General features: G+C 60.3%; 54 protein-coding genes. 31 read left to right on the top strand and 23 right to left on the bottom strand.

The window, feature by feature from the left end; translation table 11 throughout:
- The first annotated feature begins 23 nt into the window (after positions 1–23).
- From AB4Z52_RS19400 to AB4Z52_RS19360, 9 genes are all read left to right on the top strand, one after another.
- Positions 24–734: a TfuA-like protein gene (locus tag AB4Z52_RS19400; protein WP_442219552.1), complete on the top strand. Its 711-nt coding sequence runs from the start codon at positions 24–26 to the stop codon at positions 732–734.
- Between the two features lie 120 nt (positions 735–854).
- Positions 855–1,178 (top strand): helix-turn-helix domain-containing protein, encoded by a 324-nt coding sequence (locus tag AB4Z52_RS19395; RefSeq protein WP_442219551.1) that lies wholly within the window; start codon positions 855–857, stop codon positions 1,176–1,178.
- 151 nt (positions 1,179–1,329) lie between these two features.
- The gene (locus AB4Z52_RS19390) at positions 1,330–3,282 is read left to right on the top strand and encodes an SARP family transcriptional regulator (RefSeq protein WP_442219550.1); all 1,953 of its coding nucleotides are present in this window, start codon (positions 1,330–1,332) and stop codon (positions 3,280–3,282) included.
- Positions 3,283–3,311: 29 nt separating this feature from the next.
- Positions 3,312–3,530, top strand: a complete 219-nt coding sequence (locus tag AB4Z52_RS19385; RefSeq protein WP_442219549.1) for a hypothetical protein — start codon at positions 3,312–3,314, stop codon at positions 3,528–3,530.
- Between the two features lie 4 nt (positions 3,531–3,534).
- Complete coding sequence (locus AB4Z52_RS19380; RefSeq protein WP_442219548.1) at positions 3,535–4,752, top strand: YcaO-like family protein; 1,218 nt, start codon at positions 3,535–3,537, stop codon at positions 4,750–4,752.
- Positions 4,753–4,980: 228 nt separating this feature from the next.
- The gene (gene tauA / locus AB4Z52_RS19375; RefSeq protein WP_442219547.1) at positions 4,981–5,994 is read left to right on the top strand and encodes a taurine ABC transporter substrate-binding protein; all 1,014 of its coding nucleotides are present in this window, start codon (positions 4,981–4,983) and stop codon (positions 5,992–5,994) included.
- 64 nt (positions 5,995–6,058) lie between these two features.
- On the top strand, positions 6,059–6,850 hold the full coding sequence (locus AB4Z52_RS19370; RefSeq protein ID WP_442219546.1) for a taurine ABC transporter ATP-binding protein: 792 nt from the start codon (positions 6,059–6,061) through the stop codon (positions 6,848–6,850).
- Positions 6,847–7,701: an ABC transporter permease subunit gene (locus AB4Z52_RS19365; RefSeq protein WP_442219545.1), complete on the top strand. Its 855-nt coding sequence runs from the start codon at positions 6,847–6,849 to the stop codon at positions 7,699–7,701. The genes AB4Z52_RS19370 and AB4Z52_RS19365 overlap by 4 nt, the downstream gene beginning before the upstream one ends.
- 43 nt (positions 7,702–7,744) lie before the next feature.
- Complete coding sequence (locus tag AB4Z52_RS19360) at positions 7,745–8,962, top strand: SfnB family sulfur acquisition oxidoreductase (RefSeq protein ID WP_442219544.1); 1,218 nt, start codon at positions 7,745–7,747, stop codon at positions 8,960–8,962.
- A gap of 74 nt (positions 8,963–9,036) precedes the next feature.
- Here the strand turns inward: AB4Z52_RS19360 and AB4Z52_RS19355 are convergent, their stop codons facing one another.
- Both AB4Z52_RS19355 and AB4Z52_RS19350 read right to left on the bottom strand, forming a co-directional pair.
- Positions 9,037–10,248: an acyl-CoA dehydrogenase family protein gene (locus tag AB4Z52_RS19355; RefSeq protein ID WP_442219543.1), complete on the bottom strand. Its 1,212-nt coding sequence runs from the start codon at positions 10,246–10,248 to the stop codon at positions 9,037–9,039.
- Between the two features lie 72 nt (positions 10,249–10,320).
- Positions 10,321–11,367: a substrate-binding domain-containing protein gene (locus AB4Z52_RS19350; RefSeq protein WP_442219542.1), complete on the bottom strand. Its 1,047-nt coding sequence runs from the start codon at positions 11,365–11,367 to the stop codon at positions 10,321–10,323.
- Between the two features lie 377 nt (positions 11,368–11,744).
- Here AB4Z52_RS19350 and AB4Z52_RS19345 point away from each other — a divergent pair, with 377 nt between their 5' ends.
- The 4 genes from AB4Z52_RS19345 to AB4Z52_RS19330 all read left to right on the top strand — a co-directional run bounded on the left by AB4Z52_RS19345 (position 11,745) and on the right by AB4Z52_RS19330 (position 16,427).
- Positions 11,745–13,226, top strand: coding sequence for a sugar ABC transporter ATP-binding protein (locus tag AB4Z52_RS19345; RefSeq protein ID WP_442219541.1), 1,482 nt, complete (start codon positions 11,745–11,747; stop codon positions 13,224–13,226).
- Positions 13,223–14,278: an ABC transporter permease gene (locus AB4Z52_RS19340; protein ID WP_442219540.1), complete on the top strand. Its 1,056-nt coding sequence runs from the start codon at positions 13,223–13,225 to the stop codon at positions 14,276–14,278. Before AB4Z52_RS19345 ends, AB4Z52_RS19340 begins: the two co-directional genes overlap by 4 nt.
- A gap of 35 nt (positions 14,279–14,313) precedes the next feature.
- The gene (locus AB4Z52_RS19335) at positions 14,314–15,711 is read left to right on the top strand and encodes an LLM class flavin-dependent oxidoreductase (RefSeq protein WP_442219539.1); all 1,398 of its coding nucleotides are present in this window, start codon (positions 14,314–14,316) and stop codon (positions 15,709–15,711) included.
- A 98-nt stretch (positions 15,712–15,809) separates the two neighbouring features.
- A complete protein-coding gene (locus tag AB4Z52_RS19330) occupies positions 15,810–16,427 on the top strand; it encodes a J domain-containing protein (RefSeq protein WP_442219538.1) in 618 nt (205 codons plus the stop codon).
- Between the two features lie 39 nt (positions 16,428–16,466).
- On the opposite strand, the gene AB4Z52_RS19325 is transcribed toward AB4Z52_RS19330, so the two are convergent.
- From AB4Z52_RS19325 to AB4Z52_RS19315, 3 genes are all read right to left on the bottom strand, one after another.
- Positions 16,467–18,326 carry a potassium transporter Kup gene (locus tag AB4Z52_RS19325; protein WP_442219614.1) on the bottom strand — a complete coding sequence of 620 codons (1,860 nt, stop codon included), beginning with the start codon at positions 18,324–18,326 and terminating at the stop codon, positions 16,467–16,469.
- Between the two features lie 437 nt (positions 18,327–18,763).
- Positions 18,764–20,347, bottom strand: a complete 1,584-nt coding sequence (locus AB4Z52_RS19320; protein WP_442219537.1) for an MDR family MFS transporter — start codon at positions 20,345–20,347, stop codon at positions 18,764–18,766.
- Positions 20,348–20,372: 25 nt separating this feature from the next.
- On the bottom strand, positions 20,373–21,578 hold the full coding sequence (locus AB4Z52_RS19315; protein WP_442219536.1) for an HlyD family secretion protein: 1,206 nt from the start codon (positions 21,576–21,578) through the stop codon (positions 20,373–20,375).
- 130 nt (positions 21,579–21,708) lie between these two features.
- On the opposite strand from AB4Z52_RS19315, the gene AB4Z52_RS19310 reads away from it, so the two are divergent.
- Positions 21,709–22,356 carry a TetR/AcrR family transcriptional regulator C-terminal domain-containing protein gene (locus AB4Z52_RS19310; RefSeq protein WP_442219535.1) on the top strand — a complete coding sequence of 216 codons (648 nt, stop codon included), beginning with the start codon at positions 21,709–21,711 and terminating at the stop codon, positions 22,354–22,356.
- Here the strand turns inward: AB4Z52_RS19310 and AB4Z52_RS19305 are convergent.
- The gene (locus tag AB4Z52_RS19305; protein ID WP_442219534.1) at positions 22,353–22,946 is read right to left on the bottom strand and encodes a DUF922 domain-containing Zn-dependent protease; all 594 of its coding nucleotides are present in this window, start codon (positions 22,944–22,946) and stop codon (positions 22,353–22,355) included. The genes AB4Z52_RS19310 and AB4Z52_RS19305 overlap by 4 nt on opposite strands.
- A 64-nt stretch (positions 22,947–23,010) precedes the next feature.
- Entirely contained in the window at positions 23,011–23,715 is a 705-nt protein-coding gene (locus AB4Z52_RS19300) for a transcriptional regulator NanR (RefSeq protein WP_442219533.1), read from the bottom strand.
- Positions 23,716–23,902: 187 nt separating this feature from the next.
- On the opposite strand from AB4Z52_RS19300, the gene oiaX reads away from it, so the two are divergent.
- The 9 genes from oiaX (at position 23,903) to apnL (ending at position 34,762) form a co-directional block, all read left to right on the top strand.
- A complete protein-coding gene (gene oiaX / locus AB4Z52_RS19295) occupies positions 23,903–25,162 on the top strand; it encodes a 3-oxo-isoapionate-4-phosphate decarboxylase OiaX (RefSeq protein ID WP_442219532.1) in 1,260 nt (419 codons plus the stop codon).
- A gap of 5 nt (positions 25,163–25,167) precedes the next feature.
- On the top strand, positions 25,168–26,505 hold the full coding sequence (locus AB4Z52_RS19290) for a four-carbon acid sugar kinase family protein (RefSeq protein ID WP_442219613.1): 1,338 nt from the start codon (positions 25,168–25,170) through the stop codon (positions 26,503–26,505).
- 78 nt (positions 26,506–26,583) lie between these two features.
- Positions 26,584–27,411, top strand: a complete 828-nt coding sequence (locus AB4Z52_RS19285; protein ID WP_442219531.1) for a phosphogluconate dehydrogenase C-terminal domain-containing protein — start codon at positions 26,584–26,586, stop codon at positions 27,409–27,411.
- A 77-nt stretch (positions 27,412–27,488) separates the two neighbouring features.
- Positions 27,489–28,430: a D-ribose ABC transporter substrate-binding protein gene (locus AB4Z52_RS19280; RefSeq protein ID WP_442219530.1), complete on the top strand. Its 942-nt coding sequence runs from the start codon at positions 27,489–27,491 to the stop codon at positions 28,428–28,430.
- Between the two features lie 92 nt (positions 28,431–28,522).
- A complete protein-coding gene (locus AB4Z52_RS19275) occupies positions 28,523–29,170 on the top strand; it encodes a DUF2291 family protein (protein ID WP_442219529.1) in 648 nt (215 codons plus the stop codon).
- Positions 29,171–29,172: 2 nt separating this feature from the next.
- Complete coding sequence (locus AB4Z52_RS19270; protein ID WP_442219528.1) at positions 29,173–30,723, top strand: sugar ABC transporter ATP-binding protein; 1,551 nt, start codon at positions 29,173–29,175, stop codon at positions 30,721–30,723.
- Positions 30,720–31,784 carry an ABC transporter permease gene (locus AB4Z52_RS19265; protein ID WP_442219527.1) on the top strand — a complete coding sequence of 355 codons (1,065 nt, stop codon included), beginning with the start codon at positions 30,720–30,722 and terminating at the stop codon, positions 31,782–31,784. The genes AB4Z52_RS19270 and AB4Z52_RS19265 overlap by 4 nt, the downstream gene beginning before the upstream one ends.
- A gap of 3 nt (positions 31,785–31,787) precedes the next feature.
- Positions 31,788–32,822 (top strand): Gfo/Idh/MocA family protein, encoded by a 1,035-nt coding sequence (locus AB4Z52_RS19260; protein ID WP_442219526.1) that lies wholly within the window; start codon positions 31,788–31,790, stop codon positions 32,820–32,822.
- On the top strand, positions 32,819–34,762 hold the full coding sequence (apnL, locus tag AB4Z52_RS19255; RefSeq protein ID WP_442219525.1) for a D-apionate lactonase: 1,944 nt from the start codon (positions 32,819–32,821) through the stop codon (positions 34,760–34,762). The genes AB4Z52_RS19260 and apnL overlap by 4 nt, the downstream gene beginning before the upstream one ends.
- Positions 34,763–34,793: 31 nt before the next feature.
- Here the strand turns inward: apnL and AB4Z52_RS19250 are convergent, their stop codons facing one another.
- Positions 34,794–36,047, bottom strand: coding sequence for an adenylate/guanylate cyclase domain-containing protein (locus AB4Z52_RS19250; RefSeq protein WP_442219524.1), 1,254 nt, complete (start codon positions 36,045–36,047; stop codon positions 34,794–34,796).
- A gap of 101 nt (positions 36,048–36,148) precedes the next feature.
- Positions 36,149–36,613: a nuclear transport factor 2 family protein gene (locus AB4Z52_RS19245; protein ID WP_442219523.1), complete on the bottom strand. Its 465-nt coding sequence runs from the start codon at positions 36,611–36,613 to the stop codon at positions 36,149–36,151.
- 199 nt (positions 36,614–36,812) lie between these two features.
- Here AB4Z52_RS19245 and AB4Z52_RS19240 point away from each other — a divergent pair, with 199 nt between their 5' ends.
- Complete coding sequence (locus tag AB4Z52_RS19240) at positions 36,813–37,100, top strand: hypothetical protein (RefSeq protein WP_442219522.1); 288 nt, start codon at positions 36,813–36,815, stop codon at positions 37,098–37,100.
- A gap of 87 nt (positions 37,101–37,187) precedes the next feature.
- Here the strand turns inward: AB4Z52_RS19240 and msrA are convergent, their stop codons facing one another.
- The 8 genes from msrA to AB4Z52_RS19200 all read right to left on the bottom strand — a co-directional run bounded on the left by msrA (position 37,188) and on the right by AB4Z52_RS19200 (position 43,323).
- A complete protein-coding gene (gene msrA / locus AB4Z52_RS19235) occupies positions 37,188–37,697 on the bottom strand; it encodes a peptide-methionine (S)-S-oxide reductase MsrA (protein ID WP_442219521.1) in 510 nt (169 codons plus the stop codon).
- Between the two features lie 87 nt (positions 37,698–37,784).
- On the bottom strand, positions 37,785–38,201 hold the full coding sequence (locus AB4Z52_RS19230) for an organic hydroperoxide resistance protein (RefSeq protein ID WP_442219520.1): 417 nt from the start codon (positions 38,199–38,201) through the stop codon (positions 37,785–37,787).
- Between the two features lie 166 nt (positions 38,202–38,367).
- Positions 38,368–39,690, bottom strand: coding sequence for an ATP-binding protein (locus tag AB4Z52_RS19225; protein ID WP_442219519.1), 1,323 nt, complete (start codon positions 39,688–39,690; stop codon positions 38,368–38,370).
- The gene (locus AB4Z52_RS19220) at positions 39,687–40,427 is read right to left on the bottom strand and encodes a response regulator (protein ID WP_442219518.1); all 741 of its coding nucleotides are present in this window, start codon (positions 40,425–40,427) and stop codon (positions 39,687–39,689) included. The genes AB4Z52_RS19225 and AB4Z52_RS19220 overlap by 4 nt, the downstream gene beginning before the upstream one ends.
- Before the next feature lie 77 nt (positions 40,428–40,504).
- Positions 40,505–40,696, bottom strand: coding sequence for a twin-arginine translocase TatA/TatE family subunit (locus AB4Z52_RS19215; RefSeq protein ID WP_442219517.1), 192 nt, complete (start codon positions 40,694–40,696; stop codon positions 40,505–40,507).
- 81 nt (positions 40,697–40,777) lie between these two features.
- Positions 40,778–41,830 (bottom strand): alpha/beta fold hydrolase, encoded by a 1,053-nt coding sequence (locus AB4Z52_RS19210; RefSeq protein ID WP_442219516.1) that lies wholly within the window; start codon positions 41,828–41,830, stop codon positions 40,778–40,780.
- A 133-nt stretch (positions 41,831–41,963) separates the two neighbouring features.
- Positions 41,964–42,314, bottom strand: a complete 351-nt coding sequence (locus AB4Z52_RS19205; protein ID WP_442219515.1) for a hypothetical protein — start codon at positions 42,312–42,314, stop codon at positions 41,964–41,966.
- 103 nt (positions 42,315–42,417) lie between these two features.
- Entirely contained in the window at positions 42,418–43,323 is a 906-nt protein-coding gene (locus AB4Z52_RS19200; protein ID WP_442219514.1) for a DMT family transporter, read from the bottom strand.
- An 86-nt stretch (positions 43,324–43,409) separates the two neighbouring features.
- Between AB4Z52_RS19200 and AB4Z52_RS19195 the strand changes: the two genes are divergently transcribed.
- Entirely contained in the window at positions 43,410–44,339 is a 930-nt protein-coding gene (locus tag AB4Z52_RS19195; protein WP_442219513.1) for a LysR family transcriptional regulator, read from the top strand.
- A gap of 20 nt (positions 44,340–44,359) precedes the next feature.
- On the opposite strand, the gene AB4Z52_RS19190 is transcribed toward AB4Z52_RS19195, so the two are convergent.
- Positions 44,360–45,319, bottom strand: coding sequence for a LysR family transcriptional regulator (locus tag AB4Z52_RS19190; RefSeq protein WP_442219512.1), 960 nt, complete (start codon positions 45,317–45,319; stop codon positions 44,360–44,362).
- Positions 45,320–45,442: 123 nt separating this feature from the next.
- Between AB4Z52_RS19190 and AB4Z52_RS19185 the strand changes: the two genes are divergently transcribed.
- Positions 45,443–46,843, top strand: a complete 1,401-nt coding sequence (locus AB4Z52_RS19185; protein ID WP_442219511.1) for an MFS transporter — start codon at positions 45,443–45,445, stop codon at positions 46,841–46,843.
- A gap of 58 nt (positions 46,844–46,901) precedes the next feature.
- Here AB4Z52_RS19185 and AB4Z52_RS19180 read toward each other — a convergent pair whose 3' ends face one another.
- On the bottom strand, positions 46,902–47,729 hold the full coding sequence (locus tag AB4Z52_RS19180) for an SHOCT domain-containing protein (protein ID WP_442219510.1): 828 nt from the start codon (positions 47,727–47,729) through the stop codon (positions 46,902–46,904).
- Positions 47,730–47,964: 235 nt separating this feature from the next.
- On the opposite strand from AB4Z52_RS19180, the gene AB4Z52_RS19175 reads away from it, so the two are divergent.
- Positions 47,965–48,633, top strand: coding sequence for a pentapeptide repeat-containing protein (locus AB4Z52_RS19175; protein ID WP_442219612.1), 669 nt, complete (start codon positions 47,965–47,967; stop codon positions 48,631–48,633).
- Between the two features lie 20 nt (positions 48,634–48,653).
- Here the strand turns inward: AB4Z52_RS19175 and AB4Z52_RS19170 are convergent, their stop codons facing one another.
- The 3 genes from AB4Z52_RS19170 to AB4Z52_RS19160 are packed head-to-tail and all read right to left on the bottom strand — an operon-like array spanning position 48,654 to position 50,890.
- Entirely contained in the window at positions 48,654–49,340 is a 687-nt protein-coding gene (locus tag AB4Z52_RS19170; RefSeq protein ID WP_442219611.1) for a D-lyxose/D-mannose family sugar isomerase, read from the bottom strand.
- Positions 49,341–49,376: 36 nt separating this feature from the next.
- Positions 49,377–50,162 (bottom strand): SDR family NAD(P)-dependent oxidoreductase, encoded by a 786-nt coding sequence (locus tag AB4Z52_RS19165; RefSeq protein WP_442219509.1) that lies wholly within the window; start codon positions 50,160–50,162, stop codon positions 49,377–49,379.
- Positions 50,162–50,890, bottom strand: a complete 729-nt coding sequence (locus tag AB4Z52_RS19160) for a FadR/GntR family transcriptional regulator (protein WP_442219508.1) — start codon at positions 50,888–50,890, stop codon at positions 50,162–50,164. Before AB4Z52_RS19160 ends, AB4Z52_RS19165 begins: the two co-directional genes overlap by 1 nt.
- A gap of 154 nt (positions 50,891–51,044) precedes the next feature.
- Between AB4Z52_RS19160 and uxuA the strand changes: the two genes are divergently transcribed.
- Genes uxuA through AB4Z52_RS19145 form a run of 3 tightly spaced genes read left to right on the top strand, consistent with a single transcriptional unit; the run spans position 51,045 to position 54,720 of the window.
- A complete protein-coding gene (gene uxuA / locus AB4Z52_RS19155) occupies positions 51,045–52,232 on the top strand; it encodes a mannonate dehydratase (protein WP_442219507.1) in 1,188 nt (395 codons plus the stop codon).
- A gap of 31 nt (positions 52,233–52,263) precedes the next feature.
- A complete protein-coding gene (locus AB4Z52_RS19150; RefSeq protein ID WP_442219506.1) occupies positions 52,264–52,995 on the top strand; it encodes an SDR family oxidoreductase in 732 nt (243 codons plus the stop codon).
- Between the two features lie 30 nt (positions 52,996–53,025).
- Positions 53,026–54,720 carry a GMC family oxidoreductase gene (locus tag AB4Z52_RS19145; RefSeq protein WP_442219505.1) on the top strand — a complete coding sequence of 565 codons (1,695 nt, stop codon included), beginning with the start codon at positions 53,026–53,028 and terminating at the stop codon, positions 54,718–54,720.
- Between the two features lie 35 nt (positions 54,721–54,755).
- Here AB4Z52_RS19145 and AB4Z52_RS19140 read toward each other — a convergent pair whose 3' ends face one another.
- Entirely contained in the window at positions 54,756–55,808 is a 1,053-nt protein-coding gene (locus AB4Z52_RS19140; protein ID WP_442219504.1) for a LacI family transcriptional regulator, read from the bottom strand.
- Between the two features lie 359 nt (positions 55,809–56,167).
- On the opposite strand from AB4Z52_RS19140, the gene AB4Z52_RS19135 reads away from it, so the two are divergent.
- Positions 56,168–56,382, top strand: a 215-nt coding sequence (locus tag AB4Z52_RS19135) for a twin-arginine translocation signal domain-containing protein (protein ID WP_442219503.1), incomplete at its 3' end; no start/stop codon positions are given.

Genomic DNA, 56,382 nt, shown 5'->3' with positions numbered 1-56,382 from the left:
ATGGAAAGGACCTTGGATTTGCCATGAAGGTGATTTTTGTCGGGCCGACGCTGCGTGGTGCAGAACTGCCGGCGCACGCTGCGCTCTGTTTGCGCGATCCGGCACGGCAGGGGGACGTTTACCGGGCGGTGACGGACGGCGCCGATGTGATCGGACTGATCGATGGCGTCTACGAACACGTGCCGGCCATCTGGCACAAGGAGATACTGTACGCGCTCTCGAAGGGCGTTCGCGTTTACGGAGCAGCCAGCATGGGCGCGCTGAGAGCTGCGGAATGCGCTGCGTTCGGGATGATCGGCCTTGGCAGGATCTATAACGACCTCATCAGCAACACGGTACAAGACGACGCCGAGGTCGCGCAACTGCACGCCCCGCCTGAGCTTGGCTTTTTGCCGCTTACCGAGCCGCTGGCAAATGTCAGGGCAACACTTGCCCGTTGCCTGGAGGCCGGCCTTATCACCAATGATGAGTATCGAAAGCTGCTGAACGCCGCCGGCTCAATCTTCTTCAAGGACCGAACCTACAAGAGCATCCTGTCCGCTGTCGAAAATATGGGAGCGGTCCGATCTGCAGAAGTCCTCGCATTGCTGAAAGCCAATGCCATCGACCAGAAATTGGAAGACGCCAGGGAACTGATCGCGGCGGTACTCGAGGCGCCGGATAGGCGTTCTGAACCGCCGACCAGCTGGACCTTCGAACCGACGGAGATGTGGACCACGCATTTGTTAAGTTGAAACCGCAATTGCTTCACCCTCCTGCCCACGTTTGAACCATCGCGATAATACAACGGGACGGCATATCGCTTTCGGTTGCATATTTCCTTTACATAATTAAGAGTATTCTATCGCTTCGGGTTGGAGGGGATGATGACCATTTATGCGCCAAGCCCAATCAACATGCACATCGGGTCTCGCGTGCGGATGCGGCGGCGGCTGACAGATTTGACGCCGGAATGGTTCGCCGAGCAAATCGGAATTTCAGTCCTCCAGCTCAATAAATTCGAGATCGGCGAGGAACCGATCGGCCCCACTCAACTCCTTGTCGCCTCGAAGGTTCTTTCTGTTTCGCCGACATATTTTTTTGAACAGGAGAAGACGCAGGCGCTGACGATGACCGGGATAATGTCACCCGTGATCAAGGCATTGTTTGCAACAAAAGACCGCGAGAAGCCACGTTAGCCTAGCCTCCCTACTGTCGTTATCGACCATCCTTGCGGCGAAGGCTCTCTGCATCGCTGCGTTGAAATTATCCGGCAACGGCTGTGTGATACGGTAACGCATCGGCCTCTGGCACTGTAAATAGAACGACTGTGAGACGTGGCGGAGAGCAATGACGTTCAGCCTGGCAACATTCGGTGATTTGCGGCTCGTCGATCTCAACGGAGGTCCGGTCAGCTTTCCCGTGAAGGGTCTTCTTTTGATCTGCTATCTGCTTGCAGCGGATCGCAACGAGGTCGCGCGTGGCGATGCGGCCCGTCTGCTGTGGGAAAACGAGGACCGCAGCATCTCGCTCGTCAATCTGCGCAAGACGATATCAAGAGTGCTCGCACGGCAGGCAGAGATCGGCCCCGAATTCCTGACGTTCACGCCGACGACAATCATTCTCAACCGAGGCACCGTCGACAGCGACCTCACCGAACTGGCCGCGATCGGCACCGACGAGCCGATCAAGCGCATCGGCACTTTAGTGCGGCTGCTTCGCCACGAATTTCTGGAGAGCCTTGAACACCAGACGGTGGCTTTCAGCGCTTGGATAAGCGGCGAGAGAACCAGACATGCAAGTCTGTTGCTGAAATCGGTGGAGGATTCCCTCCTCCAGACGACGACAGCCGATGACAGGGCCTTGATTAAGGAGGCGATCGTATGCTTGTTGCGGATAAATCCCGATGGCGAGAATATTCCTCAGCTACTGGTGGATGCCTACGAGGCCGACGGCGGGGTTGACGCCCTTCGCAAGATCTTCGAACGCCGAAAGAGCGCAATCTGGGGTACGCTTTCTCTGACCCCCGACGCTCATGCGCTTGAAGTCGCCCGCAGGGTATACGAGAAGCGACATCCGGAGGCGCGGGCGGTCGGCATAACGACCCGGCCGACTCTACGCGTCGAAGCGCCGATCGAGGTGCCGATGAGGCGCTTGATTCCACGCGTCGCTCTGCTGCCGCCGCCCGACATGGGGCAGGTATCAAGTCCTCCGATAGCGGAGCTGTTGATCCAGGACATCACGATCGGCCTTTCGGCCGCTCGCACGCTGCGCGTGGTTGCCCCGTTCACTTCCGCGCAAATCAGCCGGCATGCCGATCGGATCGCACTCATCAAGCAACATTCGATCTCGTATTTCCTGGATACCCGCTTGAACGTCGGAGACGAGGCGTCGCTGTTTGCTCAACTTATCCATATCGCCAATGACGAGGTGATCTGGGCCGAACGCTTCAGCCTGAAGAGCAGCGATCTTCCGCTTCAGCGGCGTGAGATCGCTCGCCGCGTGGCATCCGGGGTCATAAGCGAAGTTCAGCGCAATGAACTGGCAAGGGAATATTTCGAACAGAACCCCGTCGCCTATCACCACTATCTCCTTGGCCAGCACCATCTTCAAAACCTGACGCTTCCAGACATTCGACGAGCCCGCCGGGAGTTTCGCGCAGCCGTCCAGGTCAGTCCATATTTTGCCCCCGCCCTCAGCGGTTTGGCGCGAACCCATTCCAGGGAATGGCTGCTGACGGCACGCGGCGACATTGAACATCTCAAGCTTTCGGAAACCCATGCCAATCGCGCCATTGCGGCAGGACAGGACCTTGCCGCCGGCTATCGCGAACTGGGGGTCACTAAGCTCTTTCTCGGTGATTTTGATGAGAGCGCCGCTGCCCTCGAGCTCGCCGAGACCCTGAGCCCGCATTATGCCGACGTCATCGCCGACCACGCTGACACGCTTGTCCACGCCTCCCTGCCGGCACAAGGATTGGAAAAGATCGAACAGGCGATCGACCTCAATCCGCTCTGCCCGGATCTTTATCATTGGACGGCGGCCGGGGCGAACTACAGCCTCGGGCGCTACGAGGGTGTCCTAGCCTCGATCTCCAGGATGCAGAACCGCGAACCGGCCGGAAGACTGTCGGCCGCCAGCTGGGCGATGCTGGGAAACCAGAAGAAGGCGCGTTCGTTCGTGCGGAAAGTGCGCGAGAACTACCCTGAGTTCAATGTCGACGAATGGCTGGCCATCGTTCCGCTCAAGGAACAGTGGCAGAAAGATCACTACCGTGAGGGCCTGTTGAAAGCAGGTTTTTAGACTGCAATCAAAAACGAAGGGACGTTGTCATGACAAAAGTGGTTGTAATTGGCATTCCAGGCGAAACCGAACTCTGGCTTGCCGACTTAGGTGCTGGAACCGTTACCCGGCTTCCGGCTCCAAAGGGCGGCGCGCTGGCTGAGGCACAAAAGCTGCGTCACGCAGGGGTGACCATCACCAAGGGAGTCGATCTTGCCGTGGCGGTAAGTTCGAAGGATGCCGTCGCCTCCGGCCAGCTCGTCGGTTGAATCGATGGCCACGCAATCCGACGACGCAACATTTGCGTCGTCGGCCTATTCGGATCGATCCTGCTCCCCCGCAGAAACGCTGCGGCGGATCGAGCCGCTGTTGCCGGCTTACGGCATCACGAGGCTGGCGCGGCTGACCACGCTGGACAATTCAGGCATTCCGGTCTGGAACGCCGTCATGCCCAATGCCAGGTCGATCGTCATCAACCAGGGCAAGGGCATTACCGACCTCGACGCTAAGGTGTCCGCCGCCATGGAGGCGTTAGAGCGGGCTGTGGCCGGGCGGCCGCGGATCCCAACGCGCAAGGCAAGCTGGAGGGAGCTGACGGCCGACGCTGCGATGGTCGAGACGTTGGACTGCCTGGTCGCTCGTTCTCAGGATGATCTTTGTCGCGACGACCGTATCGACTGGGTGCCAGGGGTCGATCTTGTCACCGGCCGACAAACTTTCGTCCCCTTCGATGCTGTCATCTTGGATGGCACCGCCACGGGTTCTCGCTTCTGGCAATCTTCGGACGGGCTTGCCTCCGGCAATACGATTGAAGAAGCGCGCCTCCATGGCTTGCTCGAACGCATTGAGCGCGATGCCTATGTACTCTGGCAGGTGGCCTCGAATATCAGCCGCAGGGCGTGCTGCGTCGATCCCCTCTGCCTGGGCGATTCCGTCGTGACAGACCTGATGGAGCGGGTAACGCGCGCCGGCCTGATCCTGCGCCTGTTCGATATCACCAGCGATATCGGCATACCTTGCTATTCCGCGCTGCTGGCGCCCTCGAATATCCTGGAAATGAAACTGCCACGATATCTCGATGTCACCCATGGCAGCGGGGCGCATCCCGATCCTCGCCGTGCCGCCATTCGCGCGATCACCGAGGCAGCCCAGGCCAGGCTGACTTTCATCAGCGGCGCTCGCGATGACATCGATCCCAGCACCTTTGGCCGCGCTTTGCCCATCGAGACCGGGGCGCTTTTTTCATCAGTCCCCGCACAGCTCGTTCCAAGGAATAAACCAACCGTCAGTGGCGCGTCGCAATTGCTGGCTTTCACTGTCGAACGGGTCAAAGGCGCCGGTATCACGTCCCTGTTGTCCGTCACCCTCACAGAGGAAACTGGCCCCTTCGCCGTCGTCAAGATTTTCGCTCCGCAACTGGAAAATCCTGAGGGTAATCGCAAGCGGCGGTTCGGTGCGCGCGCCATTTCCCGGACATTGGAATTTCTGTAGTACCCACGATCTCACGGGCTCTATTCTCTTAGAGCCTTGCCTCAGTCGAATTCCTCTTATCCGCACAAAGACAAAAGTACGGAATTTCGCGAGTAGTCGATAAAATAGATGGTTTTAACTGTTAAAAGTTTTTTGCCCTCCTTAGGTTGCCGTCATTGACGCGTCATTGCGCGGACCAATGAGCAACGGCGCAAGAGCCAATCTCGGCTACAAAGATAGGGACGGATCATGAAACTCCATAAGGCACTGCTCGCGGGCTTGTTCGGCGCGCTATCATTGGCCGCCGCATTCACAGCCCAGGCCGCTGAAAAGAAAGTTGTCGTCGGCTATCAGACGGACGCGCTTCCTTCGTCCGTTGCCATCGGCAACGGCGATTTTGCGAAGGCCACCGGCTACGAGATCGATTTTCGCAAATTCAATTCCGGCGCGGACATCTTTGCGGCAATCGCCTCAGGCGACGTGCAGATCGGCTATGTCGGCTCCAGCCCTTTCGCAGCTGCAACCTCCCGCGGGCTTGATGTGAAGGCCTTCTATCTCTCATCGATCTCGGGAATCGACGAAGCGCTGGTCGTGCGCAATGGATCAGGCATCGAGACGCTGGCCGACCTCAAGGGCAAGAAGCTTGCCGCAGCACCGGTCTCGACGGATCACTACCAGCTTCTGGCGCTGATCAAGAGCCTCGGCCTCACCGAAAAGGATGTGCAGGTTTTTGCGATCCCGCAGCCGCAGATCGTCGCCGGCTTCAACCGCGGCGACATCGACGGCGGCTTCGTCTGGGATCCGGCGCTGACCGAACTCAAGAAGAACGGCAAGGTGCTCATCACCTCGAAAGAGGTCGCGGACAAGGGTGCCCCGACATTCTCGGCCTGGGTGTCGGCCGCAAGCTTCGCCTCGAAGGATCCGGAGTTCCTGAAGAAATTCGCCGGCGTCGTCAACAAATACTACGCATCCTTCGAGAGCGACAAGGCAGCCTGGGGTCCAGACAGCGATAACGCCAAGCTTCTCGCCAAGACACTCGGCGGCACGCCGGAACAGCAGGCGGCAGCACTCACAAACCTTTCACTCCTTACCCCTGATGTGCAGGCTTCGAGCGCCTGGCTCGGCGGCGGCGAAAAGTCAGGCGCTGCGAAAATCCTGAAAGACACCGCGACCTTCCTCAAGGAACAAGGCAAGGTTTCCGAGGTGCTTCCGAGCTACGCAGCCTTCGTCACCCCCGACGCTCTCGTCGCGCCGAGCAACTAAACAGGACAACGGTCCCGCGCTCGCAGGCAACTGTGGCGCGGGACGATTGATGGATGCGCCACAGATGTTGAAAGTCGAACGTGCCAGTGTCTACTTCGCCGCCCGCGATGGACGAACGGTTCACGCCCTGGATCGGGTGTCTCTCGACATTCCCGATCAGGGTTTCTTGGTCGCGCTCGGCGCATCCGGCTGCGGAAAGTCGACGCTCCTCAACGCGATTGCCGGCTTCCTGCCGCTTTCCGAAGGCTCGATCACGCTTGACGGCCGACCGATCGCAGCGCCGGGGGCAGATCGTGGCGTCGTCTTCCAGAAGGACACGCTGCTGCCGTGGAAATCGGTGCTCGACAACGTGGCGCTCGGGCTGAAGTTTGCCGGCGTCGGCAAATCCGAGCGGCGCGAGCGGTCACAGGAACTGCTTCAACTGGTGGGCCTTGCCGATTTTTCGAATGCATTTGCCTACGAACTGTCCGGCGGCATGCGGCAGCGGGTCGGCATCGCCCGGGCGCTGGCGACAGACCCTGATATCCTCCTGATGGACGAGCCCTTCGGCGCGCTCGACAGCCTGACCCGGGAACAGATGCAGGAATTGCTGGTCTCGATATGGGACAGAACCGGCAAGCGCATCTTCTTCATCACCCATTCGATCGAGGAGGCGCTGTTTCTTGGCACGCAGGTGATCGTCATGTCACCGCGTCCCGGCCGGATCGTCGCGCGCTTCGACCTCGATTTCGTCAAGAGGTTTGCCGAAAGCAGGGATGCGCGCGAGATCAAGGCATCGCCGGAATTTGCCAATCTGCGCGAGGAAATCCGCGCCATCGTCCACAGCTCGGAAGATTTCAGGAGCGCCGCAGAATGACCGATATCGCCAGAGGTGATGTTGACGTCCGGATATCGAAGCCAGTCGCACACCGGCTCGTCAAAATGCGAAGCTTCGGCATCGGCGAGAAATCGACGTCGTCGATTAGCATTGTCACCGGTATCCTATTGATCATCGTATGGTGGGCGGTCGCCAGATCCGGCCTTGTCGCCCATCTGTTTCTGCCGACACCACAGGAAGTCTATACCCAGGCAATCGCCATCTATCACGACGGTTACGCCGGTGCGTCGCTGTGGGAACATCTGTCAGCCAGTCTCTCCAGGATCGTTTCGGCAGCGCTGATCGCCTGCGCTCTTGGTATTCCGGTCGGCCTTGCCATGGGCCTGAACCGCTGGGCCAAAGGCTTGCTGGACACGCCGATAGAGTTCTACTGGCCGCTGCCGCCGCTTTCATACCTGCCATTGATGATCATCTGGCTCGGCATCGGCGAGACGTCGAAGGTAACGCTGCTGGTCCTTGCGATGTTCGCACCCATCTGCCTGTCTGCACAAGCCGGCGTGCGAGCCCTGCCCATCGAACGGGTGAACGCAGCGCTGTCGCTTGGCGCCAGCAGATGGAACCTGTTTTTCGACATCGTCCTGCCCTCCGCGCTGCCGGAGATCCTGACCGGAATTCGCATCGCGCTCGGCGTCGGCTGGGGCACGCTGGTGGCCGCCGAGCTGATCGCTGCCACGCGGGGCATCGGCTTCATGATCATGTCCGCATCGCAATTCCTCGCGACCGATGTCGTCTTCGTCGGTATCTGTATCATCGCCATCTGCGCCTTCGCATTCACGCTGGTGATGCGTTCGCTCGAGACCTGGCTCGTGCCGTGGAAGGGCAAGAGCTGAGACTTCTCTGCTCCTAATATCAAAAAGATCGGGAAAGCTATTCATGGAAAACGTACTCAGGCTCAAGCAAGAGACGCGCGGCGCGGTCCGCGTCATTCAAAGCGATGACGAGGCCGTTAATATCGCAAGGGCTCTCGCCGCCGATTTCGCAAAGTCGGCGGGTGCGCGCGATCTTAACAGGACCTTGCCTTATGCCGAACTCGACGCGCTGTCACAATCCGGCCTGCTGGCAATCACCGTGCCCTCCGAATATGGCGGCCTCGACGTTTCCAACGCGGTTCTCGCTGAAATCACCGCGATCATCGCCGAGGGCGATGCATCGATCGGCCAGATTCCGCAGAACCATTTCTACATCCTCGAGGCACTACGCACCGACGGCAGCGAGGAGCAGAAGCGTTATTTCTTCGAGCGGGCGCTGGCGGGCGACCGGTTCGGCAACGCGCTTTCCGAAAAGGGCACGAAGACAGTCGGCCACTTCAATACCCGTATTTCACGCGAGGGTCTCGGCTACCGCATCAACGGCCGGAAATTCTATTCGACCGGCGTGCTCTTTGCCGACTGGGTGACAATCTTTGCCGTCGATGCCGACGACCGCCTGACCATGTCTTTCGTCGCGCAGGGTGCAGCCGGGATCGAGCTCGTCGACGATTGGGATGGTTTCGGCCAGCGCACGACCGGCAGCGGCTCAACTATCCTCAACAATGTCTACGTCAATGCCGACGCGGTCGTCCACCACCACAAGGGCTTCGAGCGGCCTTCGACCATCGGCTCGGTCGGCCAGATCATCCACGCCGGTGTCGATCTGGGCATTGCCCGTGCGGCCTTTGCCGAGACGCTGAATTTCGTGAAGACACAGGCCCGTCCGTGGATGGACAGCGGCGTCGAGCGGGCATCGGACGATCCCCTGACCATTGCCAAGGTCGGGCAGATCGCAATCGGTATCGAGGCGGCCTCGGCCATGATCGAACGCGCCGGACGGAAGGTCGACCTCGCCCAGATCGATCCAACCGAGGCCAAGGTCATCGATGCAACCCTTGCCGTGGCAACCGCTAAAGTGCTGACGACAGAGATCGCGCTCGAGGCTTCAACGACGCTGTTCGAGCTCGCCGGCACCTCCTCGACGCGGATCGGGCTCAATCTCGATCGCCACTGGCGAAACGCCAGAACCCACACGCTGCACGATCCTGTCCGCTGGAAATATCATGTCGTGGGCAATTATCATCTGAACGATGTGAGGCCGCCGAAAAACGGCGCGCTCTGACCCTGGCCGGCTATATCAACTAACGAGCCCCGTTGCTCATCGAGCAACGGGGCTTTTCTTCTCATGGTCTGATATCAGCTGTAGAGGCTGACCTCCGGTATCTTGTCGTTCAATACGAATTCCCCGACTTCCTTGGCCTTGTAGAAAACCGGATCGTGCAATGTGTGCGTTCTGACATTGCGCCAGAACCGATCGAATCGATATCTCGATGCTGTCGAACGCGCACCGGTCAGCTCAAAGACCCTCGACGTGATATCGAGTGAGACATGCGTCGCATGGACCTTGGCGGCGTAGGCTTCGGCCGCCGCTTCGCCGCGCTCGCGCGCAGTGACGTTGTGCCCGCGCGAAAGAGCTGCATGGACTGCTGCCGCAGCGCTATCGGCCAGCGCGGCAGACGCCTTGAGCGATGCGGTGAATTCACCAACCCGTTCGAGAATATACGGATCGTCCGCTGCCCGATCCACGCCTGACGTGATCCATGGACGCGTGGTGGTTCGCACATAGTCGACGGCGGCTGCAAGAGCGCCCTCGGCGGTGCCCAGGTAGAAATTGACAAAGACGAGCTGGATCAGCGGCGTGTTGAACGTCGAAAGCACCGGTGGAGCGTCGTTCGCGCCTGCGGGCGGCGCGATGAAATCCTCCTCGTAGACCGGGAAATCGCGAAACTCGACGCTGCCGCTGTCCGACAGCCGCTGGCCGATATTGTCCCAGTCATCGTTGGGGAGATAGCCGGGACGATCGGTGGGCACAGCGAAACTGGCGATCTTGCCATCCAGCGACGCATTGGCATTGATATAATCGGATACGCGCGCCGCCGTCGAGAACGACTTGCGGCCGTTGAGCGCAAAGCCGTTGCCACGCCGGGTGAGCTCCAATCCCGGATCACGCGGATTGACGGCGGCACCCCAATAGAGATTGCGCGACACCGTTTCAACACCCAGCGCACGGGCCCGTGCCTGGTCCTTGAGCGCCCAATAAATATACTGGCTGTTGACGAAGTGATATCCGAGAAGCTGGCCAAGCGAGCTTTCGCCGCGTGCGATGATCCGCACCAGGCGGAGCGCATCTGTCCAATCCAGGCCACCGCCGCCGATGTCGAGCGAATGCAATGCATTCAGCAGTCCGGTATTTTTCAACCGCACGATTTCCGGCAAGGGCGGCAGCCCGTCGCGGTCGAGTTCGGCGGCGCGTTCGCCAAGATTGGCGGAAATCTCGTGCGCGCGTGAAAATAAGGCATCCCGTCCGATGCCGTGAGGGGCGGCGAAAACGACGTTCGATTGGCTCATGTCAAGCTCCAGTGTTTATCTCGCATGGTGTCGAGTGTGCGGAGCGGGCATCTCGACCCGCCCCGCAATGGCCTAGAACAGTTTTTGCGGGATCCAGCTCGCGGTCGCGGCGTCGCTGGTGTTGAAGGCCGGCACCTTGGCCGAAAGATCCTCGATCGATTTCACCCCGGCAGCCCGCAAGCTCTCCTGGGTGAGCAGCGTCGGCTTCACGGTGATCTGGTGCGGCACTTCCTGTCCGGCGACCTCAAGGGCGGCCGCGCGAATGGAGACTGCGCCGACGACGCCAGGATTGGTCGCAACCGTCGCAACCCACGGGCTTCCCTCTTCGGTGATTTCCTGGATATCGGCCGTCGAGACGTCGGCGGAATAGATCTTGATCTTGCCCGCAATGCCAAGATCGCCGGCAGCAAGCTTCACCCCGCGCGCAAATTCGTCATAGGGCGCAAAGACCACCTTGATGTCGGGATTGGCGGTCAGCGCCGCCTTTGCCTGGTCGGCGGTGGTCGTCGCCGTCGTGTCGCTGACATTGCCGAATCGCGCCTTCTCGACGACGCCCTTGTTGTCAGTCTTGAACTTGTCCCAGACCTCGTTTCTGCGGTCGAGTGGCGCAAAGCCGGCGACATAGACATATCCGGCGCTGAAGCTCTTGCCGTTTTCCTTGACGACCTGATCAAGGGCCAGTTGCGCCAGCTCATGGTCGCTCTGCTCGACCTGCGGTATCTTCGGATTATTGAGGTTCACGTCGAAGGCGACGACCTTGATGCCCTTGTCCAGCGCTTGCTGAACGACGTCGGTCAGGGATTCCGGCAAGCCATGATCGATGACGATGCCGCTGACGCCGAGATTGATGGCCTGGAGTATCTGCTCGCGCTGTTGCGAAGCATCCTGCCTGCCGGGAAAGATGCGCAGGTCGATGCCGAGCGCCTTTGCCTGCGCTTCTGCGCCGGCCTGGTAGGCCTGGAAGAAATCGCCGGCCGAGATGTAGCTGATAAGGGCAAGCTTGACGCCGCCCTTGTCGAAAGGTGCCGGCGCTCCGGAGATGCCGTCGGCCAAGGCGACCTGGCCAAAGAGGAAGGGAATAGCGGCTGCGGATGCGGCCAACCGGGCAAGATGTTTCATGATCGCGTTCCTTCATAAGTCTATCGAGCGCGTCGTCCGACAGACCGAATAATCGCCTTCGCGACGCCACTCTATTAGATATAATATCCATAAAATTAGTAGATTGTTTGGTTCGTTTTTTGGCGTCCGCTGGGATTCTTTGTTCTGCGGGCGGGCAGCGAGAAGCAAAGGTTTGCCCGTGCTCGACGGTCTTTCCGGAAATCCACGGGACCGAGAACTTGGCCGACGCGCAGAAATTCTGTGATCGCACCATCTGCCGCAATGAAATTGTCCAGCTATGCCCGACTTCGCAAAGCCGTTCTCCCCACGCTGCTATCGCAAAGCGCTTGTATATGACAAAATATATAGACATTAGAGTTAATCGGACGCTTGCCCCCATGCCACTGGTCCATATCGACAATCTTAGCCGCAGTTTCGATGAAACGCGGGCGCTTGATGGGGCGTCGCTAACGATCGAACGCGGGGAGATCGTCGCACTGATGGGCGCGAACGGCGCCGGCAAGTCGACGCTGGTCAAAATCCTCTCCGGCGTGCTTTCCGCCGACAGCGGTACCGTCACGTTGAAAGGCAACGCCTTTGCGCCGCGAAGTCCGGCCGAGGCCGCAGGAGCAGGCGTCGTCACTGTGCATCAATCCACCGATCTGGTTGGCGCGCCGGGCCTGACGGTTGCCGACGCATTGTTGCTCAATCGCTTCGCTGATCGCCGCCAGCCGTTTTTCGTCTCACGCCGGAGCATCCGCCGGCAGGCGCAAGCAATGCTGGACGAGGTTGGTTTCGAGCTGCCGCTTGATCGCGACTTCGGGGATATTCCAGCCGCCGACAGGCAACTCGTCGCAATAGCCCGCGCACTGGCCAACCGGGCCGAGCTGCTTATTCTCGATGAACCCACGGCGAGCCTGTCTACCGAGGAAAGCCGACGGCTGTTCGAGATCCTGTTGCGGCTGCGTCAAAACGGCCTTGCCATTCTCTACATCTCTCATCGCACGGCGGATCTGCAAGCCATCTCCGATCGCGCGCTCGTCATGCGCGGCGGATCGGTCGTCGGCGCATTTGCGCGGCCCATCGATTTTGCGCAGGCGGTCGAAACAATGATCGGTCGCAAGCTGCAATCGGCAAGGCCCGACGCAAGGGGTCCAGAGGGCACGCCGATATTCGAAATGCGCCAGGCACGCCTTCTGCCGGATAGCCAACCTTTCGACCTGTCGGTGCACGAAGGCGAGGTGGTGGCAATCACCGGCGTGCTCGGCGCCGGCAAGAGCCGCCTGCTCTCGGCAATATTCGGCATGATCCCCCTGCCCGCCGGGACGATGGTCCTCGACGGCAAGCAATATCGCCCGAGGAATGCCGCCGATGCGATTGCCGGTGGCGTGGCGATGGCTGGGGAGGATCGGTATCGGTCGTCGCTGATGCCGCCATCCTGGCCCGGCAATTCGCTCGCCGCAACAATCAGCCTGCCCCACCTTGCCAAATGGTTTCCGCATGGCTTTCTCGTCGGCGACCGGGAAAAACGCGAGGCTGAAAATGCGATCGAGCGACTGCGAATCAAGGCGCCCGGCCCGCTCTCGTCGATCTGGGCACTATCAGGAGGCAATCAGCAGAAGGTCGTGCTGGCGCGCTGGGAAGCCGAGCCGAGCCGGCGGCTTCTCTTGCTCGATGAACCCTTCCAGGGTGTCGACGTCGGCGCCAGGCACGACATAATCCAGGCCATCCGCAGCCGCACCGACCGCGCCACGCTGATTGCGACATCCGACGCTGAAGAAGCAATCGAGGTCGCAGACCGCATCATTGTCATCGACGGGCACGGCATCGCGGATGCGGCCGGTGCGGCGGCATCCGTTTTCGAGGATCTATCAGCATGACCACCGCAGACACGGAAGACTTCCCCGTCGCGCCCAAGCAACGCGCCATTGCGGCGACCGCAGGCTGGCTCGGCGGCGCTACGGCCACCTTAAGATCCGGCGCCGTCTTCATTCTCCTGGCAGCGCTCCTCATTCTGTTCGCGCTCGCCCAGCCGGCCTTCATCAACCTCAACAATCTCATGAGTATCCTGCAGGCGGTCTCGGTGGTGGCCATCCTCGGCGCCGGAGTGACGGTGACACTCGCTGTCGGCGGCTTCGATCTTTCGATCGGAGCGGTGGCCGCTTCGAGCGTCATGGCAGCCAGTTACGGCATGATCGTCTGGAAGCTCGGCGCCTATGAGACCGTGCCGCTCGTGCTTGCCTTCGGCGCTGCCGTCGGCCTTCTCAACGCGTTCCTGATCGTCCGTCTCAAAGTGCCGGATCTGCTGGCGACGCTGTCGATGATGTTCCTGCTTTCCGGACTGCAGCTGATCCCCACCGCCGGCCGCTCGATTTCGGCCGGCCTGATTCTGCCGGACGGCTCCAGGGCAAGCGGCAGCTACGATCCGCATTTCCTGTCGATCGGACGATACAGCCTGTTCGGCACAGTTCCCGTATCCGTCGTGCTGATGCTGCTGGTCGCCGTCATATTGTTCGTCCTCACCGAAAAGACCCGCATCGGTCGCTTGCTTTTTGCGACCGGCGGCAATGAGCTGGCGACCCGTCTTGCCGGAGCGTCGACCGTGAGGTTGAAGACGCTGGCCTACGTGATCTCGGGTACGCTCGCATCCCTCGGCGGCATCGTCATTGCCGCGCGCGTCGGGCGCGGCGACGTTTCGTCCGGCGGCTCGCTGCTGATGGACGCGGTTGCCGCCTCGCTCATCGGCTATGCGGTGCTGGGGCTGCGTCGCCCGAATGTTCTCGGCACCATCGTCGGCGCCGTGTTCGTCGGTGTGCTGCTCAACGGCCTGACGATGCTGAATGCGCCCTACTACACCCAGGACTTCGTCAAAGGTGCCGTGCTCGTTGCAGCACTCGCCCTCACCTACGGCCTCAGCTGCGGCAACGCCTGACGCTTGCCGAACAGATTTGCTACAAGGAGAACAGGATGAGCCGAGAGATCAGGCTGAACGCATTCGACATGAATTGCGTCGGACATCAATCACCCGGGCTATGGACGCATCCCCGCGACCAGTCATGGAAGTACAAGGATCTCGATTATTGGGTCCATCTGGCAAAGACGCTCGAACGCGGCAAGTTCGACGGGCTCTTCATCGCCGATGTGCTCGGCGTCTACGACGTCTTGAACGGCAATGTCGATGCGGCGCTGCGCCACTCGGCGCAGGTGCCCGTCAACGATCCGTTGCAGCTGATCCCTACCATGTCCTACGCGACGGAACATCTCGGCTTCGGGCTGACCGCCTCGCTGTCCTTTGAGCATCCCTACACCTTCGCCCGTCGCATCTCGACGCTCGACCACCTGACCAAGGGGCGCGTCGGCTGGAACATCGTCACCTCCTATCTTAACAGCGGCGCGCTCAATATCGGCCAGGCGGCACAGTTCAAGCACGACGATCGCTACGATCTTGCCGAGGAATATCTCGAGGTCTGCTACAAGCTCTGGGAGGGAAGCTGGGAAGATGGCGCGGTCGTTCGCGACCGCGAGACCGGCATCTTCACCCATCCCGAAAAGGTTCACCCGATCGGCCACTCCGGCAAGCATTTCAGCGTGCCCGGCATTCATCTAAGCGAGCCGTCGCCGCAGCGCACGCCAGTTCTCTATCAAGCCGGCGCTTCGAGCCGCGGCAAGGATTTCGCCGGCGCGCACGCCGAATGCATTTTCGTGGCGGCGCCTTCGAAGCCCGTCCTCAAGCGCTATGTCGCCAATGTCCGCGAGGCTGCCGAGCGCGTCGGTCGAAATCCACGCGACATTCTCGCCTTCAACCTGCAGACCGTGATCCTTGGTGAAACGGATGCCGAAGCGAAGAAGAAGTTCGACGAATATCGCAAATATGTCTCCTACGAAGGTGCGTTGACCTTGATTTCCGGCTGGACGGGCATCGACTTCGGCCAGTTTGCCCCCGATGAGCCTCTGCGCCACCGCTATACCAATGCCGTCCAATCAGCTGTGGAAACCTTCACTACGATCGATCCGGACAAGGTCTGGACGGTACGGGAGATGGCCGACTGGGTCGGTATCGGCGGTTTCGGCCCCGTCTTTGTCGGTTCGCCGCAAACCGTTGCCGATCTTTTGCAGGAATGGGTCGAGGATACCGATGTCGACGGCTTCAACCTTGCCTATGCCGTCACACCCGAAAGCTTCGAGGATGCCGTAGACCTTTTGGTGCCCGAGCTGCAGAAACGCGGCGTCTACAAGACCGACTACCGCCAAGGGACATTGCGCGAAAAGCTGTTCGGCCACGGTCCGCGTCTTGCAGCGCCGCATCCGGGCGCTGGCTACCGCGATCTTGCCGGCGAATGGGAGAAGCTGAGCGCAAGCGGCTGAGAACCGCACACGAGCCAAAAAATCGGCCGCCTAAAAGCCCGGAACCTTTCTATTTGTCAATTCTTGTTGTGATCGCTTCGCACCTGCATAATAGACGCATGGCACTTGATTCAAAAATATTCGACAGCATTCGCACCAAACGCAAAAAGCCGGCCGACCAGCCTGACGATTCCGGGCCTCGCTGCCAATGGGACGGCTGCGACAAGAAGGGCCAGCATCGCGCACCCGTGGGACGCGATGCCGAAGGTGAGTTCTTTCTCTTCTGCTTTGAGCACGTGAAGGAATACAACAAAGGCTACAACTACCTCTCCGGCCTTTCGGACGGCGAAATCGCGCGCTACCAGAAGGAAGCCGCGACCGGAAACCGTCCGACCTGGAGCATGGGCGTCAACAAGGCCGCCCGCGACAGCCCCAGCCAGTCGCAGGTGCGCTCCGGCGCCCACACCCAACCGCAGGATCCGCGGCGGCCGTCACCGCGCAGAAACGCCGGTTCTCGTTACGCGCCGCAGATGCGAAAGCTGAAGACGCTCGAGGCAAAAGCATTCGAGACGCTCGGCCTGTCGCAGGCGGCAACGCCTGAAGAGATCAAGAGCCGCTACAAGGATCTGGTGAAGATGCATCATCCGGATGCGAACGACGGCGACCGCGGTTCCGAAGCGCAGCTGCGCGCTGCGATCGAGGCGCACAAGCTGCTGAAGCTCAACGGCTTCTGTTGACGCGCTCGCGGGCTCCGTCTGCGAGTTTTTTGGCGCGCCCTAGATGACTATCTGCTCGCCGATTTCCACCACGCGGTTGCTCGGGAGATGGAAGTGGTCGCTGGGGTCGATGGCGAAAGAGGACATCCCGATGAAAAGCCTGTCCTGCCAGTGCGGCATGCCGGAATTCGCGTCACCCACGAGCTTGCGACGTCCGATGTAGAACGACGTTGACATGATGTCGAACTTGAACCCGTCGCGGCGACAGAGGCTCAGCGCTTTCGAGACATTCTGGGTATCCATGAATCCGAATCTCAGCTCCAGCTTGATGAAGCGCTTCGAGATCGACTGGATGACATAGCGCTCGCTCTCGGGCACGGTCGGCCGCGGCATCGTCTTGATCGTCAGGATGACGTTCTGCGCATGCAGGGCGTGATTGTGCTTGAGGTTGTGCAGCAGGACGCTCGGGGTCAGGTCCGGGAAGCTCGTCAGAAAGACTGCAGTCCCCGGAACGTTCACCGGCGCATGGTTGCTGGGACGCTCGATCGAACCGACGAATTGTGCAAGCGGAATGTCATGGCGAGCCGCCCGCTGCTTCAGGAGAAGCGTGCCCTTCTTCCAGGTCCACATCAACACCATCAGCGTTCCGGCGATCATGACGGGCACGTAGCCGCCGTCGTGTATCTTCAGCATGTTGGCGCCAAGGAACACGCATTCCAGCGCCAGTAGCGGCAGCAAGGCTGCAAGCGCCGTCAACAGCGACCAGTGCCAGACCACACGGACGAACTGAAAGGCGAGCAGCGTCGTCACCACCATCGCACCGGTGACGGAGATGCCGTATGCCGTTGCCAGCGATTCCGAGCTCCGGAAGAAAAAGATCAACGCCAGCACGCCGATGAAAAGGACCGTGTTGACGCTTGGAAGATAGATCTGGCCGGTATTGGTTTCAGAGGTGAAACGGATTTCGAGTCGCGGCAGCAAACCGAGGTGGATCGCCTGGCGCGCCAGCGAAAAGGCACCCGTTATCACGGCCTGGCTGGCAATGATCGTCGCCGCCGTCGCAAGGATCACAACCGGAAGCAGGGCCCACTGCGGAAACATCAGGAAGAACGGATCGGACGCGGCCTCCCGGTTATGCAGGACAAGCGCGCCCTGGCCGAGATAATTCAGCGCAAGGGCTGGGAAGACGATGAAGAACCAGGCGGCCTGGATCGGCTTTCGGCCGAAATGGCCAAGATCGGCATAGAGAGCTTCGGCTCCAGTCACCGTCAGAAAGACGGCACCAAGGATGATAAGCCCCGCAAAGCCCGCATGGGTGATGAACTTGAACGCGTGGATGGGGTTCAGCGACGCCAGGATGGAGGGCGCGTCGCCAATGTGGATTGCGCCGGCAACCCCCATGACAATGAACCACAGCAGGGTTATCGGGCCGAAAAATTGCGAGACCGCCGCTGTGCCCCTCGACTGCACCACGAACAGCAGGACCATGATGGCAACCGCAATCGGAACGACATATGGCGAAAATCGCGGTGTCACCAGTGTCAGACCTTCGACGGCAGACAACACCGAAAGCGCAGGCGTGATCATGGCGTCGCCGATAAACAGCGCAGCGCCGATGATGCCGGCAAAGAACAGCATCGCCGTATAACGGCTGGTCTTCTTCATCAAAAGCGCCAGAAGCGCAAGCGTGCCGCCCTCGCCGTCATTGTCGGCGCGCAGCAGAAACAGCACGTATTTGAACGTCACGATGATCGTCAGCGTCCAAAGCATCAGCGAAATCAAGCCGACGACTTCGCCCCGGCTGACGCCGTCATGCGCGAAAGGACGGAGCGCCTCGCGAAAAGCGTAGAGCGGGCTGGTACCGATGTCGCCATAGACGACACCGACCGATCCGATAATGGGTATGAGAAGGCTGCGCATGCCTTTCGCCGGCTGCGAAGTCTGATGGGCTGCTATAGTCATGGTCTCTCCGGCTCGCCTGAGCCTTATCCACCGATAGCGGTGGTTTTGCAACGCATATGGGGACATAAGGTGCCAATAAACAGAGCTGTCCTTCTCCGCGCATTGGTGCTTGTCCTGCCTAGAGCCCGAGATTGGGCAATGCAGCCGGCTATAAAAAAGGGCCACCAAGAGATTGGCGGCCCTGAAATTTTGAAGGTTGTTACCTCCAGAGGGGAACAGCCGATACGATGGAACCGGGAGGAGATGGTGACCGCGCGCATCAACTGATGCAACCGTACCTCGCATTGCGCGAATTATCCATCCAATAGCAACCAAAAATCACGCAATCCGAAGTCGTTTGTCCTAAGAATTGGCCAAAGTAGACAACGCAGCCGCGGCGAACACCGCCGGGCGCTTCAATGTGCGCCGGCTCCGGCGCCGGCCCCCGGCTTCTGCGCAAAAAGCAGGGCGACGGCCGCAAGTGCCAACAGCACCCCGATGACGGCGAAGGTATCGCTGAACCCCATGATCAGGGCCTGACGCTTGACGACGCGGCCAAGCGCGATGACGGCCTGCTGGGCGGCGGCGGCATGATCCGAGACGCCATGCGACAGGAAGTAGCCAGTTGTCTGGTCCAGGCGCTGGCGAACCTCGTCACGCGCAAGAGTGATCGACTGGCCGATGACGTTCGAATGATACTGTTCCCGCTTGGTGAGTACCGTACCCAACGTGGCGGTTCCGACGGCACCGCCGAGATTGCGCAGCATGTTGGTCAGACCCGAGGCAGCGGCAGCATCGGCAGCGGCAATTCCCGCCGTGGTGATCGCGGTGATCGGGGTCAGCACAAGCGCCTGGCCGATTGCGCGGACGATGTTGGGAATCCAGAACTGGTCGCCGGCGGTATCCGCCGAAAGCGTTATGTTCATGAAGCAGCTGATCGCAAAGATGCTGATGCCAAGGCAGCCGATATAGCGCGCGTCGAACCGCTTCATCATCATCGGCACCAGCGGGATCAGCAGCAGCTGCGGCAGGCCAGTCCAGGCCAGGACGTTGCCGATCTGCTCGGCATTATAGCGCTGAACCTGGCCGAGATATTGCGGCAGGATATAGACGGTGCCGAACAGCGCGACACCGACCAGCACGTTCACCGCAACGCCGATGCCGAAATTCCTCTGCTTCAGCAGACGGAGCTTTACCAGCGGCTTTTCCACGGTGAGTTCTATCCAGATGAAGGCGGACAGGAAGACGAAAGCGACAAGGCTCAGTTTCAGAATGAACGGCGAGGAGAACCAGTCGTCCTTGTTTCCTTCTTCGAGTACCGTCTGGAATGCCGAAAGTCCGATGGCCATCGTGAAGATGCCGGCCCAGTCTCCTTCCCTCAGCAAGCCAAGCTGCATCGGCCTCTTTTCCAGGGTCGCGGCCAAGGCAATCGCCATGATGGCGCTGGGGATGGCATTGATGAAGAAGATGGTCTGCCAGCCGTAATTCTCGGTCAGATATCCGCCGATCGTCGGGCCGATCGCCGGGGCGAAGGTGACCGAGAGCGCGAAGATGGCAAGGCCGACGGGCTGCTGGTGTTTCGGCAGTTTGGTCAGCACCATCGTGAAAGCCATCGGGATCAGCACGCCGCCAGCAAAACCCTGCAGTCCCCGCAAAACGATCATCGAGCCTAGATCATGAGCGAAGGCACAGGCAATCGAGAACAGCGGGAAAAGCACCGCATTCACGAGGATATAGCGGCGGAAGGAAAACACGTTGCTGAAATAGGCGGTGAGCGGAATGACCACAATTTCGCCGATCAGGTAGGACGTGGAAATCCAGGCGCCGTTGTCGACGCCGGTGCCGATGCCGCCCTCAATGTCGAGGAGCGACGCGTTAGTGATCTGGATGTTGAGAATTGCCATGAAGGCGCCGATCATCCCGGCGAGAACGGCAATCCATTCTTTGGTTCCAGCGCGCGGCTGTGCGGCCGCGGTGGCGGTCAATGCGATGGTAGACATGACACGATCCTTCTGACCCTAAGGGTCAATGGCCCTGACGTCGTTGGGCGTCGGTCTTGGTGTCGATACTTGGCTGGACGGACATGCCAGGGCGAAGATCGCCGGCGGCAACGCTGTCGGCGTCCAGCGTGATCTTCACCGGGATGCGCTGCACGACCTTGGTGAAGTTGCCGGTGGCATTGTCCGGCGGCAGCAGCGCGAATTCCTGGCCGCTGGCAGGAGCGAGACTATCGACGCGGCCGTGATAGGTGCGACCCGGGAACATGTCGACATCGATATCGACCGGCTGGCCGGCACGGACGTCGGTGAGTTGCGTTTCCTTATAGTTGGCGATGACATAGGCCGCGCGGGTCGGCACAACCGACATCAGCTGGGTGCCGGCCTGGACATATTGGCCGACGCGCAAAGTGCGGTTGCCGATAACGCCGTCGACCGGCGCCACGATTGTCGCGTAGGAGAGGTTGAGTTCGCTCTGGTGCTGGACGGCCTGACTATGCGCCAGGGTCGCCCGGGACTGGGCAAGCTCAGCCTTCAAAAGGTCGACCTGCTTTGACGCAGCGTCGAGCGACGCGCTGTCGCGAATGATTGCTGCCTTGGCCGAAGCGATCTGCGCGGCGGCCTGCTGCGCGGTCTGGACGGAGGCAAAGCCATTGGTGGCAAGGCCCGCATAGCGCCTGTCGTTCTGCTCGGCAAAGGTCTCGTTGGCGCGGTCGACATCGATCGTTGCCCGTGCAGCCGCGATGGTCGACTGCTGAATGTCGAGCGAAGCCTGCTTGGCATTGATCGTGGCCTCGGCTGCGGCCACATCGGCCTTCGCCTGATCCAGTGCGGTCTGGTAGTCGCGGTCATCTATCCGGGCAAGCGCCTGGCCCGCCTTGACGATCTCGTTGTCCCCAACGACAACTTCTGCAACATAGCCGGAAACCTTCGGGGCAATGGAGCTGGTGTCAGCCTTCACGTAGGCATCGTCCGTCGAGATGTGGAAGCGACCGACCGTCCAGTAGTCGTGACCGTAATAGGCACCGGCTGCAATCAGCGCGATGGCAGTTGCGCCGAGGAGCAGAGAACGGCCGCCGCGTTTGCGGGCCGGCGCCTCGCCGGTAGCGAGCGGTTGCGCCGTCTCAGTGATCCGCGCCGGCTTGCCGGCCTCCAAGGTAGGCGCGGAGGTGGGCTCGATGTCCGTCTCAGTGGCGGGGGCAACATTGTTGTTCAGGGCATGCAGCTTGGTCATTGTGGTCTCCTGGTGACGGTCGCTGTCTTTGTGGCCGCGGCCTATAGATATTGAAATTCTATTTTGGAAACTTGCTGTTTTCCAAAATATGCACTATAAGATGAATGTCAAGGGAATTTGGAAAATCAGCATGGTCGAAATTACGAAAATTGAGGCGCGGTCCCGAGGCAGGCCCCAGCTGCGGTGCGACGACGACACCAAAAGCGTCATCACCGAGGCTGCCAATCGTCAATTTCACGAATTCGGCTACGCTGCTGCGAGCATCAGTGCGATTGCGCAGGACGCGGGCGTCTCGACAAAGACGCTCTACCGTCTCTTCCCCGCCAAGGCAGACCTGTTTTCCAATGTCATTTCCGACAAGATCGGCCGCTTCTTCCTCGCTCTCGACCAGGGCACGCTTGTCGCGGCGGGCTTGCGCGAGGGGCTGGAGCGTATTCTGACCGCCTATGGCATGCTGACGCTTTCAGAAGAGACAGTGCGGATGACACAGCTTGTCATCGGCGAGTCCGATCGCTTCCCGGAGATCGCCACTGCATTTTACGAACGCGCGATCATTCCGACCAACGCAGTGATGGAGAACTGGCTGCTCCAGCAATGCGATGGCGGCCTGATCGTCCTTGAAGACCCGCATGAGGCATGCGGCATGCTGCGCGGCATGATGATCATGGAGCCGCAACGCGCCGCAGCTTTGGGCCAGAGGCCTGCCCCTGGTGCCGAAGAAATCAGGGCGCGGGCAGCGATGTGCGCCGACCTGTTCCTGAAGGGTTGCGCACTTTAAGGCTCTGCGAGATCGGGGCCCTGCGGCTCGTTCACCAGCGCCAGGATGAGTTGCTGAACATTGCCGCCATTGCCGAGTTCTGTTCGGTCGAAATCCCTATTCTGCTGCTCGCGAAACTGCGAAATTTCGGAAAGACGCCTCGTCAATTCGACCCTGATTTTCTGGCATTTTGGATCGTCCGGCACCGACAAGCCGGCGGTCGCCAACTCGATCTTCCTCACCATATCCTTGATGAAACTGCCGTGAACGTGCTCGTGACTGCGCACGCCCGCTATGAATGTTTCCCACTTTCTCGCCATTGCGGTCGGCAGTCTCTCCACTGGCTTTGGAAGGGTGTATGTGATGACGAGGTTCGGCCGCACCGAGACCAGCGTACAAGCCCCAGCGTCCGCCTGGTAATTCCTCGACCATGTCAGCTTGAAATTCGTATGGGCGATGACGCGGATATTGTTGCCGATCTTTGGACCACGTTCGCCGATCGATGCATAAAGCTCAGGCCCGGTCTTGCCGACGATCGCATAGGTCTCCACTTTTTCAACGGCCTGCCAATCCGCGCGCGCGGCAACAGGCAACAGGGCCACACAGCTCATGACCAAACAAAACCGGACGGCTGTTGTCGCGCAAGCACTCGGCAATGATATCTTCATGATCGACTTACTTTGAATAGAGCGCTCTCGAGCGCTCCAGATGCCGCAAAACGGACGCTTCCGCTCCTTCGGCATCATGTGCAGCAAGGCAATTCAAAATTTCCTTGTGTTCGACCAGCGTGTATTTTTCCTTGCCGGTCCAGATCAGCATCTCGGTGTGATATTGCTTGAGCCAGGCAAGCATCGCCTCGCTCACCGCAACATAAAGCGGATTTCCTGTGATCTGGGCGATACGGGTATGAAACCGCATGTCGGCCGATATGAACTCATCGGCATGACCGAGGGAGTCGTGCTGTTCTTCAAGGATAAGCTGGAGATCCTCGATGTCCCCAGCGCTCGCCTTTACCGCTGCTTCGCGCGCCATCCCTCTTTCAAAGAAGATGCGGGCGCTCTTCAAATGCTCCAACGAGTCCGCTGATTGCGACAACATGATCTTCGCAGTCAGATCGACCTGCCGAAACAGCGACCTTGCCGTCAATTCGAGGACCTTGGCACGCTCGCCATGGGAAATGACGACGAGCCCCATGCTGGCCAGCGACTGCATGGCCTCGCGAATGGCCGGCCTGCCGACGCCAAACCGCTCCATCAGGACGCGTTCCGACGGCATTTCATCGCCCGGCTTCAATTCCCCTGACGTGATCAGGCGCTCCAGTCGGTCGAAAACCTGATCCGACAATTTTCGACGCACAATCGGTTCGATCGGTTGGCTCATGGTCTCTCGCTGGCTCAAAGCATCTTCCTCTTATGCATCTTCGGCCGCACGCATGAAAGCCTCTCTTTACCTGGTCGACCAAGCCTCGAAGAAAAATTCGTTGCACAAATTGGAATACTCATTATACCAGCTTACAAGGTGACGCCATGTGAATTTTTCATGGCGTGAGGAGCGACTGAATTCCACAATGACGATCACTCTGACATATCGAATCGAGACGACCGGCAGCGTCGAAGCCATGGCCGCGAAAATTGCGAGCGACCAATCGACCGGTACTTTCGTGGCCGTACCGGGGGAGACGGAGGAATTGAAGGCTCGCGTGGCGGCCCGGGTTCTTTCGATCCGACCGCTCGGCGATGTCGAACATCCGACATGGCCGGAACTTGCCGAAGGGCATGGCCCAATCCACCGCGCCGACGCCGAAATCGCCTTTCCGCTGGATGCCATTGGCACCGATCTCTCAGCATTGATGACCATCGCGATCGGTGGCGTCTTCTCGATCAAGGGTATGACCGGCATCCGCGTTGTCGACATGAAGCTGCCGGAGGCGTTTCGCGACGCCCATCCCGGTCCACAGTTCGGCATTGCCGGCAGCCGGCGGCTGACCAAGGTCGAAGGCCGGCCGATCATCGGCACCATCGTCAAGCCGGCGCTGGGGCTGCGGCCGCCTGAAACGGCGGAACTCGTGGGAGAGCTCGTTCACTCCGGCGTCGACTTCATCAAGGATGATGAAAAGCTCATGAGTCCCGCCTATTCGCCTCTCAAGGAGCGCGTCGCCGCAATCATGCGGCTGATCCTCGATCACGAGCAGAAGACCGGCAAGAAGGTCATGTATGCCTTCGGCATCTCGCACGCCGATCCCGACGAGATGATGCGCAACCACGATCTCGTCCTGAAAGCCGGCGGCAACTGCGCCGTGGTCAACATCAATTCGATCGGAATGGGCGGCATGACCTTTCTGCGCAAGCGCTCTGGCCTCGTGCTCCACGCCCATCGCAACGGCTGGGATCTGCTGACGCGCAGCCCTGGCGCCGGCATGGATTTCAAGGTCTGGCAGCAGTTCTGGCGATTGATCGGCATCGATCAATTCCAGATCAACGGCATCCGGGTCAAATATTGGGAGCCGGACGACAGCTTCGTCGAATCCTTCAAGGCCGTCAGTAGGCCTATGTTCGACCCCGCAGACTGCCCGCTTCCGGTTGCCGGCTCCGGGCAATGGGGTGGACAGGCACCGGAGACCTACCGGCGCACCGGCCGCACGACGGACCTGCTCTATCTCTGCGGCGGCGGCATCGTCAGCCATCCGGGCGGAGCGGCCGCCGGCGTCCGGGCCGTGCAGCAGGCCTGGCAGGCGGCCGTGGCCGATATCCCGCTTGAAACATATGCCGAGGATCATCCGGAGCTTGCCGCCTCGATCCAAAAATTCGGCAACGGCGGTGATGCGTGACTGATATGCCCGATCGCAAGCTGCTTCTGAGCTATTATGGCGATGATTTTACCGGATCGACCGATGTCATGGAGGCGCTGGCCTCAAACGGCGTGCCGACGGTGCTGTTCATGGACATTCCCGACGAGACTCTTCTGGCACGCTTTCCTGATTGCAAGGCGATCGGCATTGCCGGCACCAGCCGCAGCGAAACACCGGAATGGATGGACCGGAACCTTGCGCCGGCCTTCGGCTGGCTGAAGTCGCTTGGTGCCGAAATCTGCCACTACAAGGTCTGCTCGACCTTCGATTCCAGCCCTGCCATCGGCAATATCGGCAGGGCAATCGAGATCGGCAGACGGGCCTTTGCCCAGGCCCCGGTACCGGTCGTCGTCGGTGCGCCTCAGCTAAGGCGCTACATGGCTTTCGGCAATCTCTTTGCCGCCTATCAGGGTGACGTCTACCGGATCGATCGTCACCCGGTCATGAGCCGCCATCCTGTGACGCCGATGACCGAGGCCGACATCGCGATGCATCTCGCCCGGCAGACCAGCCTTGGCATCAGGGTTGCGGACCTTGCCTTGCTTGGCGCATCCGATGCCGATCAAAGGCTCGACGGCCTGGCCAAAGAGAACGGTATCCTCATTCTCGATGTGGACAGCATTGAATCGCAGCGGCGCGCCGGCCGCCAGCTCTGGCGGCTCCGGCAACCGGGCGGCTGGTTCGTCGCCGGGTCGTCCGGCATCGAGTATGCCCTGCTGAACGCCTGGCGCCATGAGGGCATCGTTGCCGACAAGGCAACATTCCCGCTGCCCGGCAAGGTCGACCGGCTTGCCGTCGTCTCCGGCAGCGTTTCGCCCACCACCGAACTGCAAATTCACAACGCCATCCAAAACGGCTTTGACGGCATCGCCCTCGACCCGCTCGCGCTGGTCGGAGAGAGCGGCGATCGGGCGGTGGAAACAGCCGTCGCCACCGGCCTCGAAAGGCTCAGGGCCGGCCGCAGCGTCATCCTGCATACAGCGCTTGGACCCTCGGCCGACCGCGGCAACGATATCGACAGGATACCCGGCGCGCGCCATCGCCTCGGCCGCTCGCTCGGAACGATCCTTTTCCGGCTCGTGGAGACGGAAGGCCTCTCGCGCGCGGTCATCGCTGGCGGCGACACATCCAGTCACGCGCTGAAGGAACTGCACGTGGAAGCACTGACGACAGTGCTGCCGCTGCCGCAGACGCCCGGGTCACCGCTCTGCACCGTGCATGGAACCTATGCCGCGACCAACGGCCTGCAGATTGCGCTCAAGGGCGGCCAAGTGGGAACGGCAGCGTATTTCTCCCAGATACGAGAAGGCACGCAGGGTTAGACGGGGTCATGTGGAATACTCATTGACTCATTATACCACTTGCGATACCAAACTTGGAAAGTGATGAGGTTAGAAAATATGGTTGCGATTGCACTCTTCGGTGCCGGCGGCAAAATGGGCTACCGGCTTGCCAAAAACCTTAAGGGCTCGCGTTTCGACGTGCGCCATGTCGAGGTGAGCGACGCGGGCAAAGAGCGCCTGAAGAACGATCTTGGCTTTATCTGCGTCGACGTCGACACCGCCCTCTCCGGCGCAGATGTCGTCATCTTGGCCGTTCCCGACACGGCAATCGGCAAGGTTGCGGCCGGCATTTCTCAAAAGCTCAAGGCCGCAACGATGGTGGTCGCCCTCGACGCTGCCGCACCCTTTGCCGGCCACCTGCCGGAGCGGGCCGACCTTACCTATTTCGTCACCCATCCCTGCCATCCGCCGATTTTCAACGACGAGACAGAGATGTCGGCGAAAAAGGATCACTTTGGCGGCCTGTTTGCCAAGCAGCACATCGTATCGGCGCTGATGCAGGGTCCGGAGGAAGCCTATGGGCTCGGCGAAGAAATTGCCAAGGTCATTTGGGCTCCCGTCATGCGCTCGCACCGCGTCACCGTCGATCAGATGGCGATGCTGGAGCCCGGGCTGTCGGAGACCGTCTGCGCCTCGCTGCTGGTCGTCATGCGACAGGCAATGGATGAATGCGTCGCTCGCGGCGTGCCGGCGCAAGCCGCCCGCGACTTCCTGCTCGGCCATATGAACGTGCTTGGCGCGGTGATTTTCAAGGAAGTCGATGGCGTCTTCTCCGATGCCTGCAACAAGGCCATCGAGTTCGGCATTCCAGCATTGATGCGCGACGACTGGAAGAACGTTTTCGAACCCGAGGAGATCGCCGCCAGCATCCGGCGCATCACCTGAGTAGCCGAGAGCGTTTCGCTCTCTCAATCCATCGGTCCTGCTGGGAACGGGACTGATTTTTCATCTGGGAGGAACATATGAAACTGACCCGTACTTTAACCCTTGCCGCATTTGCCGGCGTTCTTGCACTTGGCAGTGCCATGCCTGCCTTCTCGGCAGACCTCATCGCCATCATCACACCTGCCCACGACAATCCCTTCTTCAAGGCCGAGGCGGTCGGCGCGGAAGCGAGAGCCAAGGAACTTGGCTTCGACACGCTTGTGCTCAGCCATGACGACGACGCCAACAAACAGTCGCAGATGGTGGACACCGTCATCGGCCGCGGCGCCAAGGCGATCGTCCTCGACAATGCCGGCTCGGAAGCATCGATTGCAGCCGTGAAGAAGGCCAAGGATGCCGGTATACCTTCCTTCCTGATCGATCGCGAAATCAACGCCACCGGAATCGCAGTCTCACAGATCGTCTCAAATAATTATCAGGGCGCGCAGCTTGGCGCTGAAGAGTTTGTCAAACTGATGGGCGAAAAAGGCAGCTATGTTGAACTGCTTGGTCGCGAGGCCGATCTGAATGCCGGCATCCGCTCCAAGGGCTACCACGATGTGATTGACGAATATCCCGACCTCAAGATGGTCGCACAACAGTCGGCCAATTGGAGCCAGACCGAAGGCTATTCCAAGATGGAGACAATCCTCCAGGCCAACCCGAACATTCAAGGAGTAATCGCTGGTAACGATACGATGGCAATGGGCGCGGTCGCCGCGCTTCAGGCTGCCGGTCGCAAGGACGTCATCGTTGTCGGGTTCGACGGCTCGAACGACGTTCGCGACTCCATCAAGTCCGGCGGCATCAAGGCGACGGTCATGCAGCCGGCCTATGCGCAGGCGCAGATGGCCGTCGATCAGGCGGCCGCCTATATCAAGACGAAGGCCACTCCAAAGGATGAAAAGCAACTGATGGATTGCGTTCTCATCAACGCGAGCAATGCCGACAAGCTCGAAACCTTCGCGTTGAAGCACTGATTTTCAACGTCACGACATCGACGAAGAGCAAGCACAATGCCTTGCTCTTCGTCCCATATGGATCAATGCCGATGGAGTGCAGGGTGGAGTGCATGCGCAGGGTGAAGGGAGCGTTGCTTGCGGCGATGCTCGCGGTAGCTATATTGCCGGGCTGCAAGATCGTCAGAACGCCGACTGCCGAAGAGCAGGCCGCCGAGACCGCAAAAGCGGCCTTCAACCCTGCCGACAAGGTTGACGCCATCTGGCAAAGCCAGGCCGTTCCCGCAATCGAGAAGCGGGCCGGGGACTTCAAGCAAGTCCTGTCGCTGATCGCCAGCAATCCCGACGACGCCAGTGCCAAATTCGGCCACCGCGAAAAAGAGGGCAATGCCCCCTGGACCTATGTCGTCAAGTTCGAAGGCAAGATCGTTGCAGCCGACACCCAGTCGCGAGCGGCCACGATCGACGTTGATATCGACGGCGACGGCAAGGCCGACGCCAGGGTCCAGACCGGCCCGGCACTCAGGGGCACGGCGCTCCGCGACAGCCTCGACTTCGTCAATTTCAACGAATTCAAGAACCAGATCGAATGGGCGCAGTTCGGCAAGGCCTTCAACGAGAAGGTCAACGCCACGATCCTGCAGGCCCTGCCGCGCGATGGCCTGACCGGCAAGACCGTCAAGGTCACCGGCGCCTTTCCAATGCCGCCATCCGGCCAGCTGCCTCTCGTCACCCCCGCGACGATCACAATAGGACAATAGCGATGTCGGAGAACGGCCCCGATAAAGACGATATCGTCCTCAGGCTGGAAGAAGTCTCGAAAGTCTATTCCGGCATCGTTGCGGTCAAACGGGCAAACCTCGAGCTGCATCGCGGCGCCGTCAATGTGCTCGTTGGCGAGAACGGCGCCGGCAAATCGACGCTGATGAAGATCATCGCCGGCGTCGAGCGTCCGACGCTGGGTCGTATCGTCCTTGACGGCAATCCGATCTCTTTCGACAGCCCCGCCGACGCCCAGGCCCATGGCATTGGGATGATCTTCCAGGAGCTCAACCTTTTCTCCAACCTCACAGTCGCGGAAAACATCTTTGCGACGCGCGAAATCACCCGCGGTATCCTCGGCATCGATCACAAGGCGCAGGTGGCCAAGGCCAACCAATTCCTGAAAAAGCTGGACGCCGGCATCGATGCCGAGACGATGGTCGAGGATCTGCCCATCGGCCAGCAGCAGCTCGTCGAAATCGCCAAGGCCATCTCGCTTCACGCGCGCATCCTGATCATGGACGAACCGACCTCGGCGCTCTCGGCGGCCGAAGTCGATATTCTCTTCAAGGTTATCGCCGAGCTGAAAGCCGAAGGTGTGGCGATCGTCTATATCTCGCATCGCCTCGAGGAATTGATGCGCATTGGCGACTACATCACCGTATTGCGCGACGGGCAGATCACCGGTCAGGCGATGGTCAGGGATATCGACATGCGATGGATCGTCCGCTCGATGATCGGATCGGACGCCAAGGACTTTGCCAAGGCGGACGGGCACGCGATTGGCAAGGAGGCCTTCCGCGCCGAAGACATCAGCCTGCCGAGACCGACGGGCGGCCTTGCCGTCGACGATGTCTCGCTCTCGGTGCGATCGGGCGAAATCCTCGGCATTTACGGGCTGATGGGCGCCGGTCGCAGCGAGCTTTTCGAATGCATCATGGGTTGCCACATGCATTCCACCGGCAAGATCTTCATCGACGGCGAGGAAGTCCACGCGCGCGACACGACCCGGCGGATCCGTCGCGGCCTTGCCCTCATTCCGGAGGACCGGCAACGCGAAGGACTGGTGCAGGTCCTCTCCATTGCGAGCAACCTGACGCTCGCCAGCCTCAGCCGTTTCGCCGGGTTCTTTCACATCGACGGCGGTGCCGAGAAGAAGGCGGTTCGCGACATTATCCGCGATTTGTCGATCAAGGCGCCTAACCCGGATTTCGAGGTCACCTCAATGTCGGGGGGCAACCAGCAGAAGGTGGTCATCGGCAAGGCGCTGATGACCGGCCCGAAGGTGCTTCTGATGGACGAGCCCAGCCGCGGCATCGACGTCGGCGCCAAGGCGGACGTCTTTCGCACGATGCGACGCCTGGCGGGCGAAGGCCTCGCCATCCTGTTTTCGACGTCAGACCTCGAAGAGGTCATGGCGCTATCCGATCGCATAGCGGTGCTCAGCAACGGCCAGCTCGTCGCCGTCTTCGACCGTGACAAGGCAACGGAAGAAGCAATCATCGCGGCCTCGGCCAAGGGTCACGGACATACAAGGAAACTCGCATCATGACGGCGGACGCCTCCCCCGCATTTGGCAGCAAGCAATCCAACGGCTCGGCGCTTCTCACTCTGATGAAGCTTCGAACCTTCATCGCGCTGTTCGCGGTCATTATCTTTTTCGCCTTTGCCGCTCCGAACTTCACGTCGACCGCCAACGTGATCCTGATGTCGAAGCATGTGGCGCTCAATGCCTTCCTCGCCATGGGCATGACCTTCGTCATCATAACCGGCGGCATCGACCTTTCTGTCGGGTCCATCGTCGGTCTTTGCGGCATGGTGGCAGGTGGCCTCATCCTTAGTGGCGTCCAGCTGCCGATCGGCTACACCGTCTATTTCAATCTGTTCGAGATCGTCCTTATCACGCTCTCAGTCGGCATCGCGATCGGCTTCATCAACGGGCTCTTGATCACCAGGCTCAACGTCGCGCCATTCATCGCCACGCTTGGAACGCTCTACGTCGCCCGCGGCCTGGCGCTGCTGTCCTCAGACGGCCAGACCTTCCCGAACCTCGTCGGCCGGCCTGAATACTCGACAACAGGCTTCGACTTTTTCGGCGCCGGCCGGATCCTGGGCCTGCCGGTGTCGATTTGGATCCTGATCATCCTGGCGCTGCTTGCAGCCTACGTCGCCCGCTCCACGCCGATCGGCCGTCATATCTTCGCGGTCGGCGGCAACGAACGCGCAGCGCGCATGTCCGGCATCCGTGTCGATACGGTGAAAATGTTCGTCTACATGTTCTCGGGCCTTTGCGCCGCAATTGTCGGCATCGTCATCTCCTCGGAGCTGATGGCCGCACATCCGGCAACCGGCGAGAGCTTCGAGCTGAACGCGATTGCGGCCGCCGTTCTTGGCGGCACCTCGATGTCGGGCGGGCGCGGCACGATCGGCGGCACCATCGTCGGCGCCTTCGTCATCGGCATCCTCTCCGATGGGCTGGTGATGATGGGGGTCTCCTCCTTCTGGCAGATGGTCATCAAGGGGCTAGTCATCATCATCGCCGTCGTCGTCGACCAGGCGCAGCGTCGCCTTCAGCAACGGGTGACCCTCATGCAGATGGCAAAGGCAGGCTGAGACATGGCGGAACTACGCGGTGCACTGATCGGTTGCGGCTTCTTTGCGGTCAACCAGATGCATGCCTGGAAGGATGTAGCGGACGCCGGCATCGTCGCGATTTGTGATCGCGATCCGGAACGGCTGAGGATCGTCGGCGACCAGTTCGGCATCGCGAGGCGCTACGGTGATGCGCAAGCGCTCTTTGCCGATGGCGGCTTTGATTTCGTCGACATCGCAACCACTGTCCAAAGCCATCGCGCGCTGGTGGAGATGGCCGCAAGCCACAAGGTGCCCGCTATCTGTCAGAAGCCGTTTGCAAAGACGCTCACCGATGCCAAGGGGATGGTCGCAGCGTGCCATGCGGCCGGAATTCCGCTGATGGTACATGAGAATTTCCGCTGGCAGACGCCGATACAGGCAGTGAAGAAAGTACTGGAGGAAGGCGCGATCGGCACGCCGTTCTGGGGCCGCTTCTCCTTTCGTTCCGGCTACGACGTTTTCTCCGGCCAGCCATATCTTGCCAAAGGCGAGCGCTTCATCGTCGAGGATCTCGGCATCCATACGCTGGACATTGCCCGCTTCCTGTTCGGTGACGTCAGGACGCTGACGGCTCGCACGAAACGGATCAATCCTCAGATAAAGGGCGAAGACGTCGCCACGATCCTGCTCGATCACGAGAGCGGCGCAACATCGATCGTCGACGTCAGCTATGCGACGAAGCTTGGGGTCGAGCCCTTTCCCGAGACGCTTGTCGAGATCGACGGGAGCGCCGGCACGATCCGCCTGTCGCAGGGCTATCGCCTCGAAGTCACAAGCGGCGACGGTACCGAAGTCACCGTCGTACCGCCGGCCCTGCTCCCCTGGGCATCGCGGCCATGGCACAATATTCAGGAGAGCGTCCTTGCCATCCAGCAGCATTGGATCGATCGTCTGAAATCCGGCGGCGAGACATCGACCTCCGGTGCCGACAATCTGAAGACGTTCGCGCTGGTCGAAGCAGCCTATCAGAGTGCGGTCAGCGGCCAGGTCGTCGATGTCGGGGCCTTGCTCCGATGACCGCACGAGGGGATGCGGAGGATCGGAATTTTATCCTTTACGGAACACGGAAGACCGATGCTGCGCCCATTCGCCTAAGGGCCGGGCGGCTGACGGCAGATCTTGTCGGCGGCAAATTGCGCACCATCGCCTATGACGGCGTCGAAGTTCTGCGCGCCATCTCCTTCCTTGTCCGCGACCGGGACTGGGGCACATATGACCCGACGCTCGAAGGGCTGACGGTGGAGCAGCATGCGGGCGGCTTTGCCATCGGCTACCGAGCGCTATGTACAGGCCCTGCCGGAACCGATCTCACCGTCACCGCGCGAATTTCGGCAGATGCTTGCGGTCGGCTGAAGTTCGAGGCCGAAGCCCTGTCGCAAAGTGGTTTCGAGACCAATCGCTGCGGTTTCTGTATCCTGCATCCGATTGTCGGCGTGGCCGGAACGAATGTCACGATCGAGCAGGTAGACGGCAAGCTGGAGCTAACGGAGCTGCCCGATCTGATCGATCCGTGGCAGCCCTTCAAGGGAATGCGCGCTATCGCCCACACTGTGCTGCTCGACGTGACGGCTGAGTGCCGGATGGAAGGCGATACCTTTGAAATGGAAGACCAGCGCAATTGGTCTGATGCTTCCTACAAGACATATGTCCGCCCGTTGGCCCTGCCCTGGCCATACCGGATTGCGGCCGGCGAAACGGTGAAGCAGCGGGTTGCACTGACGATCCACGATGGCCGTAAGACCGACATTCCATCTTCTGCGTCGACCGGTGAAGGTCCCGTTCGACTGACACGCGGCAAGGAACGCGGAACGATGCCGGGCATCGGCCTGATCATCGCGCCTGACGAGGCCAAGGCTGTGCTTGCCGTTCGTTGGAGGATCGCCGATATCGGCGCTCAGGAGCTGCTGTTTCACTTCGATCCGATAGCCGGGCATGGCGCGGACGCGCTTGCGGATTTTGCAGCAATCGCGTCGGGGCATAAGGGCACCTCAACGCTCGAAATCGCCGTTCCCTGCCTGCGTCCGCTGGCGCAGGAGATGAACGAGATTGCGGCGATGGCGCGCCAGGTGGGATTGAGGCCGAGCGCCGTCGTCGTTTCGCCCTCCGTCGACCGCCAATCGACGCCACCGGGCAGCGTCTGGCCGGAATGCCCGCCACTCTACGACGTCTATGCCGCGGCACGGGCGGCGTTCCCCGACATCAGGCTTGGCGGCGGCATGCTGAGCTATTTCACCGAGCTGAACCGCAAACGCGTCCCCTCCGCATCGCTCGACTTCATCACCCATTGCACAAATCCGATCGTGCACGCGGCCGACGATCTGAGCGTCATGCAGACGCTCGAGGCCCTGCCCTTCATCACCCGTTCGGCCCGGGCAATCTGTGGCGACAAGCCATATCGCATCGGCCCGTCAACCATCGCGATGCGGCAAAATCCCTATGGCAGCCGCACGATGGACAATCCGGACGGCTCCCGGTTACCGATGGCGAACACGGATCCGCGTCACAACGGGTTGTTTGGTGCCGCCTTTGCGCTCGGCTACGCGGCCCGCGTCGCACCCGCCGGCCTCGAGCGATTGACGCTGTCGGCATTGACGGGTCCTTTCGGTCTGATTGCGGGCGCTGGCGAGCCGGTGCCGGAAGGCGGCGTGCGCGCGCTCTTTCATGTCGTCAAGGCTCTGGCGGCGCTTGCGGGTTGCGAATGGCTGGAATGCCTGTCGGCCCACCCCGCAAGGATCGTCGGCCTGGCAGCCCGGCACTCCACGGGCGCCGAGGTGCTGTTGCTTTCCAACGTCACGCCCGCGGATCAACAGGTGGAGCTTTCCCGCTACGACCAAAGGAAAGCCAGCCTTTCGCTCTATGACCATCGGTTGCCGGAAAGCGGGCCTATCGGCCTCGGCAGCAGCGATACAGTGCTCCTCCCCGCCTTCTCCTTCGCGATTGCCCAATGGGATCTTTGAACAGGCAAGAGCGGCTTAGGCACCCCACCAATCAGTCCGGCCGTGGGCGCTCCGCGGCCGAAATGCCGGTGAATGCAAAGACATCGATGGGTTCGCCAAGACCGCGAAGTTGCTGGGGGCCAAGGCCTTCCAGCCCGCTTTGGCACTCCGCCAGGTCCACAAATGCCTTCGACAGCAGGACCGGCCGCTTGATTTCCTTGGTCAGGCTTTCCAGTCTCGAGGCTATATTGACCGCAGGTCCGATCACCGTAAAGTCCAGGCGCTTGCGCGACCCGATATTGCCGTACATCACGTCGCCGACATGAACGCCGATGCCGTAACCAAGCACACTGCGACCATTTTTGATGTTGTTTTCGTTGAGCGCAATCATTGCAGCCTGAGCCTCGGCTATCGCCCGGAGAAGATCGGCGCATGCGTTTGGATTGCTCAGGGGAAAGATCGCCAGCAGCCCATCGCCCATGAATTTGAGAATTTCGCCGCCATGTCTTTCGATCGGCTCCGACATGGCATCGAAGTAGCCGTTGAGGAGCCCGATGACATCGTCGCGCGGCCAGATATCCGAGAGGGTCGTGAAGTCCCTGAGGTCGCAGATCATGATCGCGGCGCCGACGGTTACGCCGCTGCCTCTGGTCGTCGCACCGGCCAGGATCTGTTCGCTTGCATGCGGACCGACATAGGTTTCGAGAAGTGTCCGCGCCAGGCGGTTCTTCAGCCTGACCTCGCTTACAAGCGCCAGAGCCGGCAGCAGATCCCTGAAAAGGGCGATCTCATCCTCCGTGAAGCCGCCCGGACGTTTGCTTGAGAAACTGACGACATGACGCTTGCCAAGCGTATGCTCGAGCGGCCAGCCGACATAGTCGGTCAGGCCGTCGGCGCGCAGATCATCGAACAGCGGATATTCAGGACCGCTATCGAGCGGTGCATCCAGGTGCCGCCGTATTTCGTCCAAACCGCTTCTGATACCGTTGACGGGGCTATTCAGATATTGCGGCGTTTCCTCCAGCCCGTGGTCGAAAGTCTGCATATCAGCCTGCTGCAGTCCTGGCTTCCAAAGCATGCGAGCGCCGCGCCATTGAGGGTTGTCGATGCTGAAATGGAGCGTCGCCCGGGCGACCGACACGCCGTCGTCAACAAGCCTCTGGCACATATCGACGAGGATATTGTCGATGAACCGTTGCTGCCGGGTCTCGGTCATCAGCCAATCGAGAATCCTTCGCTTTCGCATTGGCCACGAACCACGGTCCTCTGCCGGCGAATAGGGAGTCTCTTCGGAGAAGCTCTGCATGGCGCGCCTTCGGTCACTATTCCGGTTTCAAACAGGTCGATTGCATTCGTCCTATTGTAGCCATCTATATTCAAGAGACGGCGGATAATCCGCTTCAGGCCTCAGAAGCCGAAATGGCTAAGTCCGGGATGATCATCCGGGCGCCGGCCGAGCGGCCAGTGATACCTGCGGTCGGCCGGGTCGATCGGATGTTCGTTGATGCTGGCATGGCGATACCGCATCAGCCCGTCGTCGTCGAACTCCCAATTCTCGTTGCCATAGGCCCGGAACCAGTTGCCGCTGTCATCGTGGTATTCATAGGCGAAACGAACGGCAATGCGATTGCCCGAGAATGCCCAGAGCTCCTTGATCAGCCGGTAGTCGAGCTCCTTGGCCCATTTGCGAGCGAGAAAGGCCTCTATCGCCGCCCGACCGGTAACGAATTCGGCGCGATTTCTCCAGCGACTGTCCTCGGTGTAGGCCAGGGCCACCTTGGACGGGTCCCGGCTGTTCCAGCCGTCTTCGGCCAGTCGGACCTTCTTAACAGCGCTCTCCAGATCAAAAGGCGGCAAAGGCGGGCGGGACATTGAAGCTCCTCCAGGGGATTGCGGACTAAATGGGTATTAATTGCAGACTTTCGCAGCTCTTGCGAGCTTGCGGTCACACTTCGTCAAAGACAATTACCTTTTGCCGGAATGATCTGCTAATGACAGCTCTAACACAGCAACAGCTCCAAATGAGGCTTTCTCCTCGACGGGCTTCCACCACCGCATCTAAGGACAAAGCATGATCACGCTCACACCAACCCAGATCAGAGGATTGAAACTGGCAAAGGAAGGCGCTCTCTTCCCAAAGCCGGCCAAGAAGTGGACGCATCTCAACGCCGAAGTGACCTACGCCAGAAGCGACAGGTTCAAGGAGCGACCGCAGAAGATCAAATTCCTGACCACGACAACCCTTGAGGAGCTGAAGGAATTCGGCTTCCTTGAAAAGCGTGATTCATCCAACGACGGCGACGGCGATGCCCACGAGATAACGATGGCCGGCAAGATGTGGTTGATGACCAACAAATAATCCAGCCGGAGCCGCAACCGTGGTTTCAGTGCAGGGCTCGCGTTCGCTCAATGCTGATTGAACGCGAGCCCTGTCGTTTTCAGGTGGTCAGCCTGCGTTTGCGCGAACGGGAAGCTTCCAGCCCGGCCTTATGAAATGGCAGGTATAGCCATTCGGAATGCGTTCCAGATAATCCTGGTGTTCGGGTTCCGCCTCCCAGAATGGACCGGCCGAAGCAACTTCGGTCACGACCTTGCCGGGCCATAGACCAGACGCATCGACATCGGCGATCGTGTCCCGGGCGACGCGCTCCTGCTCGGGGCTCGTATAGAAAATCGCCGACCGATAGCTGAGGCCAACATCGTTGCCCTGGCGATTTCGCGTCGTCGGATCGTGGATCTGGAAAAAGAACTCGAGAATTCGCCGATAGCTGATCCTGGCGGGATCGAAGACGATCTCGATCGCCTCGGCATGGGTTCCGTGATTGCGGTAGGTGGCATTCGCCACATCACCGCCGCTATAGCCGACGCGCGTCGAGATCACGCCGTCATAGCGACGAATGAGATCCTGCATGCCCCAGAAGCAGCCACCGGCAAGGATTGCACGTTCTTCAGTCATTGGATGTTCTCCTTTGCGGTCAATATAGGCGGCCCTGCCCGCAACTTCCATAACGGCGCGACCAACATTTTAGCAGGCCGACCCGACCTAGATCACGTTGATCACCACATCGACGTTGCCACGTATCGCCTTCGAATAGGGGCATGTCTGGTGCGCGGCGTCTGCCAGAGCCTGGGCCGTTTCCCGCTCGATACCCGGCAAATTTATGTTGAGCCGGGCCTGTAGGAAGTAGGCGCCGTCGACCAGGGCCAGATCCACCTCGGCGTCGATTGTCGCGTCTTCAGGAAGGGTGATCTTCATCTTGCGGGCCGCAAGCCCCATCGCACCTTCGAAGCAGGCCGACCAGCCGGCAGCGAACAGCTGTTCGGGATTGGTGCCACTGCCTGAACTTCCGTGCGACGAAAGCTTGATATCGAGACGGCCGTCGGAGCTGCGCGACGCGCCTTCCCGGCCGCCTGTCGTGTGGGTCTTGGCAGTGTACAGTACCTTTTCGATCTGGGTCATGACGTGAATTCCTGTGTCTGGTCTAAGGCGCGAAAGCGCAATGACTGCTCATCAATCATTGACCGCATAAAGCGATTAAGACGTATCCCGGATCTGTCGCAATTGGCTGGAAGTGTAACGAAGTGTCAAATATTCGCCGCCCGCTACAATTGGATACAACAACCTGTCAACCGATGGAGATTTCCGCCAAGAGCCCACCGCCCTCGCGATTGCGCAGTTTAAGCGAGCCGTCGATCGCCAGCGCCAGCTGATGCGCGATGGCCAATCCCAGCCCGGTCCCACCAGTGCCACGATTTCGCGACTGTTCAAGCCGGAAGAAGGGTTGCAGCACCGCTTCGAACTGGTCGTCCGGAATGCCGGGGCCGCGATCGAGCACCCCGATAAGGACGGTACCAATGGGCTGTCTTTGCACTGTTATTTCCGCGGTTCCGCCGAATTTGAGCGCGTTGTCGATGAGGTTGGTGAGGATGCGGCGCAGCGCATGCGGCCGCGTCATGATGGCTCCGTCAATCTTTTCTGTTACCGTCACCGCCTTGCCGACGTCCTGGTAGTCATAGACGAGGCTCTCGATGAAAGAGCCGATATCAATTCGAGAGGATTTCTCCATATTTCCGTGGGCGCTGCGCGCGTAGGCGACACCCTCATGGACAAGACGCTCGATCTCGGCCAGATCCTGAATCAGCTTGTCCCTGTCAACGGAATCCTCGGCAATTTCGGCACGAAGTTTCATCCGGGTGATCGGGGTTTGAAGGTCGTGCGAGATCGCGGCGAGGATCTGCACTCTCTCCTCGAGATAGGCGGAGATGCGATCCCGCATTGCGTTGAAGGCCCTTGCGGCATAGGCGACTTCGCTGGGCCCAGTTTCGCTCAGCCGTGGCGTCTTCTTGTTCGGATCGAGCGCATCCGCCGCATTGGCAAGGCTGACGAGCGGGCGGATCACTTGTCGGACCGCAAACCAGGTGCAGAGAACAAGCAGGATCAGCTGCGCGGCAAGGACATAGGGAAGCCACTGCGCGACGGGCATGATCGGCGCGGGATTTACGTCGATCGTCAGCGGATTGCTATCGCTCAAGGTCAGGTGCGCCTGAAGGCGCTTGCCGTCGGCGGGTATCGACTGGAACCTTATCGGGAAGCGAGGATCGACGGCTTGGCGGATCTTGCCAGCAATCCCGGCGCCCTGCGCCGTCAAGGTGTCGATACCGGGAAGGCCGGGGCCGAGCTGATAGCGATAGGTTCCCCGGTCGAGACGCTCAATCCAGGCGCCCCGCTCCGATGCCGGCAAACGATCGAGAATGGCGACCGAGGTTGCGACATCGCTTTCCAGCGTGTTGAGCATGATCGCCTTCGCCGACATGTAGCGCTCCATGAACTGGGCACTGAAAGTCAGCCCCTGCGCCAGCATCAACCCGGCAAGCAGTATGAGGAACAGCCTCGATCCCAAAGTGCGGGGCCAAGGCCGGAAGGGCCCGGATACTTCGACGGCGCTCATCGGCGCATCTCGGAGATTTCGACAGGCATCGCCAGGACATACCCTTCGCTGCGAACGGTCTTGATGTAGGCCGGCTCCCGCGCATCGTCGCCAAGACGCTGGCGCAGCCGGCTGACCAGCAGATCGATGGAACGGTCGAAAAGCTCGGCCTCGCGGCCCTGCGTCAGGTTCAGGAGCTGATCCCGGTTGAGGACGCGCTGCGGATGATCGACGAAGACCCGCAGCAGGCGATATTCGGCACCGCTAAGGGCAATCGCCGTGCCATCACGGTCGATGAGATGTCGACCCGTCGTATCGAGCTGCCAGGCGCCGAAGGTCAGCAATTGACCGACCTCCGACACCTGCAGGTTGGGCGGAAGCATTCTCGTCCGGCGCAGAACGGCCTTTATACGGGCAAGCAGTTCGCGCGCGGCAAAGGGTTTCGCCAGATAGTCATCCGCTCCCATTTCGAGCCCGACGATGCGATCGGTCTCGTCGCTCCGCGCCGTCAGCATGAGGATCGGCGTCAATTTATGTTTGCCGGCTCTCAGTTCGCGACATAGAACCAGACCGTCGTCGCCCGGCATCATCACGTCGAGGACGACGAGATCGACCGAGTCAGTCTCCAGGAACGACCGCATATGCCGGCCATCGGCCACGGCGGTGGCGCGCAGGCCATTTTTCTTCAGGTAGGTTGAAACCAGCTCTCGAATTTCGCGATCGTCATCGACGATAAGAACGTGATCGATGTGATCCATCGGCGGCTACTCTCGGTTCATGTCATGGACAGCTTACCAGCAATTTCCAGGCGACAGGCAAGGCCATCTTGCAACGATCAGGGCTTCTCTTCGGTATGGCGATCGGCGGGTGGCGACACTGCACCGCTGTCTGCCTCCGCCATTCCGGTCTTGAAGTTCTTTATCCCCTTGGCGACGTCGCCCATCAGTTCGGGAATTTTCCCACGGCCAAACAGCAGCAGGAGGATGGCAAGGACGATCAGCCAGTGCCAGACGCTAAACGATCCCATGATGGTATTCCTTTCCATTCAATGCCCGGACTGTTATCCCGATCGCGAAGAACCGGGATAACCAGTCGCTACGCCAGACGATCAGGACGCGGCGATATCCACGATCGCCTGGGCAAAGGCCTGCGGCGCTTCCTGCGGCAGGTTGTGACCGATGCCGCCTGTGATGGTTCGGTGCTCATATTTGCCCGAGAACTTGTTGCGATAGGATGCGGGATCCAGGTGCGGAGCCCCGTTGGCGTCGCCTTCAAGCGTGATCGTCGGCACAGCGACCACCGGTGCCTTTGCCAGCCGATTTTCCAGCTCGTCATATTGCGCGTCACCCTTGGCCAGGCTCAGCCGCCAACGATAATTATGGATTACGACATCGACGTGATCCGGATTGTCGAATGCCGATGCACTGCGATCGAACGTTGCATCGTCGAAGTTCCATTTCGGCGAAGCAGTCTGCCAGATCAGCTTGTTGAAATCATGCCGGTTTGCCTCGTAGCCGGCCCGGCCGCGATCCGTCGCGAAATAGAATTGGTACCACCAATCACGCTCTGCCTTCGGCGGCAGCGGCTTCTTGCTGGCTTCGAGATTGGTCAATAGGTAGCCACTCACAGACACCAGCGCCTTGCAGCGTTGTGGCCACAGCGCCGCTATGATCAAGGCAGTCCTTGCACCCCAATCAAAGCCGGCAAGGACCGCTGTGTCGATCTTCAGTGCGTCCATCAGGGCGACGACATCGGAGGCGACTGCCGCCTGCTGGCCGTTGCGGGGCGTTTCGCTCGACAGAAAGCGTGTTGTCCCATAGCCGCGCAGATAGGGTATGATCACCCGGAAGCCCTTCGAGGCAAGCAGGGGCGCAACATCGACGAAGCTGTAAATGTCGTAGGGCCAGCCATGCAAGAGAATGACGACGGGACCATCGGCAGGCCCTACTTCGGCATATCCGATACTGAGTACGCCGGCATCTACCTGCTTGATGGAGGAAAACGATGTATGCGTGCCGGGCTTGATTGCCGGTACATCAGCGATCGTCCCATTACTGGACTGCGCTTTGGCCAACGTCACCGTGCCGAACTGGGCAGCGGCGATGGTGAGGGCGGCAGCTCCGAAAAAGCGGCGGCGGTGATGATTGATTTCTTCGGACATTGATCTCTCTCCAGCTGAGTTGAATTCCGTCATAAAGAGATGACCCGCATGTATACGGGATGTGTCGCGATCGATGCCAATTGAATGGAAGTGTAGCTCCCGGACATCAGGATACATTGCGATACAAATGAGCTCAGCCGAGCATCGCCTGGCTGCTTATCCCGAGGATATCGTTTACCAGCGCAATTGCTATCCCGACGGCCACGATGAGAAATCCCACCATGAACATGCGACGCGCCCGGTCGTATTTGGCGGCTAGCAGCGAATCCCGGGCAAGCAGGTCGGAAAAGACCTTCACCTGTATCGCAATTCCCAGCACCATCAGTATCATCGGCAGAATGTCGATGCGGCTCCAGTCGTTCGGATTGGAAACCCAGCGATTGATGAAACTTAGCGAGAAACCAAGGATGATCCCGACAGCGGTCAACGACCCATTGCGAAAGGTCGCATCGATTTTCTCTGGTTCGTCCGGTTCCAGCGCCATCTGCGTTCGTCGACCCCGCCGCCTTGCGACCACGTAACCAGAAACGGTCCGAAGAGACAAGCACCGCCCCGATAACTCGATTTTTCGGCAGGCGCTGTCGATGCTATTTCTTTCGCATGACGTTGACCACCAGCACGCCGAGGATTGCCATGGCGCCGCCTATGGCGCCAATCGCCGTCGGCGTTTCGCCGAGCCAGACGAACCCGATCAGCGTCGCCGTTGGCGGGACGCCGTAGAGAAAATTTGCCGCTCTGGCGGCGGCAAGGCGCTTGAGGGCAATGGCCCAGGTGACATAGCCGATCGCAGTCGGGAACACGACGAGATAGGCGACACTCCAGTTCACTTCAGCTGGCGCAACAGCCAGGGCCTGGATCGTCGCGGGCACGGCGGGGAGTAGCGGAATGGAGCCGATCAACAAGATCCAAGCCGTTACCGTGAGTGCGGGCAATCGGCCAAGCAGCGGTTTCTGGAGGATGCTGGCAATCGCCGCGCACATGGCCGCGCCAAGAATAAGGATGGCGTTCGTGTTTAGCTGGAAGCCATCATCCGTGGACGCCGCAATCAACGCCACGCCTGCAAACGAGATGGCGGTACCAACCCAGCCCCAGCGACCGAAGCGCTCGCTGAGCGCAAAAGTAGCAATCAGGGCTGTGAAGACCGGCATGGTGTTAATGATGAAACTGGCCGGCCCGGCCGGCACGGTCTGTTCACCCGTATTCAGGAGAACCGCATAGGCCGCAATGAACAGAACCGCCGCAATCGACAGACGGATGAAATCGCGCGTGGGCGGCATGGTCCGTATTGCCAGAAGATAGATCAGGGCGATGAGGCCGGCTGCCACATAGCGTGCCGTCGCCAGTTCGATCGGCGTCAGCGGGCCGAGGCAAACGCGGATGACGACGAATGACGATGCCCAGGAGGCGATCGTCACCAGGATCGCTGCGAAGGCCACAAGGTCGAAACCAGGTTTCTGTTTTGCGATTGTCAGTTCATTCGCCACTACACTCATTCCCGCCTCCCAAGCGATTCTGCTGAGATCAGATAGTCTTTCATGCTATGCTTGAAAAGCACCGCAATCGATGATCATATGTGTCCATGGTTCACAGCTCCACCATTCTGCCGCCTCTCGACACGCTCGAAGCATTTGCGCGCGCCGCCAGGCTCGGGTCGTTTTCCGCGGCAGCCGAAGAAAGCGGCATCACCCACGGCGCGGTATCTCGACAGGTTTCCCGCCTCGAACGCTGGATGGGTGTCCGCTTGTTTGAGCGCGAGGCGCGCGGTGTCACCCTGACGCCAGAGGGCATGCGCTTTTTCGCCCGCGCCGAGGAGGCACTGGCGCTTCTCGGAAACAGCGGCGAGCGTTGGTCGCCCCAACGCAGCAAGTCGGTCGTCCGGCTGTCCGTCACGCCGTCCGTCGCGTCTCTCTGGCTTTTTCAGCGGTTGCAGCGGCTTGAAGGCGCCGATATTCATCTCGAGCTCGTGCTCGAACATCGCCTTGCGGATTTCGGTGAGGGAACGGATCTTGCCATTCGTTGCGGCAAGGGTCCCTGGGCCGGTGTACGCGGCCTGCAGTTATGGCGTGAGAAGTCCTTTCCGATCGCCTCGCCTGCTTTGGCCGCGCGGCTCAAGCAGCGCTCGGATGCCCCATCGCTGCTCGAGCTGCCGATCCTGCACGATTCCAATATCGAGGGCTGGCGGCGCTGGCTTGCTCCTGAGGGCCTCGACTATGTGCCGCGCGGACAAGATCGACGTTTCGAGGACTATAATCTGGTCATCGAAGCCTGTGTCCAGGGCCTCGGCATTGCCCTCGCACGTCCGCCGCTCAGCGACGCAGCATTGGAGGACGGGCGCCTGGTGGTAGTCTGCGACCGGACCGTCGATTTTCACGTTGCCTTTCACATGATCCGTCCAAACGATGCGTTGCGGGCTCCCGCCAGCGAATTCGCTAAACGCTTCCTCTCCGAGGCCGGCCACGACGAGGCGACAATCGCAGCCTTCATTGCGCCGGGGCGCGGCAAGGGCTGATTTGAAAAGACGGATGCGGTTCAGGCTGCCTGTGAAATACCCGTCCGGCAGCCGGATGCTTCCAGCGCCACCGCGACCACTTCGACAAAAAGCCTCCGGAACCACACCGCGCGGCCATCCGTCTGGTCCACGCGCCGATATAGCATCGTGACCGGGTCGGTCGGCAGTGCGACGGGTGGTTCGGAAACGGCGAAGCCGTGGAGCGCCGCCATGCAACGGGCGATGGATTCCGGAATGGTCGCGACCGCAGGCATTGCCCGCAACGCCATCGGCAAGGCAGAAAAACGGGGCACTGTCGCGACGACGCGGCGGCGAGTGCCCCTTTGGCCGAGCGCGACATCGACATTGCTGGAACTGTTACCCTCGAAAGACACCGTGACATGCGCAGCCGCTGCGAAATCCTCGAGGCTCAGCGGCCCTTTTACCTTCAGCTGCTCCGGGTCGTAGATGCACACCGAAGCCTGATTGAACAATGGTTTGCGGATGTGCCACGAGGCTGGCTCTTCGTGCACCGCGACGCTGAAATCATAGACGCCGTCGTCCAGCATCCGCGGTGCCTCGCGCTTATCCGATGCAACGCCAATCAGCCGCGCTCCTGGCGCCTCCGCACGCAGCCGCGCAGCTAGCGGGCCGAAGAATGCAGATTCCAGGTTGTCGCACATGCCGATCCGGAATTCTCCTTCCCAGTTCGCCGGGTCGAAGGCGGCGGGCGGACGAATGGCGCGCTCGATGCCCGAAAGGGCGTCCTCGATCGCCGGCGCAATGGCAAGCGCCCGAGCCGTCGGCTGCAGGCCGCGCCCCACCCTGACGAACAACTCATCGCCAAGCGTCTCGCGCAGCCGCTTCAAGGCGGCCGACAGGCCAGGCTGTCCCAGCAGCAGGCGCTCGGCCGCCCGGCTGACGTTTCGTTCCTGCATCAGCACTGAAAAGGCCAGCAGGAGGTTCAGATCGATTTTTCGAAGGGTCGCATCATTCATCATCGCCAGCAATACCTGACATAGCTACTATCAATTTGCAATAGGTATGGAAGATGTACATTTTCTCGTTCCTCGGCCGCAAGCGGTTGTTTCGCGACGGCGGCATCATGGAAGGAACCGTAGTCAATGACAATTTCCAAAACCCAAAGCGGAGCCGGGCTGGCGTTGCTGTTGCTCTGCGCCGCCAATTTCCTCGACGCCATGGATGTTTCGACGATCGGCGTCGCCCTGCCCGCCATTCAAGCCGAGCTCGGCATCAAGGCGACATCGCTGCAATGGGCGGTCAGCGCCTATGTGCTTGGTTATGGCGGTTTTCTGCTGCTCGGCGGACGCGTTGCCGACGTTTTCGGTCGCCGCCGCGTCTTTCTCTGGTCGCTGGCCGTCTTTGCCGGCGCCAGCATCGCCGGCGGTTTCGTCAACAGCGGCGAAACTCTTGTTGCTGCGCGTCTCATCAAGGGTATCGCCGCTGCCTTCACAGCGCCGGCAGCGCTGGCCTTGCTGCTGCAGGTGTTCGGCGAAGGGACGCAACGGGCGAAGGCGCTCGGTATCTTCGCCTCGACCGGCGCCACCGGCTTCGTACTGGGGATGGTGCTAGGCGGCGCCGCGACCATCTTCAGCTGGCGGGCGACATTGGTCATGGGCGCGCCGGTCGCCATCATCGCGCTCGCGATCGCGCCCTTCGTGCTGCCTGCCGATCAGCGGCAGACTGGACCGCGCCCCCGCTTCGACTGGGCCGGCGCGTTGACGATAACCCCCGGCCTGCTGCTCTTCGTGTTCGGCATCACCAATGCCGCCGCCTCCGGCTGGTCGGCGCTGCCGACGTGGGGGTCTCTTGCCGCGTCGCTCGTGCTGATCTTGTTTTTCCTCGTTGTCGAAGCGCACCATGAGGACCCGATGGTGCCGCTATCAATCTTCCGCCGCGCGAAGCTTCGTCACGCCAACGCCATTGCCGCACTGTTCCAGGGCGTCTATGTCGGATTCCAGTTCATCGCGACACTCTACTACCAGAACGTCCTTGGATGGTCGGCTTTCGTTACCGGCTTCTGCTTTGCGTTCGGGGGCGTCTGCGTCATGTTTCTCGCACCGCGGTTCGCCTCGGTCGCCCAGAACCGTGGCACGACCGGACTGATGACCTTTGGTGTCGCGTTGCAGGCGGCAAGCTATGTCTTCTGGGTATCCGCGGTCGGGCACATCAACCCGATCCTGCTCGTGGCATTCTCCCAGATCCCGCTTGGTATCGGCTACGCCATGACCTATCCGTCGGTTCAAGTTGCAGCACTTTCCGATGTCGAAGGCGACAAGTCGGGGCTGGCATCCGGGCTGCTGTTCGCCTCCTTCCAGATCGGCGGCGGTATCGTTCTTGCAGCCGCATCCGCAATCTTTGCAGCCGCGCCAAGTTTTGGCTGGGACCCCTACGTCACCGGGATCGCTTTCGTCGCGTTGCTGGCGGCAGCCGTTACCTTGCTGTCCGCCCTTGGACCCAGGACATCGGCCTTGCAATCTGGCACCTATCAGGCAGCGGAATGACCGCTGGCAATAGTGCCCCGCCGAACAACGTACTCATTGTCCGGCCGGGCATGACAATTCAAATCCGGGCGAGAAGTTCCTTTTTCTTCGCCTCGAATTCCTGGTCCGTCAGGATGCCTCGCGAGTGAAGACCAGCCAGCCGCTCAATCTTGTCGAAGATGTCGACCTCGGTCGAAACCTGCGGCTCGCTCGGCGTATCGGAGCCCAAGATTTTCTGCTGCGGCTCGGAGGGAACCGGTGCAGGCGGAGTTGGCGATGCCGAAGCTTCGTGGTGATCGTCCACTTTGGGAGTGACTGGCGAAATCACGTCGAGATCGGATAGTCGCACCAGGCCGTACTGGGAGGTAAAGGTCAAGGACTGATCGCCACCCTGTTGTTGCGAAAAGCCACCGATTTGATGATCCCTGGTATCGTAGACCGTGGTCGTGTCACCCAGCCGAATTGCCAGCCTGCAGCTTGCGGGAAAGAACGCATAGCGAAGGTCGTTCTGGGCGCCTGTTGAAGCAGCGTATCCCAACTCCTCCGGCCACCAGTTTCCTGACGAAAATGCGTTGGGTACGAAGAGGCTGGTCCCGCTGCCTTGGTATTGGGATTGATGCGACGACACGGGTGCCGTTAAATTCGCATTGCGCGCAAGTGAGGCCAGTTCCGAGCATAAATTCGCGACCGTTGCCTTCAACCCGTTGTTGAACATGTCGCCGACCATGATCATCCCGCCCTCAGACCATTGTCCCATGCCGCCAAGGTCGGGGTGGTTGAATTGCGCTTGCGTCGTCTGGCCGGCAATGACCGCCATCAACAGATGCTCCACCGCACCCTGGCTGACGCCATAGCGCTGCGCGATGCCCTTGAGCACGCGACTTCCTTCTTCAGTGAGTGTCATCATGGTCTTCGCTCTTTGATCCCGGACAGGGTGGATCGACATTTAACATGTGGCTCGTAACATGTGGCTTGCCAACATTCGCCTCGACCGACATTTTTTTATTGCTATGCACACTATATAGAATGTTGAAGCTGTCGATGGTCGCTGTGGAGAGATAATGACTATGCCTTTGAAGAAGCCGATCGCGTCAATTGATCAATTCCCAAGACGTGAATTCACACTGGCAAGCCTGGCGCTCATGACTTTTGTTCTGGCGTTGCCGGTAGTCACGGTTCCGGCGCTCGCGGCGGATTGCAGTAACACACCTGCGCCGGGGCTGGACTGGAGCGAATGCAGCAAGGGCAACCTGATGCTGGGCGGCAACGATTTTCAAGGTGCAAATCTTTCCGGCGCGGATTTGTCGTCAACTGATCTCAGCAATACAAATATGAGCGGCGCCAACCTCGAAAAGGCCAATCTCGTCCGCGCCTGGTTTACCGGCGCCAAGGCTCAGAAGGCCAACTTCGCCAGGATTGAAGCCTATCGGAGCGGCTTTTCGAACGTTTCGGCCGATGGCGCCACTTTCGCCAACGCAGAACTGCAGCGCGCCAATTTCAGCGGCGCCAAGCTGACAGGAGTCGACTTCCAAAAGGCCGAACTTGGCCGTGCCAATTTTCAAAAGGCGGTCCTGACCGGCACCCGCTTTACGCTGGCAAACCTGTCTCGCGCCGACCTGACCGGCTCGATATTCGATGGCCCGATCGCATTCGACGGCGCGTTCATGTATTTGACCAAGATACAGGGGCTCGATCTCTCTGCAGCCAAGGGCCTGCAGCAAGCACAAGTCGATCTTACTTGCGGCGATGCCTCGACAAAGCTACCGAGCGGCTTGTCGGTGCCCTCTTCGTGGCCTTGCGACGCCGACTGAGCTCGTCCTGCGCGAAAGCGTTACCGGAGCCAGGGGCCGTAGTCCGAAACGAGCAGATGGACCGGGGCCTCGTCCTCCTCGATGCCGGAAAAGCGGGAAACAGCGGGATTTTCGAAATAGTTGTCCGTGTTGTCGTCGTTGACCGTCGAGACCTCGGCGACGAAGACGTCGCCACCCTCGGCCCAGAAGCCGTGCCAGTCGCCCGGCACGAGGGTTACGCTTTCGCCAGGCACCAGGCTCAACTTTTCACCTGGCGCAATCGTCCTCAGTATTCCGTCGCACGCGACCGTCGTTCCCTTGTCGCGATCACAGATGCCATCCGTATCCCCGAAGAGCTCAAGCACCAGGGTTCCGCCGCCGCGATTGATGATGTCTTCCGTCTTGAACACATGCTTGTGCATCGGCGTCAGCTGGTCCTTGCGCGAAATCATCGCCTTTTCGGCATAGAGCATGCCGCGTCCCTGCTTCAGATCCTCGATCCGGCCGTTTCGCGTCGTGAACAGGAACAGACCGGTCTTTTCGAAGTCGCCGAGCCCGAAATCGGTGATGTCCCACCCCAGACCTGCGCCGGTAATGTTGGCTATTTCCTGTCTGCGTTCAGTCATCTCGACCGGCGACATCCGGGAAAAAGGCGGCAGGACATAGCCGTGCGAGCGCATGAATGCCTCGCCTTCGCGGATGATCCTGTTGATATCGCTGCGCTTCATTTGGGTCGCCACAATCTCTCTCCTCGATTTCAAGCCTCAGCGGACGCCGAGAGCGGCTGTCAGGCCCCCGTCGATGCGATGGTCCGAGCCTGTTATGAAAGCCGCCTTGTCGGAGACAAGAAAGCCCGCAAGTGCTGCCACTTCCTCCGGCTCGCCGATGCGCCCGAGCGGGTGCGCTTCACCGAAGCGGCGGAACACGTCGTCGATGTCGGCATCCGGCCCTTCGAAAGTCCGCGCCGCAAGTTCGAGGATCGGGGTGCGCACCGAGCCTGGGCTGATCGAGACAACGCGGATGCGGTCGGGGGCGAAATCGATGGCCATGGCGCGGGTGAGCGCATGGATCGCGCCTTTCGATGCGACATAGGCAGAGACCCCGGGCTGGCAGGCGTGGCCCTGTACACTTGAAATATTGATGATGACGCCGCCGCCGCGCTTGCGCATTTGCGGCACGCCAAATTCCGCCGTCAGATGAATCGACCCGACATTGACGGCCATGCAGCGCATGAACAGATCGAACGGCGTAGTGGTTGCGTTGCCATAGGGATGGATCGCCGCGGAATTGACAATTATGTCGATGCCGCCGAAGGCAGCCACCGCCTCATCCACCGCATCGCGTACATTCTCGGGCACCGATACATCGGCCTGAAGGACGATGAGGGACAGATTCTCGGCCGACGCCAGCCCGGTGAGCTCCCGGTTGGCTGCCGGATCAATGCCCAGCGAGGCGACGGAGGCTCCCTCGCGGGCAAGATGAAGTGCTACCGCCCGGCCGATACCCGTTGTCCCCGTTACCACTGCAACTTTGCGGTCAAACTCCCCCATCATTCGCCTCCCTCTTTGGTCACTACGCTTGCCGACGCCGCAACGCGCGACGCATCCGGAATGAATTTCAACCCGGCATCGAGATGGCGGTCCATATGATAGGAAAAAGCGATCCGGTCGCGGGATCGCAGCGCCTGGACGATGGCATAATGTTCGATCGCCACCGTCTCGAGCGTCGGGCGCTGGGACTTGCCCGCCATCATCAGGCGCTGGATGACCGGTTTGAGCATGCCGTAGGTCGCCGACAGGGTGCGGTTGCCTGCGGCGTCGACCAGAAGCTTGTGAAACTGAAAATCGAGCTCGGACGCCTGCTCGGGGCTTTCAGCAGCAATGATCGCATCGTTGACCAATTCCATCTGCGCAAACATCTTTTCAGACGCACGCTCCATCAACAGATCGAACAGGTTCATCTCGGTCAGCCGGCGATAGCCCTGAATATCAAGAAAGGCATCGACCGAAATCTCCATGGCAAAGGAGAACAGGTCACGCATGGCATTTTCGTGCTGACCGGTCAGCACCGCCCCGACCTTCTGGCGCGATTCGGCAACGCCGTAGGCCTTGAGCGTGCGAAACGCCTCGCGCACCGTGTTCCGGCTGGAATCGAACATGACGGCAAGTTCGGCTTCGCTTGGCAGCACATCGCCGATGCCCATCCCACGTTCGCGGATGAGCGCCCTTATCTGCCGGACGACGTCATCGACGGCCGAAGCCTTGTTACCTTCCTCCATGCGGAGCAGTTCCTAGTTGCCACGCCGCGATCCGGCGTCGGGATTCCACCTAGGCTTAATATGTTGGACTTAATTTGACAATATGCGGTCCAACCTTGCCTTTATCCGCGGTCTGCGCTTAATTGCCCAACATTATCGTCAGGAGTTGATTATTATGCTGGAAAGCTGGCGTTGGTTTGGACCGCAGGATCCGGTCACCCTTTCACATGCCCGACAGGCAGGCGCACATGGCGTCGTAACCGCCCTGCACCACATCTATGATGGCCGCGCCTGGACGCCGGAGGACGTCGCCGAGCGCATGGCGCTGGTGAAGAAAGCGGGCATGATCTGGTCGGTCTGTGAATCCATCCCGATGCATTCGGCGATCAAGCTGCGCAACGGACAATGGCGGAGCTATGTCGATGCCTGGAAGGTCAGCCTTGCCAATCTCGGCAAGGGAGGAGTGCCCGTCGTCTGCTATAACTTCATGCCCGTCGTCGATTGGACACGCACCAATCTGCTCTATCCGACGCAGGCAGGCGGTTTCGCTCTACGGTTCGATATGATCGATTTTGCCGCTTACGACCTGTTCGTGCTGAAACGTCGCGCTGCCGAAGACAGCTATGATGCTGTCCTGATCGAGGCGGCTCGCAAGCGCCTCGAGGGCATGAGCGAAGAGCAGATATTGACGCTCGAGAGCACCATCATTGCCGGGCTCCCGGGCGGCGAGGACAGCCACACACGGGAAACGATCCGCGGCCATATCGCCGCCTTCGACGAGATTTCCGATGGTGACATGCGGGAAAATCTCGTGGAGTTCCTGAAGGAAGTCGTCCCGGTCGCAGCCGAAAACCGCGTCCAGCTGGCAATCCACCCCGACGATCCACCTTTCTCGCTCTTTGGCCTGCCGCGGGTGGTCTCGAAAGCGGGTGATGTGGAGACGATCCTCAGCGCGGTCGACGATCGCGCCAACGGCATCACGCTCTGCGCCGGCTCCTATGGATCGCGCCAGGGCAACGATGTGGTGGCGATGGCGCAGCGCTTCGCAGACCGCATACATTTCGCTCATCTGCGCAACGTCATAAAGGAACCGGACGGCTCTTTCATCGAATCCGAGCATCTGGCCGGGGATGTGAACATGGTGTCGCTGATCTCCGTCCTGCGGAAGGAAGAGCGGCGGCGTGTTGCCGAGGGCCGGGCCGACAGCGTCATCCCGATGCGCCCGGACCATGGACACCTGCTGATCGACGACCAGACCAAGAAGGTCAATCCCGGCTATTCATGCATCGGTCGCCTGAAGGGCCTGGCCGAGCTCCGGGGCGTCATCGCAGCCGTCGATCAGGCGCAAACGCAGACACTTTGAAGCATCCGGAATGCAATCGTTGGAGGACGATATGGGAGAGAGCTTGAGCGGCAAGGTGGCGCTGGTAACCGGCGCCAGTTCCGGCATCGGCCGGGCGCTTGCAAAAATGCTTGTGAGCGAGGGCGCGACCGTCGTCCTTGCGGCCCGCTCTGCCGAGAGGTTGGAGGCGCTTGTCGCCGAACTGGGGAAGGACCGGGCAAGCTTCATTGCCGTCGACCTGGCAAAGGCTGGCGACACGGACAGGATGATCGCCGAGACGTTGGAACGCCATGGCCGTATCGATATTCTTCTGGCCAATGCCGGGATCTATGTGCCGGGCGACATCATCGAGAACGACCCGGCCGACTGGGACCAGATGATTTCGCTCAACGTCAGCAGCGTCTTTCGCAGCGTTCGCGCCGCCCTTCTTGGTATGTCCGAGCGCGGCGAGGGAGACATCATCGTCACGTCCTCGATTTCCGGCCATCAAGCCTTGCATTGGGAACCGGTCTATAGCGCAACAAAACATGCGGTTCAGTCCTTCGTCCACGGCGTTCGCAGACAGGCAGCTCCTTTCGGTGTCAGGGTTGGCGAGATTTCACCCGGCGTCGTTCTTAACGAGCTGTGGGGCTACAGCGATCAGGCGTCGATCGACGCCAAGGTGGCGACGAGGGAAGGAATTCGCTCGGAGGACGTGGCCGACGCGGTGCATTTCATGCTGACGCGGCCACCGAACGTCACCATCCGCGACCTCGTCATCCTGCCCCAGAACCAGGACATCTAAACCGCAACTCCTCGGAATCCGACAATCTTCATGGACGAATTCGATTACATCATCGTTGGAGGCGGCGCGGCCGGTTGCGTTCTCGCCAACCGGCTATCGGCCGATCCGTCCTGCCGCGTGGCGATGATCGAGCCCGGCCGCGATCGCAATTCGAAAAAGGCGATCGTGCGCATCCCGCTCGGCATGATCTCGTTCATGATGCCGGCCATCGCCTTTCTCGGCGGCCCGAAATTCATGTCCTGGTACGAAACCGAACCCGAGCCGGGGTTGCAGGGACGACGCATTGCGCTTCCCCGCGGCCGCTCGACCGGTGGCAGTACCACCGTCAACGGCATGATCTACATCAGGGGCCAGCGCGAGGACTTCGACCACTGGCGAGACCTTGGCAACGAAGGCTGGGGATATGACGAGCTTCTCCCCTATTTCAAGCGGGCGGAGACCTTCGAGATCCTCAACGATCCGGAGACAACACCCGGCCTGATGCTCGGCGGACGTCCGGTGTCCGGACAGATCGATCCCGGCTTCCACGGCACCAATGGCCCCTTAAACATTGCCCCGCTGCGCTCCGTCAACCCGATGTGCGACGTCTTCCTCGAAGCGGCCAAACAGGCTGGCTACTCCTACAATGCGGATTTCAACGGCGCCCGACAGGACGGCTTCGGCTACTACTGGTTTACCCAGAAAGGCGGCGAGCGGATGAGCGCCGAGCGCGCCTATCTCGATCCGGTGCGGCAGAGGCCCAATCTCACTATCCTTTCCGGCCGCCGCGTCACCCGCGTGCTGCTGGAGGGCAAGAGGGTGACCGGCGTCGTGATGGATGGGCAAGACGGCAAAAGCCAAGTCCGCACGGCGCGGGAAGTCATCCTCTCGGCTGGCGCCTTCATCTCGCCGCAGATCCTGATGCTGTCCGGGATCGGCGATCCCGCGGAATTGTCCAGGCACGGCATCGAAGTCCGTCACGCACTACCAGGCGTTGGCGCCAATCTTCAGGATCACATCGACGTCACACTGGAATACAAGGCGAAGACCACGGCGCCCTACGGGATCTCCTGGAAGGCACTGCCGCGCAACGTCCTGCACGTCTTCGACTGGGTCATTCGAAGGCGCGGCCTGTTTGCCTCGACGACAGGTGAAGGCGGTGCGTTCGTGGCGACGAAGCCGGAAGGCGGGCGTCCTGACATACAATTGTTTTTCTGTACATCCGTCGGCAATGCACAGAACGCCGGCTCGATGCTCGGGCACGGCTTTCTCATGCACGTCTGCGAGTTGCGCCCGGGAAGCGTCGGTCGCTTGCGGCTTGCGGACGCCAATCCACGAACGCCGCCGTCGATCGTCTATAATTTCTTCCGTGGCGCTTCCTCGATGGATGCCCTGAGGCGAGGAATGAAGATCGCCCGGACGATCATAGGCCAGCATGCATTTCTGCCGCATCTCGACCACGAAGTCACACCCGGGGCGGACATCGACAGTGACGGCGGATTGGAAGCCTACATCAGACAGACCTGCGGCACGCTCTATCATCCGGTCGGCACCTGCCGCATGGGCCGCGGAGCGGAGGCAGTCGTCGATCCGTCGACCCTTGGCGTCCATGGGGTGGAGGGCCTGCGCGTGATCGACGCATCGATCATGCCAACCATTGTCTCAGGCAATACGATGGCTGCAACCTATTGCATCGCCGAGAAAGGCGCAGACCTTGTCCTTGCAAGCCGGGGGATGCGCTCATGAACCACGCGACCAACGCGCGTTTTGAGCCGGGAGCTTCAATCCATCGGGATCTCGCGCTGCAACGGCTGCAGGATCTGCAGCCGATCGGCCGTCTCTCCAGCGATCTGCCGCATCAACAGCTTTCCCATCGCCTCGCCGGCCGTCGCCAGATCCTCATAGATCGTCTCGACGCCGGTCGAAATTTCGCTCAGAAGCCGCGATGTCTGCTTGGCGACGATATCGAACTGGCGCCCCAGCACCATTCCGCAATCGTTGAGGCCGGCAATCGTCGCCAGAGCCGATATTTCACCGCAGCAGACGAACGCATCCGGGCCGTCCGGCTGCCCCATGCGTACTCTGACGAAGGCGCGAATTTCGCCGGCGGAACTGTCAAGCGTGACTGCGTCCGGGATCTCATGCGCGACGCCGGCCTCGCGTATCGCGTTCATGAAGCCATGTTGCAGGTGCTGGCCGAACATCAGCCGCTTCGGCGGCAGGATGATCATGATCTTTCGCCGGCCCTTGGCGATCAGGCGCTGCGTCGCCTCGTAGGCAAAGGCCGAATTGTCGAAATCGACGAAGGCATGCGGCGTCGAGAACTCGGTGCGACCATGGGTGACGAAGGGAAAGCCATTCTCGAGCAGCAGCCTGACGCGCGGATCAAACGGTTCGGTACGCGTGAAGATGATGCCATCGGCAAGGCGATTGCGCAGAATGAAACGTACTGGGTCGACAGGGGAATCGCTGCCGAAATTGGGCGTGACGATGACATGGTAAGGCGTGCCGCCAAGGGCAACCGTCAGTCCGTGCAGCATCGATGTACCGAAGCCGAGGATCTCCTCGTGCGAGTCCATCAACAGACTGATGACATTGGTGCGCCCCGTTCTCAGGCGCTGCGCGGCACGGTCGGGAAGATAGCCGATGTCGTCGGCGACTTTGCGGACAAGGTCGCGCGTCTCCTTGGAGATTTGCGGCGCGTTGGCCAGCGCCCGCGATACCGTCGATACCCCAAGCCCCGTGAGCTCGGCGATCGTCCGCAGGGTTGGCTTGCCGGTGACAGCCGCAATTTCGGCTGCTCGCTGCGCGCTCGGCGGTTGGCGTTTTGCCACGGCATCCTCCTCTTCGATTTGGAACACTAGCCAGGCGGCGGGAAATAGCAATCGTTTTAAATTTTGCGCCGCACAATGCGGCTTTAAGCATGGCGTCTTGTATTATCCCTTTATTTTCATATACTTAAATCAACTATCCGCTTGCATTTTCCCGCCGATTGACATATGGTCAAAATACAACGTTTTAATATTCTGCATGATTTGGCGGCCGTTGAGCCTGGGGCATCGATACATCCTGTTCGCCGTATGGCAATCAAGGCCGACCGATTGTTGGCAAAGGGCACGATTTTTACCTGAGCACTGGTCGGCAGCTTGCCAAGCCAGGAATTGAAGACGACCACGCGCTTTGAGGAGATCGTGTGGGTTTTGTGATTTTTGTGAACAGCTCGATCAGGGAGGACACCATGGAGCGTCGTTCGTTTTTCAAGGCCACTGCGGCACTGGCTGCGGTATCGGCGGTTGGGTTTTCGGGGGCAGGCGCTGAGGCGGCGGACAAGAAGTTCACCATCGCGCTTGTTCCGGGCCTGACCACGGATGCCTTCTACATCACCATGCGCAAGGGCATGCGCAAGGG

This window comes from Rhizobium sp. 2YAF20, from assembly GCF_052114685.1.
Lineage (GTDB): Bacteria > Pseudomonadota > Alphaproteobacteria > Rhizobiales > Rhizobiaceae > Rhizobium.
Note: the sequence above shows the minus strand (reverse complement) of the source record. Positions and strands in the feature narration are given on the sequence as shown.

Bases quoted from the DNA above. Each gene is read 5' to 3' on its own strand.
- AB4Z52_RS19370 (WP_442219546.1), top strand. From the start codon at position 6,059: ATGTTGAAAGTCGAACGTGCCAGTGTCTACTTCGCCGCCCGCGATGGA.
- AB4Z52_RS19390 (WP_442219550.1), top strand. From the start codon at position 1,330: ATGACGTTCAGCCTGGCAACATTCGGTGATTTGCGGCTCGTCGATCTC.
- AB4Z52_RS19165 (WP_442219509.1), bottom strand. From the start codon at position 50,162: ATGGGGGAGTTTGACCGCAAAGTTGCAGTGGTAACGGGGACAACGGGT.
- AB4Z52_RS19355 (WP_442219543.1), bottom strand. From the start codon at position 10,248: ATGAGCCAATCGAACGTCGTTTTCGCCGCCCCTCACGGCATCGGACGG.
- AB4Z52_RS19300 (WP_442219533.1), bottom strand. From the start codon at position 23,715: ATGAGCCAACCGATCGAACCGATTGTGCGTCGAAAATTGTCGGATCAG.
- AB4Z52_RS19190 (WP_442219512.1), bottom strand. From the start codon at position 45,319: ATGATGAATGATGCGACCCTTCGAAAAATCGATCTGAACCTCCTGCTG.
- AB4Z52_RS19315 (WP_442219536.1), bottom strand. From the start codon at position 21,578: ATGACCAAGCTGCATGCCCTGAACAACAATGTTGCCCCCGCCACTGAG.
- AB4Z52_RS19345 (WP_442219541.1), top strand. From the start codon at position 11,745: ATGCCACTGGTCCATATCGACAATCTTAGCCGCAGTTTCGATGAAACG.
- AB4Z52_RS19150 (WP_442219506.1), top strand. From the start codon at position 52,264: ATGGGAGAGAGCTTGAGCGGCAAGGTGGCGCTGGTAACCGGCGCCAGT.
- AB4Z52_RS19210 (WP_442219516.1), bottom strand. From the start codon at position 41,830: ATGTCCGAAGAAATCAATCATCACCGCCGCCGCTTTTTCGGAGCTGCC.
- AB4Z52_RS19195 (WP_442219513.1), top strand. From the start codon at position 43,410: ATGGTTCACAGCTCCACCATTCTGCCGCCTCTCGACACGCTCGAAGCA.
- AB4Z52_RS19215 (WP_442219517.1), bottom strand. From the start codon at position 40,696: ATGGGATCGTTTAGCGTCTGGCACTGGCTGATCGTCCTTGCCATCCTC.
- AB4Z52_RS19245 (WP_442219523.1), bottom strand. From the start codon at position 36,613: ATGTCCCGCCCGCCTTTGCCGCCTTTTGATCTGGAGAGCGCTGTTAAG.
- AB4Z52_RS19275 (WP_442219529.1), top strand. From the start codon at position 28,523: ATGCGCAGGGTGAAGGGAGCGTTGCTTGCGGCGATGCTCGCGGTAGCT.
- AB4Z52_RS19320 (WP_442219537.1), bottom strand. From the start codon at position 20,347: ATGTCTACCATCGCATTGACCGCCACCGCGGCCGCACAGCCGCGCGCT.
- AB4Z52_RS19160 (WP_442219508.1), bottom strand. From the start codon at position 50,890: ATGGAGGAAGGTAACAAGGCTTCGGCCGTCGATGACGTCGTCCGGCAG.
- AB4Z52_RS19340 (WP_442219540.1), top strand. From the start codon at position 13,223: ATGACCACCGCAGACACGGAAGACTTCCCCGTCGCGCCCAAGCAACGC.
- AB4Z52_RS19250 (WP_442219524.1), bottom strand. From the start codon at position 36,047: ATGCAGAGCTTCTCCGAAGAGACTCCCTATTCGCCGGCAGAGGACCGT.
- AB4Z52_RS19260 (WP_442219526.1), top strand. From the start codon at position 31,788: ATGGCGGAACTACGCGGTGCACTGATCGGTTGCGGCTTCTTTGCGGTC.
- AB4Z52_RS19385 (WP_442219549.1), top strand. From the start codon at position 3,312: ATGACAAAAGTGGTTGTAATTGGCATTCCAGGCGAAACCGAACTCTGG.
- AB4Z52_RS19205 (WP_442219515.1), bottom strand. From the start codon at position 42,314: ATGGCGCTGGAACCGGACGAACCAGAGAAAATCGATGCGACCTTTCGC.
- AB4Z52_RS19335 (WP_442219539.1), top strand. From the start codon at position 14,314: ATGAGCCGAGAGATCAGGCTGAACGCATTCGACATGAATTGCGTCGGA.
- uxuA (WP_442219507.1), top strand. From the start codon at position 51,045: ATGCTGGAAAGCTGGCGTTGGTTTGGACCGCAGGATCCGGTCACCCTT.
- AB4Z52_RS19225 (WP_442219519.1), bottom strand. From the start codon at position 39,690: ATGAGCGCCGTCGAAGTATCCGGGCCCTTCCGGCCTTGGCCCCGCACT.
- AB4Z52_RS19185 (WP_442219511.1), top strand. From the start codon at position 45,443: ATGACAATTTCCAAAACCCAAAGCGGAGCCGGGCTGGCGTTGCTGTTG.
- AB4Z52_RS19280 (WP_442219530.1), top strand. From the start codon at position 27,489: ATGAAACTGACCCGTACTTTAACCCTTGCCGCATTTGCCGGCGTTCTT.
- AB4Z52_RS19285 (WP_442219531.1), top strand. From the start codon at position 26,584: ATGGTTGCGATTGCACTCTTCGGTGCCGGCGGCAAAATGGGCTACCGG.
- msrA (WP_442219521.1), bottom strand. From the start codon at position 37,697: ATGACTGAAGAACGTGCAATCCTTGCCGGTGGCTGCTTCTGGGGCATG.
- AB4Z52_RS19290 (WP_442219613.1), top strand. From the start codon at position 25,168: ATGCCCGATCGCAAGCTGCTTCTGAGCTATTATGGCGATGATTTTACC.
- AB4Z52_RS19145 (WP_442219505.1), top strand. From the start codon at position 53,026: ATGGACGAATTCGATTACATCATCGTTGGAGGCGGCGCGGCCGGTTGC.
- AB4Z52_RS19180 (WP_442219510.1), bottom strand. From the start codon at position 47,729: ATGATGACACTCACTGAAGAAGGAAGTCGCGTGCTCAAGGGCATCGCG.
- AB4Z52_RS19330 (WP_442219538.1), top strand. From the start codon at position 15,810: ATGGCACTTGATTCAAAAATATTCGACAGCATTCGCACCAAACGCAAA.
- AB4Z52_RS19365 (WP_442219545.1), top strand. From the start codon at position 6,847: ATGACCGATATCGCCAGAGGTGATGTTGACGTCCGGATATCGAAGCCA.
- AB4Z52_RS19265 (WP_442219527.1), top strand. From the start codon at position 30,720: ATGACGGCGGACGCCTCCCCCGCATTTGGCAGCAAGCAATCCAACGGC.
- AB4Z52_RS19200 (WP_442219514.1), bottom strand. From the start codon at position 43,323: ATGAGTGTAGTGGCGAATGAACTGACAATCGCAAAACAGAAACCTGGT.
- AB4Z52_RS19220 (WP_442219518.1), bottom strand. From the start codon at position 40,427: ATGGATCACATCGATCACGTTCTTATCGTCGATGACGATCGCGAAATT.
- oiaX (WP_442219532.1), top strand. From the start codon at position 23,903: ATGACGATCACTCTGACATATCGAATCGAGACGACCGGCAGCGTCGAA.
- tauA (WP_442219547.1), top strand. From the start codon at position 4,981: ATGAAACTCCATAAGGCACTGCTCGCGGGCTTGTTCGGCGCGCTATCA.
- AB4Z52_RS19350 (WP_442219542.1), bottom strand. From the start codon at position 11,367: ATGAAACATCTTGCCCGGTTGGCCGCATCCGCAGCCGCTATTCCCTTC.
- AB4Z52_RS19380 (WP_442219548.1), top strand. From the start codon at position 3,535: ATGGCCACGCAATCCGACGACGCAACATTTGCGTCGTCGGCCTATTCG.
- apnL (WP_442219525.1), top strand. From the start codon at position 32,819: ATGACCGCACGAGGGGATGCGGAGGATCGGAATTTTATCCTTTACGGA.
- AB4Z52_RS19175 (WP_442219612.1), top strand. From the start codon at position 47,965: ATGACTTTTGTTCTGGCGTTGCCGGTAGTCACGGTTCCGGCGCTCGCG.
- AB4Z52_RS19240 (WP_442219522.1), top strand. From the start codon at position 36,813: ATGATCACGCTCACACCAACCCAGATCAGAGGATTGAAACTGGCAAAG.
- AB4Z52_RS19305 (WP_442219534.1), bottom strand. From the start codon at position 22,946: ATGAGCTGTGTGGCCCTGTTGCCTGTTGCCGCGCGCGCGGATTGGCAG.
- AB4Z52_RS19270 (WP_442219528.1), top strand. From the start codon at position 29,173: ATGTCGGAGAACGGCCCCGATAAAGACGATATCGTCCTCAGGCTGGAA.
- AB4Z52_RS19310 (WP_442219535.1), top strand. From the start codon at position 21,709: ATGGTCGAAATTACGAAAATTGAGGCGCGGTCCCGAGGCAGGCCCCAG.
- AB4Z52_RS19325 (WP_442219614.1), bottom strand. From the start codon at position 18,326: ATGCGCAGCCTTCTCATACCCATTATCGGATCGGTCGGTGTCGTCTAT.
- AB4Z52_RS19230 (WP_442219520.1), bottom strand. From the start codon at position 38,201: ATGACCCAGATCGAAAAGGTACTGTACACTGCCAAGACCCACACGACA.
- AB4Z52_RS19400 (WP_442219552.1), top strand. From the start codon at position 24: ATGAAGGTGATTTTTGTCGGGCCGACGCTGCGTGGTGCAGAACTGCCG.
- AB4Z52_RS19360 (WP_442219544.1), top strand. From the start codon at position 7,745: ATGGAAAACGTACTCAGGCTCAAGCAAGAGACGCGCGGCGCGGTCCGC.
- AB4Z52_RS19170 (WP_442219611.1), bottom strand. From the start codon at position 49,340: ATGAAGCGCAGCGATATCAACAGGATCATCCGCGAAGGCGAGGCATTC.